General features: G+C 45.0%; 54 protein-coding genes (2 of these 54 only partly in view). 48 read left to right on the plus strand and 6 right to left on the minus strand.

The genetic code is table 11. From position 1 onward, the window contains the following. The 38 genes from MED222_RS02185 to MED222_RS02000 all read left to right on the plus strand — a co-directional run. Positions 1–1108 carry the 3' portion of a sigma-54-dependent transcriptional regulator gene (locus tag MED222_RS02185; protein WP_009848555.1) on the plus strand. The gene continues 302 nt to the left of window position 1, outside the view, so 1108 of the gene's 1410 nt are visible here — the last part of the coding sequence; its start codon lies beyond the left edge, outside the window; the stop codon is at positions 1106–1108. A gap of 132 nt (positions 1109–1240) precedes the next feature. Continuing rightward, positions 1241–1552: a flagellar hook-basal body complex protein FliE gene (gene fliE, locus MED222_RS02180; protein ID WP_009848554.1), complete on the plus strand. Its 312-nt coding sequence runs from the start codon at positions 1241–1243 to the stop codon at positions 1550–1552. 15 nt (positions 1553–1567) lie between these two features. Further along, positions 1568–3310 (plus strand): flagellar basal-body MS-ring/collar protein FliF, encoded by a 1743-nt coding sequence (fliF, locus tag MED222_RS02175; RefSeq protein ID WP_009848553.1) that lies wholly within the window; start codon positions 1568–1570, stop codon positions 3308–3310. Beyond that, positions 3303–4364: a flagellar motor switch protein FliG gene (gene fliG, locus MED222_RS02170; RefSeq protein ID WP_009848552.1), complete on the plus strand. Its 1062-nt coding sequence runs from the start codon at positions 3303–3305 to the stop codon at positions 4362–4364. The genes fliF and fliG overlap by 8 nt, the downstream gene beginning before the upstream one ends. 126 nt (positions 4365–4490) lie before the next feature. After that, on the plus strand, positions 4491–5291 hold the full coding sequence (fliH, locus tag MED222_RS02165; RefSeq protein ID WP_009848551.1) for a flagellar assembly protein FliH: 801 nt from the start codon (positions 4491–4493) through the stop codon (positions 5289–5291). Continuing rightward, on the plus strand, positions 5291–6610 hold the full coding sequence (gene fliI, locus MED222_RS02160; protein WP_009848550.1) for a flagellar protein export ATPase FliI: 1320 nt from the start codon (positions 5291–5293) through the stop codon (positions 6608–6610). Before fliH ends, fliI begins: the two co-directional genes overlap by 1 nt. A gap of 22 nt (positions 6611–6632) precedes the next feature. After that, the gene (gene fliJ / locus MED222_RS02155; RefSeq protein ID WP_009848549.1) at positions 6633–7070 is read left to right on the plus strand and encodes a flagellar export protein FliJ; all 438 of its coding nucleotides are present in this window, start codon (positions 6633–6635) and stop codon (positions 7068–7070) included. 182 nt (positions 7071–7252) lie between these two features. Further along, on the plus strand, positions 7253–9355 hold the full coding sequence (locus tag MED222_RS02150) for a flagellar hook-length control protein FliK (RefSeq protein WP_009848548.1): 2103 nt from the start codon (positions 7253–7255) through the stop codon (positions 9353–9355). 110 nt (positions 9356–9465) lie between these two features. Beyond that, a complete protein-coding gene (gene fliL / locus MED222_RS02145; RefSeq protein ID WP_009848547.1) occupies positions 9466–9954 on the plus strand; it encodes a flagellar basal body-associated protein FliL in 489 nt (162 codons plus the stop codon). 7 nt (positions 9955–9961) lie between these two features. Beyond that, on the plus strand, positions 9962–11005 hold the full coding sequence (gene fliM, locus MED222_RS02140; RefSeq protein ID WP_009848546.1) for a flagellar motor switch protein FliM: 1044 nt from the start codon (positions 9962–9964) through the stop codon (positions 11003–11005). A 29-nt stretch (positions 11006–11034) separates the two neighbouring features. After that, positions 11035–11445 (plus strand): flagellar motor switch protein FliN, encoded by a 411-nt coding sequence (fliN, locus tag MED222_RS02135; protein WP_004739851.1) that lies wholly within the window; start codon positions 11035–11037, stop codon positions 11443–11445. Beyond that, positions 11445–11885 carry a flagellar biosynthetic protein FliO gene (fliO, locus tag MED222_RS02130; RefSeq protein ID WP_009848545.1) on the plus strand — a complete coding sequence of 147 codons (441 nt, stop codon included), beginning with the start codon at positions 11445–11447 and terminating at the stop codon, positions 11883–11885. The genes fliN and fliO overlap by 1 nt, the downstream gene beginning before the upstream one ends. Beyond that, entirely contained in the window at positions 11872–12801 is a 930-nt protein-coding gene (gene fliP / locus MED222_RS02125; protein WP_009848544.1) for a flagellar type III secretion system pore protein FliP, read from the plus strand. The genes fliO and fliP overlap by 14 nt, the downstream gene beginning before the upstream one ends. Before the next feature lie 11 nt (positions 12802–12812). After that, positions 12813–13082 (plus strand): flagellar biosynthesis protein FliQ, encoded by a 270-nt coding sequence (gene fliQ / locus MED222_RS02120; RefSeq protein ID WP_009848543.1) that lies wholly within the window; start codon positions 12813–12815, stop codon positions 13080–13082. Positions 13083–13088: 6 nt separating this feature from the next. Beyond that, a complete protein-coding gene (gene fliR, locus MED222_RS02115; protein WP_009848542.1) occupies positions 13089–13871 on the plus strand; it encodes a flagellar biosynthetic protein FliR in 783 nt (260 codons plus the stop codon). 9 nt (positions 13872–13880) lie between these two features. Further along, on the plus strand, positions 13881–15011 hold the full coding sequence (gene flhB, locus MED222_RS02110) for a flagellar biosynthesis protein FlhB (protein ID WP_009848541.1): 1131 nt from the start codon (positions 13881–13883) through the stop codon (positions 15009–15011). A gap of 345 nt (positions 15012–15356) precedes the next feature. Continuing rightward, complete coding sequence (gene flhA, locus MED222_RS02105; protein WP_009848540.1) at positions 15357–17459, plus strand: flagellar biosynthesis protein FlhA; 2103 nt, start codon at positions 15357–15359, stop codon at positions 17457–17459. Positions 17460–17486: 27 nt separating this feature from the next. Then, positions 17487–18998, plus strand: coding sequence for a flagellar biosynthesis protein FlhF (flhF, locus tag MED222_RS02100; RefSeq protein ID WP_032555338.1), 1512 nt, complete (start codon positions 17487–17489; stop codon positions 18996–18998). 13 nt (positions 18999–19011) lie between these two features. Further along, entirely contained in the window at positions 19012–19899 is an 888-nt protein-coding gene (locus MED222_RS02095; RefSeq protein ID WP_009848538.1) for a MinD/ParA family protein, read from the plus strand. Next, complete coding sequence (locus tag MED222_RS02090; RefSeq protein ID WP_009848537.1) at positions 19892–20626, plus strand: RNA polymerase sigma factor FliA; 735 nt, start codon at positions 19892–19894, stop codon at positions 20624–20626. Before MED222_RS02095 ends, MED222_RS02090 begins: the two co-directional genes overlap by 8 nt. 42 nt (positions 20627–20668) lie before the next feature. Then, positions 20669–21037, plus strand: coding sequence for a chemotaxis response regulator CheY (gene cheY / locus MED222_RS02085; RefSeq protein WP_012603445.1), 369 nt, complete (start codon positions 20669–20671; stop codon positions 21035–21037). Between the two features lie 114 nt (positions 21038–21151). Then, the gene (locus MED222_RS02080; protein ID WP_009848535.1) at positions 21152–21883 is read left to right on the plus strand and encodes a protein phosphatase CheZ; all 732 of its coding nucleotides are present in this window, start codon (positions 21152–21154) and stop codon (positions 21881–21883) included. Positions 21884–21892: 9 nt separating this feature from the next. Continuing rightward, positions 21893–24097: a chemotaxis protein CheA gene (locus MED222_RS02075; RefSeq protein ID WP_009848534.1), complete on the plus strand. Its 2205-nt coding sequence runs from the start codon at positions 21893–21895 to the stop codon at positions 24095–24097. A gap of 13 nt (positions 24098–24110) precedes the next feature. Beyond that, positions 24111–25235: a protein-glutamate methylesterase/protein-glutamine glutaminase gene (locus MED222_RS02070; RefSeq protein WP_009848533.1), complete on the plus strand. Its 1125-nt coding sequence runs from the start codon at positions 24111–24113 to the stop codon at positions 25233–25235. Between the two features lie 10 nt (positions 25236–25245). Further along, positions 25246–26028: a ParA family protein gene (locus MED222_RS02065; protein WP_009848532.1), complete on the plus strand. Its 783-nt coding sequence runs from the start codon at positions 25246–25248 to the stop codon at positions 26026–26028. Further along, positions 26015–27154, plus strand: coding sequence for a chemotaxis protein CheW (locus tag MED222_RS02060; protein ID WP_009848531.1), 1140 nt, complete (start codon positions 26015–26017; stop codon positions 27152–27154). The genes MED222_RS02065 and MED222_RS02060 overlap by 14 nt, the downstream gene beginning before the upstream one ends. Positions 27155–27224: 70 nt before the next feature. Further along, positions 27225–27719, plus strand: coding sequence for a chemotaxis protein CheW (locus MED222_RS02055; RefSeq protein ID WP_009848530.1), 495 nt, complete (start codon positions 27225–27227; stop codon positions 27717–27719). Next, entirely contained in the window at positions 27719–28231 is a 513-nt protein-coding gene (locus tag MED222_RS02050; protein WP_009848529.1) for a DUF2802 domain-containing protein, read from the plus strand. Before MED222_RS02055 ends, MED222_RS02050 begins: the two co-directional genes overlap by 1 nt. Positions 28232–28509: 278 nt before the next feature. Further along, complete coding sequence (ccmA, locus tag MED222_RS02045) at positions 28510–29127, plus strand: cytochrome c biogenesis heme-transporting ATPase CcmA (RefSeq protein ID WP_009848528.1); 618 nt, start codon at positions 28510–28512, stop codon at positions 29125–29127. A 1-nt stretch (position 29128) separates the two neighbouring features. Further along, positions 29129–29797 (plus strand): heme exporter protein CcmB, encoded by a 669-nt coding sequence (ccmB, locus tag MED222_RS02040; RefSeq protein WP_009848527.1) that lies wholly within the window; start codon positions 29129–29131, stop codon positions 29795–29797. A gap of 174 nt (positions 29798–29971) precedes the next feature. Further along, positions 29972–30712 (plus strand): heme ABC transporter permease, encoded by a 741-nt coding sequence (locus MED222_RS02035; protein WP_009848526.1) that lies wholly within the window; start codon positions 29972–29974, stop codon positions 30710–30712. 14 nt (positions 30713–30726) lie between these two features. Beyond that, on the plus strand, positions 30727–30933 hold the full coding sequence (ccmD, locus tag MED222_RS02030; RefSeq protein ID WP_009848525.1) for a heme exporter protein CcmD: 207 nt from the start codon (positions 30727–30729) through the stop codon (positions 30931–30933). Next, the gene (gene ccmE / locus MED222_RS02025; protein WP_009848524.1) at positions 30930–31412 is read left to right on the plus strand and encodes a cytochrome c maturation protein CcmE; all 483 of its coding nucleotides are present in this window, start codon (positions 30930–30932) and stop codon (positions 31410–31412) included. Before ccmD ends, ccmE begins: the two co-directional genes overlap by 4 nt. Then, the gene (locus MED222_RS02020; protein ID WP_009848523.1) at positions 31409–33379 is read left to right on the plus strand and encodes a heme lyase CcmF/NrfE family subunit; all 1971 of its coding nucleotides are present in this window, start codon (positions 31409–31411) and stop codon (positions 33377–33379) included. Before ccmE ends, MED222_RS02020 begins: the two co-directional genes overlap by 4 nt. Positions 33380–33384: 5 nt before the next feature. Beyond that, on the plus strand, positions 33385–33936 hold the full coding sequence (locus MED222_RS02015; RefSeq protein ID WP_009848522.1) for a DsbE family thiol:disulfide interchange protein: 552 nt from the start codon (positions 33385–33387) through the stop codon (positions 33934–33936). After that, positions 33933–34421, plus strand: coding sequence for a cytochrome c-type biogenesis protein (locus tag MED222_RS02010; protein WP_009848521.1), 489 nt, complete (start codon positions 33933–33935; stop codon positions 34419–34421). Before MED222_RS02015 ends, MED222_RS02010 begins: the two co-directional genes overlap by 4 nt. Continuing rightward, on the plus strand, positions 34421–35641 hold the full coding sequence (gene ccmI / locus MED222_RS02005; protein WP_009848520.1) for a c-type cytochrome biogenesis protein CcmI: 1221 nt from the start codon (positions 34421–34423) through the stop codon (positions 35639–35641). Before MED222_RS02010 ends, ccmI begins: the two co-directional genes overlap by 1 nt. Positions 35642–35759: 118 nt before the next feature. Continuing rightward, a complete protein-coding gene (locus MED222_RS02000) occupies positions 35760–36545 on the plus strand; it encodes an MlaA family lipoprotein (RefSeq protein WP_009848519.1) in 786 nt (261 codons plus the stop codon). A 130-nt stretch (positions 36546–36675) separates the two neighbouring features. Here the strand turns inward: MED222_RS02000 and MED222_RS01995 are convergent, their stop codons facing one another. The 4 genes from MED222_RS01995 to MED222_RS01980 all read right to left on the minus strand — a co-directional run bounded on the left by MED222_RS01995 (position 36676) and on the right by MED222_RS01980 (position 41082). After that, complete coding sequence (locus tag MED222_RS01995) at positions 36676–37950, minus strand: outer membrane protein transport protein (protein ID WP_009848518.1); 1275 nt, start codon at positions 37948–37950, stop codon at positions 36676–36678. A 296-nt stretch (positions 37951–38246) separates the two neighbouring features. Continuing rightward, a complete protein-coding gene (locus MED222_RS01990) occupies positions 38247–39515 on the minus strand; it encodes an outer membrane protein transport protein (protein ID WP_009848517.1) in 1269 nt (422 codons plus the stop codon). Between the two features lie 297 nt (positions 39516–39812). Beyond that, a complete protein-coding gene (locus MED222_RS01985) occupies positions 39813–40541 on the minus strand; it encodes a DUF3379 domain-containing protein (RefSeq protein ID WP_009848516.1) in 729 nt (242 codons plus the stop codon). After that, positions 40534–41082: a sigma-70 family RNA polymerase sigma factor gene (locus tag MED222_RS01980; protein WP_009848515.1), complete on the minus strand. Its 549-nt coding sequence runs from the start codon at positions 41080–41082 to the stop codon at positions 40534–40536. Before MED222_RS01980 ends, MED222_RS01985 begins: the two co-directional genes overlap by 8 nt. Positions 41083–41641: 559 nt before the next feature. Between MED222_RS01980 and fadI the strand changes: the two genes are divergently transcribed. Both fadI and fadJ read left to right on the plus strand, forming a co-directional pair. Continuing rightward, complete coding sequence (gene fadI, locus MED222_RS01975) at positions 41642–42949, plus strand: acetyl-CoA C-acyltransferase FadI (RefSeq protein ID WP_009848514.1); 1308 nt, start codon at positions 41642–41644, stop codon at positions 42947–42949. Continuing rightward, a complete protein-coding gene (gene fadJ / locus MED222_RS01970; protein ID WP_009848513.1) occupies positions 42949–45195 on the plus strand; it encodes a fatty acid oxidation complex subunit alpha FadJ in 2247 nt (748 codons plus the stop codon). The genes fadI and fadJ overlap by 1 nt, the downstream gene beginning before the upstream one ends. Before the next feature lie 317 nt (positions 45196–45512). On the opposite strand, the gene MED222_RS01965 is transcribed toward fadJ, so the two are convergent. After that, a complete protein-coding gene (locus tag MED222_RS01965) occupies positions 45513–48290 on the minus strand; it encodes an insulinase family protein (protein ID WP_009848512.1) in 2778 nt (925 codons plus the stop codon). Positions 48291–48594: 304 nt separating this feature from the next. Here MED222_RS01965 and sixA point away from each other — a divergent pair, with 304 nt between their 5' ends. Continuing rightward, complete coding sequence (gene sixA / locus MED222_RS01960; RefSeq protein WP_012603460.1) at positions 48595–49059, plus strand: phosphohistidine phosphatase SixA; 465 nt, start codon at positions 48595–48597, stop codon at positions 49057–49059. A 135-nt stretch (positions 49060–49194) separates the two neighbouring features. Here sixA and smrB read toward each other — a convergent pair whose 3' ends face one another. Then, positions 49195–49725 (minus strand): endonuclease SmrB, encoded by a 531-nt coding sequence (smrB, locus tag MED222_RS01955; protein WP_009848510.1) that lies wholly within the window; start codon positions 49723–49725, stop codon positions 49195–49197. A 62-nt stretch (positions 49726–49787) separates the two neighbouring features. On the opposite strand from smrB, the gene prmB reads away from it, so the two are divergent. From prmB to MED222_RS01920, 7 genes are all read left to right on the plus strand, one after another. Next, positions 49788–50720 carry a 50S ribosomal protein L3 N(5)-glutamine methyltransferase gene (gene prmB, locus MED222_RS01950; RefSeq protein ID WP_009848509.1) on the plus strand — a complete coding sequence of 311 codons (933 nt, stop codon included), beginning with the start codon at positions 49788–49790 and terminating at the stop codon, positions 50718–50720. A 274-nt stretch (positions 50721–50994) separates the two neighbouring features. Then, positions 50995–51636: a LysE family translocator gene (locus MED222_RS01945; protein ID WP_009848508.1), complete on the plus strand. Its 642-nt coding sequence runs from the start codon at positions 50995–50997 to the stop codon at positions 51634–51636. A 500-nt stretch (positions 51637–52136) separates the two neighbouring features. After that, positions 52137–53594: a protein adenylyltransferase SelO gene (locus tag MED222_RS01940; RefSeq protein ID WP_009848507.1), complete on the plus strand. Its 1458-nt coding sequence runs from the start codon at positions 52137–52139 to the stop codon at positions 53592–53594. Positions 53595–53751: 157 nt separating this feature from the next. Next, positions 53752–54480, plus strand: coding sequence for a response regulator (locus MED222_RS01935; protein ID WP_009848506.1), 729 nt, complete (start codon positions 53752–53754; stop codon positions 54478–54480). A 45-nt stretch (positions 54481–54525) separates the two neighbouring features. After that, positions 54526–55971: an ATP-binding protein gene (locus MED222_RS01930; protein WP_009848505.1), complete on the plus strand. Its 1446-nt coding sequence runs from the start codon at positions 54526–54528 to the stop codon at positions 55969–55971. A gap of 110 nt (positions 55972–56081) precedes the next feature. Continuing rightward, the gene (locus tag MED222_RS01925; RefSeq protein WP_009848504.1) at positions 56082–57329 is read left to right on the plus strand and encodes an ABC transporter substrate-binding protein; all 1248 of its coding nucleotides are present in this window, start codon (positions 56082–56084) and stop codon (positions 57327–57329) included. A gap of 181 nt (positions 57330–57510) precedes the next feature. Continuing rightward, positions 57511–57671: the 5' portion of a carbohydrate ABC transporter permease gene (locus MED222_RS01920; RefSeq protein ID WP_009848503.1), read on the plus strand. It continues 778 nt past the right edge of the window; the window shows 161 of its 939 coding nt (coding positions 1–161); the start codon lies at positions 57511–57513; its stop codon lies off the right edge, out of view.

Below are 57671 nucleotides of genomic sequence, written 5' to 3' on the forward strand. Positions count from 1 at the left end.
CATGGCAAAGCCATTTGCTCCAGAAGTGCTGTTAAACATGGTGAGCCGTTACGCTCCCGTAAAGTCGGATGACAATGGCGATGCTATCGTTGCCGATGAGAAAAGTATCAAACTAATGATGCTGGCTGACAAGGTGGCTAAAACCGATGCCAACGTGATGGTGCTAGGGCCAAGTGGTTCTGGTAAAGAGGTCATGTCTCGCTATATTCATAACGCTTCGAGCCGTAAAGACGGTCCGTTTGTTGCGATTAACTGTGCCGCGATTCCAGATAACATGTTGGAAGCGACACTGTTTGGCTACGATAAAGGTGCGTTTACCGGTGCGATTCAAGCTTGCCCTGGTAAATTTGAACAAGCTCAAGGTGGTACTATTTTGTTGGATGAGATCAGTGAAATGGATCTTAGCCTACAAGCGAAACTATTGCGCGTATTGCAGGAGCGCGAAGTTGAACGTCTTGGTAGCCGCAAGAGCATCAAATTGGATGTCCGTGTTCTAGCAACCAGTAACCGCGACCTAAAACAGTATGTTTCTGAAGGGAATTTCCGTGAAGATTTATACTACCGACTGAATGTATTTCCAATTACTTGGCCAGCGCTGTGTGAACGTAAAGGTGATATTGCGCCGCTTGCGAAACATTTGGTGGAACGTCATTGCACCAAACTAGGAATGCCTGTTCCTGTTCTGTCTGAGCAAGCCATTAGTAAACTCGTCAATTATCCGTGGCCGGGAAATGTGCGTGAACTGGATAATGTCGTGCAGCGCGCTCTAATTTTGAGTGAGCAAGAAAATATTTCAGGCGAACATATTTTACTTGAAGGTGTTGATTGGCAAGACGCTACTGGACTACAACAGATCGTTGAAGGGAACAGTGTTGCAGCGCCAGAAATTAAGCCGATTGCTGAAGCGAATCCTATCAATAAAGTCGTGGCAGGTAGCGAAGGGCTTGGAAATGAACTTAGAGATCAAGAGTATGCGATCATTCTCGAAACATTGATTGCTTGTCATGGTCGACGTAAAGATATGGCTGAAAAGCTAGGCATTAGCCCTCGTACATTGCGTTATAAATTAGCGAAAATGCGTGATGCTGGAATAGATATTCCAAATTGAACATAAATTAGTAGTGTCAGCTTTCTGACTAGTGTATTACGATAGCTAGTCAAATTGATGCATGGCACGTTAATTGCTCTGTCAATAATACAGCTAAATAGATAGTCATAATTTTGACTCCTGAGGTAGTAAATGAGAATAGATGGTTTACAAGGCGAAATGCAGGCAATGATGGTTGAAGCTGCCAGCACGCGCCCTGCTGCAACGGGCCAAGCGGTTGGTGCAGATTTTGGCAACATGCTGACTAATGCCATCAATAATGTGAACTCATTACAAAAGACCTCTGGTAATCTTCAAACTCGTTTTGACAGTGGCGATCAAAGCGTGTCTTTATCTGACGTGATGATTGCTCGTAATAAATCTAGTGTGGCTTTTGAAGCGACGATCCAAATTAGAAATAAATTGGTCGAATCGTACAAAGAGCTGATGAACATGCCGGTATAAGTTGGGTAGTAAATAGTGGCAGATAACAGTCAAACAACAGATTTAACCGTAAGCGATAGCAACGACCACGCACTTATTGCAAGTTCTGATCTAGATGGCGAAGGGCAAAATACCGATTTAGGTGAGCGCAGTTCATCTAAGTTTGATATGGCCGTCGGTGATCTCGATTTGCTTCGTCAAGTCGTCTTAGTTCTTTCTATCTCGATCTGTGTAGCGCTTATTGTAATGCTGTTTTTCTGGGTGAAAGAGCCAGAAATGCGTCCATTAGGGGCTTACGAAACAGAAGAGTTGATCCCGGTTCTTGATTATTTGGATACGCAGAAGATTGAGTACTCTCTTGAAGGGAATACCATCTCGGTACCTGCGAGTGAATATAACTCATTAAAGCTAAATATGGTTCGAGCGGGTTTGAACCAAGAGCGAAACACCGGTGATGATATCCTCATGCAAGACATGGGTTTCGGTGTATCACAACGTTTAGAGAAAGAGCGTCTTAAACTAAGCCGTGAAAGACAGCTTGCTAAAGCTATTGAACAGATGAAGCAGGTACGTAAAGCTCAAGTTTTACTTGCCTTACCTAAGCAAAGTGTCTTTGTTCGTCACAATCAAGAAGCCTCTGCCTCAGTATTCCTGACACTTAAAACGGGGACGAACCTCAAGCAGCAAGAAGTTGATTCTGTTGTGGACATGGTGGCTAGTGCCGTTCCGGGGATGAAAACTTCGCGAATTACAGTGACCGATCAGCATGGCCGACTTTTGAGCTCTGGCTCTCAGGACCCGATGTCAGCGGCACGCCGAAAAGAGCACGAGTTAGAGCGTAATCAAGAGCAAGCGCTACGTGAAAAAATTGACTCTATTTTGATTCCGATTCTTGGGTTTGGTAACTACACGGCTCAGGTTGATATTCAACTCGACTTTAGTGCTGTGGAACAAACAAGAAAGCGTTTTGATCCGAATACTCCAGCAACCCGAAGTGAATATACATTAGAAGACTACAATAACGGCAACGTTGTGGCTGGTATTCCAGGGGCTTTGAGTAACCAGCCTCCTGCTGATGCATCGATTCCCCAGGACGTGGCTCAGATGAAAGATGGTACGATGATGGGGCAAGGTTCGGTTCACAAAGAAGCGACCCGCAACTTTGAGCTGGATACTACCATTAGTCATGAGCGAAAACAGAGCGGCACGGTTAATCGTCAGACCGTATCTGTTGCAATCAAAGATCGCCAATCATTGAACCCTGATACGGGAGAAGTGGTTCACACCCCAATTCCAGCAAGCGAAATTAACGCGATACGTCAGGTATTGATTGGAACTGTGGGTTTTGATGAAAACCGCGGTGATTTACTCAATGTTTTAAGCATGCAATTTGCCCCTCAAGTAACGGATATTGTTGCTGACGTACCAATTTGGGAGCACCAACACTTTAATGATTGGGTTCGTTGGTTTGCGAGTGCGTTGGTTATTATTGTTGTCGTATTGGTGCTGGTTCGCCCTGCAATGAAAAAACTGCTTAACCCAGCAGCCGACGATGACGATCAAATGTACGGTCCCGATGGCATGCCAATTGGTGTTGACGGCGAAACCAGTTTAATTGGTGGTGATATTGAAGGTGGTGAGTTATTTGAATTTGGTTCAAGTATCGACCTACCAAACCTTCACAAAGATGAGGACGTACTGAAAGCAGTACGTGCACTTGTAGCGAATGAACCAGAGCTAGCAGCTCAAGTAGTTAAGAATTGGGTGGCAGATGGCTAACGAAATTGTTCCACAACAAGCAGAAGGTGGTGAAGGGCTTGATGTCGCAAGTGTCGATATCGAGACTATCTCAGGCGAAGAGCGCGCTGCGATCTTGTTGCTAAGTTTAAGTGAAGAAGATGCTGCGGGTATCATTCGCCACCTAGAACCTAAACAGGTTCAACGTGTTGGTAGTGCAATGGCACGTTCAACGGATTGGTCTCAAGAAAAAGTAGGTGCCGTGCACCGTGCTTTCTTGGATGATATTCAGAAGTACACCAACATTGGTATGGGCAGTGAAGACTTCATGCGTAATGCGTTGGTAGCTGCGCTGGGCGAAGATAAGGCGAATAACCTTGTTGATCAGATCCTTTTAGGTACTGGTTCTAAAGGTTTGGATTCTCTTAAGTGGATGGACCCTCGTCAGGTGGCAAGCATCATCATTAACGAGCACCCACAGATTCAAACGATCGTATTATCTTATCTGGAATCGGATCAGTCTGCGGAGATCTTATCTCAATTCCCTGAGCGTGTTCGCCTTGATTTGATGATGCGTATTGCTAACCTTGAAGAAGTTCAACCTTCAGCTCTCGCTGAATTGAATGAAATCATGGAGAAACAGTTTGCGGGTCAAGCGGGTGCTCAAGCTGCCAAAATTGGTGGCCTGAAAGCCGCTGCTGAGATCATGAACTACATGGACAATAATGTAGAAGGCATCTTGATGGGGCAAATTCGAGATCAAGACGAAGACATGGCAACACAGATCCAAGATCTTATGTTTGTCTTTGAAAACCTTATTGAAGTTGATGACCAAGGTGTTCAGCGATTGCTGCGTGATGTTCCACAAGACGTTCTACAGAAAGCGCTTAAAGGTGCTGATGAAAGCCTACGTGAGAAGATCTTCAAGAATATGTCTACGCGTGCAGCTGATATGATGAGAGACGATATTGAGGCGATGCCGCCAGTTAAAGTCTCTGATGTAGAAGCGGCTCAGAAAGAGATCTTGGGTATTGCGAGGAAGATGGCAGACAGCGGCGAGATTATGCTGTCTGGTGGCGCCGACGAGTTCCTTTAATACAGAAACCTCAAGAGCCCCACATTGTTGGGGCTTTTCTTTATCCAACCTCAAACCACAGATTAACTACCGTGTAATTGCTTGAATCTACAACGCAGTTGGACGAACTCATAGATAGGTACTGATATGTCAGGTGATAGAAAACGTGGCTTCCTTCGCCCTGAAGAAGATAATACGGTTGCCCAACCTCAGAAATGGGGGCTGCCTGACTATACCTCTGATGTGAACAAACAAGCCAAAGAAACGGCTTTTAACTACGATCCTGGCTGGATGCCAACGGTTGAAGAAGCCATTGAAGACGAAGAGCTGGTTCTAACTGAAGACCAAATCGAACTGATCAAGCAAGGCGCTTATCAGGAAGGGCTTCATCAAGGACAAGAGGCTGGCTTTAAACAGGGCTACGAAAAAGGCAAAGAAGAAGGGTTTGCCGCAGGTCACGAAGAGGGTAACGAAGCCGGCAAACTTGAAGGCGTTACTGCTGGTCAAGAGTACATTCAGCAGCAAGTCGCCATCTTTATGGGGCTAGCCAACCAGTTCGCTCAGCCATTAGAGCTGATGAATGCTCAGGTAGAGAAGCAACTGGTGGACATGGTGCTGACTATGGTCAAAGAAGTGGTTCATGTTGAAGTGCAAACCAACCCACAAATCATACTAGATACCGTGAAAGAATCGGTAGAGTCATTGCCAATCTCAGGTCACGCGATCACATTGAAGCTAAACCCTGAAGACGTTGCAATAATACGCTCAGCGTATGGCGAAACGGAATTGGACTCTCGTAATTGGACGTTGGTATCAGAGCCTGCACTCAATCGCGGCGACGTACAAATTGAAGCGGGTGAATCGAGTGTTAACTACCGCATGGAAGAGCGCGTGAAGAACGTCATTCAAAGCTTCTGTGGTGTAAATCGTCATCAAGGTCATGAGTAATGCTTGAGTTAGCGAACCGTCTTAGCCAATACAAAGTCGAGGGGCTAAAGTCGCGACCAATTGCTTCAGGCAAACTAGTTCGTGTTGTTGGACTAACGCTTGAAGCGACCGGCTGCAAAGCGCCAATTGGCAGCTTATGCTTAGTAGAGACTATGTCTGGTCAGATGGAAGCTGAAGTGGTTGGCTTTTCTGGCGATAACCTGTTTTTGATGCCAAGTGAACAAATTACTGGGATCTTACCAGGCGCTCGCGTGACACCGATGACGTCGGAAAGCGGTATCCCTGTTGGAATGGAGTTGCTTGGTCGTGTTATCGATGGCGTAGGTAATCCGCTCGACGGTTTAGGTCCAATCTATACCGAGCAACGCGCTTCCTTTAATGCTGAGCCAATCAATCCTTTAGCTCGTAAACCTATCTCTGAGCCACTTGATGTTGGCTTAAAAGCGATTAATGGCTTACTAACGGTGGGCAAAGGGCAGCGTATCGGCCTGTTTGCGGGCTCCGGTGTGGGTAAGTCGGTTACGCTTGGGATGATGACTCGTGGTACAACCGCGCAAGTGGTCGTGGTGGGGTTGATTGGTGAGCGTGGACGAGAAGTAAAAGAATTTATTGAAGAGATCCTTGGCGAAGATGGTCGTAAGCGTTCTGTTGTGGTCGCCGCTCCTGCGGATTCGTCTCCATTGATGCGTTTAAAAGGCTGTCAAACCGCACTGGCTGTAGCTGAGTATTTCCGAGACCAAGGTCTAGATGTTTTACTACTGATGGACTCATTGACTCGTTTCGCTCAGGCGCAGCGTGAAATCGCTCTGTCTGTGGGTGAGCCGCCAGCAACCAAAGGCTATCCGCCGTCTGTGTTTGCCAAGCTTCCTGCGCTGGTGGAGCGAGCAGGTAATGGTAACGATGAACAAGGTTCTATCACTGCTTTCTTTACCGTGTTAACAGAAGGTGATGATTTACAAGACCCTATTGCCGATGCATCGCGAGCGATTCTTGATGGTCACATTGTTTTATCTCGTGAGATGGCTGATGCTGGTCACTATCCCGCGATTGATGTTGAGAAATCCGTCAGTCGTGTTATGCCTCAAATCACCACCGAAGAACATGTCTTGATGTCGAAAGCCGTTAGACAAGTGCTGTCTATATGCCGGAAAAATCAAGATTTGGTTTCGATTGGTGCTTACAAGCCGGGAACAGACCCTGCAATCGACAGTGCTTTCACTTTGAAACCGAGGTTGGACGAGTACTTACAACAGAAAATGAAAGAAACGGTTCCCTATGATATGTGCGTCAACATGTTAAAGCATGTGTTAGGCGGTTAGGTCGTGTTGAATAAGGTCAATCATGGATAACGCGTTAGAATTTCTTCTCGATCAAGCGAAAGACCAAGAGAACCAAGCTGTATTGGCGCTGAATCAAGCGAATGTCGAGCTGCAGGGTTACTACGAACAGGTCGAACAGATTGAAAAATATCGACTTGATTACTGCCAGCAACTTGTTGACCGAGGTAAGGCCGGATTAACGGCTAGCCAATATGGTCACTTAAACCGTTTCTTAACGCAATTAGATGAAACGCTCTCTAAGCAGAGAGAAGCGGAACACCACTTTAAAAATCAGGTCGATAACTGCCAAAACTATTGGATGGAGTTACGAAAAAAGCGTAAATCCTACGAATGGTTGATGGAGAAAAAGCAGAAAGAAAAAGCAAAGCTGCAAGATCAAAGAGAGCAAAAGCAAATGGATGAGTTCTCGACTCTGTTATATAGCCGAAAGAAGATTTGAACCTAATTCGCGAATGACGCAAGTGTTGCTCTGCAGATGGCAGACTTAAAACTTATAGGCATGTTTCTTGCTCTGTTTTATATCAAATTGCGAGTTATGCTCACCAAAGGCATAAAAAGCACCCGACTTTCTTTTTGTTGTCTGATTCAAGGCAGCAAAGCTAGTAGATAGAGCTTGTATATATGAATGTTAGTCTTTCCTCAAATTCAGCGACCAACAAAACGTCATCGTTGTTGGACTCCGGTTCTGCCTCTTCAAAGGTAGAAGAAACTGGAGACTCTAAAGGTTTCTTTGAGTCTTTCAAAGAAGCACTAGGCTTTGAAGAAAGTGACAGTAAAGTCGCAGCAAAAGACACAGAAAGCACCGCGAAGCCTGATGCTAAACAGGCCTCTACCGAAGGTGAAGCGTCAGCCGAAGCGAACAAAGGTGATTCAGCTGAATCAAAGGCTACTGACGAAGTAAGCGAAGCGCAAAGCAAGCAAGCAGCTTCAGAAGTAGAAGGCGAGAAAGCTGCTGAGGAAACATCTGCAGAGGCTGTGTCTGGAACTGAGGCTAAGCTCAAAGCCAATTCGGGCACTGATAGCACTGTCGCTGATAAGGCGGATGGTAAAGATGCGCAGGTTACGACGAATGATTCTAAAGAACAGGTTGCTCAATCCCAAACTCAGGGTACATCAGCTGTAGATGGCTCTACGCAAGCATCGCAAGCTAATGCAGCGATGAATGAAGGCAATAAATTGCTTGGTCAATTGGATGAGGCAAACAAAACTCTAAATCAAGCGTCAAACGGCAAAGGCTTGCCTCAGCAAGGTCAGGTAGATAACGCCCAAGGTAATATCTCCGGTGCTTCAGTTGCAGTAGCCTCCGTTACGGATGAGGCGAGACAACAAACGAATGCAGCAATCCAAGAGAATAGTCTTGAGGTGGATTCTGAAATCGCTGTTCTTACCGGAGGTAAGGGGGTGTCTCAGCTGACTGATGATGAAATCCGACAGTTGATGGATAAAGGCGTCACTCCAGAACAAATTGAAGCCAGTATGAACCGAGAGCTGAGTCAAAAGAATGCGGCTAGCGCCGCGGTGGCCGAACAGAGCCAAGCGATCTCAGCTGCGGATATTGAACTCGCCAAGCAGGTTGATGCCCATACCAAAGCACTAAAACAATTGAATGGACAAATCGAATCAGAACAGTCTGTTGTCGATAGCTTGCTTAAGAAGCAACAAAGTGGTGCTAAGTTGACGGTTGATGAGCAAGCCGCTTTGGCTAAAGCGACCTCTAACTTAGACCTGTTGAATCAACAGCTCACTAACGTTCAACAACAAGCAACGGCTTTGCTAAATCAAGCTCCGGCTGTGAATAGCGCGTCTGGTGAACCCGCTGCTATTGATTGGGATAATACGGATTCAAGCGAAACTAAAGCTTTAGCTGCGGCGGCATCAACAGCAGCTGTAGCGACGGCTGCACAACAAGTGTCAGCGCAGGCCGCTTCTCAATCAACAAACAATGCTCTTACGGATAAGGCAGCAATGCTGCACGCCAACAATGCACATGCAGCCGCTCAACAAGCTAATGTTGCTTCACCTCAGCAGCAAGCAACGTTGGATCCAGCTTTAACCGCGCAAGGGATCGCGATGAATGCAGCGCCAGTCACTACAAAAGCAGGCTCTACTGATGCGCTTCTTAAAGCGGGCGCAGGTGCCGCGGCATTGTCTGGTTTGGGCAAAGCCGGTGCTAAAGAAGATTCTAAAGATTCGACCTTTGCTCAGCAGATAGCCTCGGCCGCTGGCGCACAAGGTACAGCTACGGTGGGTTCAGCACCTACGCGAGCTGAAATTCAAGCGGCTCAACAGGCACCTTTGCAACTCACTAAAGAGTTAGCGAACGACCAGGTGGCGGAAAAAGTCCAAATGATGATGTCTAAGAATCTCAAGAGCTTGGATATCCGTCTTGACCCACCAGAGTTGGGGCAGATGAAAATTCGCATGACCATGAATAATGACGTGGCGAACGTGCACTTTACTGTCGGTAGTCAACAAGCGAGAGAGGTTATTGAACAAACCTTACCTCGTTTGAGGGAGATGCTCGCTCAGCAAGGGATGCAGCTTGCTGAGTCTTCAGTCCAGCAACAGAATACTGGTCAGGGGCAAGACAGGTACAATAATGGCGAGCAACAATCAGGCTCTAACCGTATAAATGATGGTCAAGGTGATGAAAACCTTGATAGCAACAGCAATCTTGAATTGAATGTCACGTCAAAGCGTGATGGAATTAGTTATTATGCCTAGTATCAGGCTAAAACACTTAGCTAATAGAAAGAACCGTTAGTTTATAGAAGAACAGTTAGTTAATAGAAAGTACCGTTAGTTAATAGAAGAACAGGAAGTTAGAGCTGAATATGGCAGAAGAACAAGAAACACCGAAAGGAAAGAGTAAGCTCCTCATTATCGCTATCGCGGTTGTTGTGCTGTTACTTGGAGGTGGTGGTGCCGCATTTTTCTTAATGGGTTCCGATGATAAGGCTGAGGGTGCTGGGTCGTCAGCTGAGGTTCAACTCATGGGTGCCGATCCAGTGGTCTATGTTAATGTGCCTCAAGCTTTCTTATTTAACGTTACGGGCGATAAGAAAGATCGCTTAGTTCAGATAAAAGTACAGCTGATGGTACGTGGTATGAAGAATGAAGTTCTCGCTCGATACCACTCTCCACTTGTTGAAAGCGCACTACTTGCCACATTCGCTTCGGCGACGGTCGATCAATTACGATCTCCTGCCGGGAGAGTTGAACTGCGGAACAAGGCGACTGAAGATATTAAAGCAAGCTTAACTCAAGCTGTTGGCCAGCCGGTAATTGAAAAAGTGTTATTCACTGACTTTGTAATTCAATAGGTAATATGTGACCGATTTATTAAGCCAAGACGAAATTGATGCGCTATTACATGGCGTTGATGATGTTGAAGACGTTGAAGATGTCTTAGAAACCGAAAGTGACAATACGGTCAATTTTGATTTCTCATCACAAGATCGAATCGTTCGTGGTCGAATGCCGACCCTTGAACTTATTAACGAGCGTTTCGCACGCCATATGCGTATTAGCTTGTTTAATATGTTGCGTAAGACGGCTGAAGTGTCGATCAACGGCGTACAGATGATGAAATTTGGTGAGTACCAGAACACACTCTATGTACCCACAAGTTTAAACATGGTTCGCTTCCGCCCGTTAAAAGGTACTGCGCTAATCACGATGGAAGCTCGGCTAGTTTTCATTCTCGTAGAGAACTTTTTTGGTGGTGATGGTCGTTTTCACGCCAAGATTGAAGGTCGCGAATTTACACCAACAGAAAGACGAATTATTCAGTTACTACTGAAAATTGTTTTTGAAGACTACAAAGAAGCTTGGTCTCCCGTGATGGGCGTTGAGTTTGAATACTTGGACTCTGAAGTAAACCCAAGCATGGCTAACATTGTGAGTCCAACCGAAGTGATTGTTGTGAGTTCATTTCACATTGAAGTCGATGGCGGCGGCGGTGATTTCCATGTGGTTATGCCTTACTCAATGGTTGAGCCGATTCGTGAACTGCTGGATGCTGGTGTCCAATCAGATAAAATGGAAACCGACGTTCGTTGGAGCTCTGCATTGCGTGATGAAATCATGGATGTGCCAGTCAACTTCCGTGTCAATTTGCTCGAGCAAGATATCTCTTTGCGTGATTTGATGGAACTTCGTCCTGGGGATGTTATCCCGATGAATATGCCTGAGCATGCAACCATGTTTGTTGAAGAACTGCCGACCTATCGTGTTAAAATGGGCCGTTCTGGAGAGAAGCTCGCGGTACAGATTTCTGAAAAAATTGAAAGACCTCATGTGGTCAAAACCGATCTCGCCTTTCTTGGCAAAGACTTAATGTCTGAGTTGGAAAACAGCGAAGATGAAGAATAGCAAAGTAGATAAAAGTATAGGAATTGGTAATGGAACCTAGTGAAGATCAAAAGCTAGCAGACGAATGGGCTGCAGCACTTGGTGAAGACCCTTCAGCACCGTCAATCGATGTTGATGATGTTCTCGCGGCACCACTTGATGAGTTAACCGACTCATCGTCTCCAATTTCAGAAGATGAGCGTCGTAAGCTGGATACCATTATGGATATCCCAGTGACTATCTCAATGGAAGTCGGCCGCTCTCAAATTAGTATCCGTAACTTACTTCAATTGAACCAAGGTTCGGTTGTTGAGCTAGATAGAATTGCTGGTGAGTCACTTGACGTGATGGTTAACGGCACTCTGATTGCTCATGGAGAAGTGGTTGTGGTGAATGACAAATTTGGTATTCGTTTGACAGACGTTATTAGTCAAACAGAACGAATTAAGAAGTTGCGTTAATGGGCTTCTTGTCTCAAAGACTGGCGGGCTCTTCTCTCGGAATGACAGGTTTGTCTCGTAGAGTCTTGGGAGTAGGGCTACTTGCTACTCCTTCTATTGCCTTTGCGGCAACGCCTCCTTCTCTCGATTTAGCGACCACCTTTGGGTCGCTAATTTTCGTTATAGCCTTCATTTTATTTATTGCTTGGCTACTGAAGCGAATGCAAGTGCCTGCGATGTCGAATCAACAAGGTTTGGCTATTATTAGGCAAATTCCGGTAGGCACAAAAGAACGTATCGCTATTGTACAAGCGGGTGATGAACAGTTCTTGGTAGGCATTACCACACAATCGATTCAGCTGATCTCTAAGCTCGATAAACCTCTCACTCAGGAGATGCTGGAAAAAAGTACATTTTCAAGTCAGCTTTCCCAGCTAATAAAAAAAGATGCAAACAAGTAACGGATTTTTGAATCCATTTTACTTTTGCCATGCCGGATTTTTCCGTACGGTGAAAGTGTGGTTGGTTCAGCTCATCATATTCTGCTCTCTCGTATTTAGCGTGTCAGTATTTGCACAGGTTGAAGATGGCACTGTCATTCCTGCGAATACCGCTGGATCTGAGTCGGTCACCATCAGTACGATGCAGCAAGATCAAGCCAAATCGAAGACTATGACCACTGGTAGCTTAACCGGTAATGGTGGCGGCATACCTGCATTTACCATGACCACCAATGCCAATGGCGGTGAAGACTACTCGATTAACCTGCAAATTCTTGCGTTAATGACCATGCTTGGCTTCTTGCCGGCGATGGTTATTTTGATGACATCGTTCACCCGCATTGTGGTTGTGATGTCTATTTTGCGTCAGGCAATGGGTCTCCAACAAACACCTTCAAACCAAGTGATTATTGGCATTGCGATATTTCTGACCTTCTTCATCATGTCGCCAGTAATCAGTCAGGTCAATGAACAAGCTGTTCAGCCTTATTTGAATGAACAGATATCAGCGCGACAGGCGTTTGATGTTGCCCAAGGGCCGATTAAGTCTTTTATGCTTAAACAGACTCGAATCAAAGATCTTGAAACTTTTGTTGAGATATCCGGTGCGCAAGTAACTAACCCAGAAGATGTTTCAATGGCGGTTCTGATTCCTGCGTTTATCACGTCTGAATTGAAAACAGCTTTCCAGATAGGCTTTATGTTGTTCTTGCCGTTCCTAATTATCGACTTGGTGGTGGCATCAGTTTTGATGGCCATGGGTATGATGATGTTGTCACCAATGATTGTATCGTTGCCGTTTAAGTTGATGTTGTTCGTCCTTGTTGATGGTTGGAATTTGATACTCTCCACACTCGCCGGCAGTTTTGCCTTGTAGCTGGGGGAAGCATGAATCCTGAAATATTCGTAGATTTGTTCCAAGATGCCCTTTGGATGGTACTAATTATGGTGTGCGCCATAATTATTCCTAGCCTGCTGATTGGTTTGGTTGTGGCTGTTTTCCAAGCGGCTACTTCGATCAATGAACAAACTTTAAGTTTCCTACCACGTTTGATCGTGACGTTATTAGCGTTGATGATGTTTGCGCATTGGATGACCCAAATGATGATGGAGTTCTTTTTCGAACTCATCGAACGCTTGCCACAAGTTCTTTACTAAACCGATATGGAATACCCAACGAGCCTTGTACTAGAGTGGTTAGCCAATTATTTTTGGCCCTACACTCGCATCTCAGCCATGCTGATGGTGATGACAGTAACCGGTGCACGCTTTGTGTCGCCGCGTATTCGTCTGTATTTAGGTTTAGCGATCACCTTTGCGGTGATGCCTGCGATCCCCGCTGTTCCTAAAGAGATTGAACTGCTCTCTTTCCAAGGTTTCTTGACTGTATTTGAACAAATCGTGATTGGCGTTGCCATGGGGTTTGTCACCCAATTCATGATTCAAACTTTCGTGATGCTCGGCCAGATATTGGGTATGCAATCAAGCTTGGGTTTCGCCTCTATGGTGGATCCGGCTAACGGGCAAAACACGCCAGTACTGGGCCAGTTGTTTATGTTGCTAGCGACCATGTTTTTTTTGGAGACAGACGGTCACTTGAAAATGCTGCAGCTGGTGGTGTTCAGCTTTAAGACTTTGCCCATTGGCAGTGGAAGTTTGACCTCTGTTGATTATAGAGAGCTTGCTCTGTGGTTGGGTATCATGTTCAAAACAGCATTAGCAATGTCATTGTCTGGTATTATTGCGCTGCTGACGATTAACCTTTCGTTTGGTGTAATGACGCGTGCGGCACCTCAACTAAATATCTTTTCTTTGGGTTTCTCATTTGCGCTACTCGTGGGCCTATTGCTTTGTTGGTATATCCTTGGCGGCTTATTTAGTCACTATGAGTTATTCTGGATACAAACCGAACAACAGATATGTCGTCTAATCAGGTTAGAGTGCTAGGAGACTAAAATGGCAGAGTCAGACGGTCAAGAACGCACGGAAGACGCCACGCCCAAACGCTTGCAACAGGCCAAAGAGAAAGGGCAGGTTGCAAGGTCAAAAGAGTTAGCGTCGGCGTCGGTACTTATTGTTGGTGCGATTGCTTTAATGTGGTTTGGTGAATCGATGGCGAAAGCTTTGTTCGAAACAATGCAACGTCTGTTTTCTCTGAGTCGGGAAGAAGTTTTTGATACCACAAAACTCCTCGAAATTGCAGGTGGCGCATTAGTGAATCTATTGTTCCCGCTGTTCTTAATCCTGATAACCTTATTTGTTGCAGCCGTCATTGGTGCGGCGGGTGTCGGAGGAATTAATTTCTCTATGCAGGCGGCGATGCCTAAGGCGTCTAAGCTAAACCCACTCAGTGGTATTAAGCGTATGTTTGGTCTGCAGAGTTGGGTTGAACTGTTGAAATCTATCTTGAAAGTGGCACTTGTTTCGGGAATGGCCATCTATCTTATTCAAGCTTCTCAACACGATTTAATGCAACTGAGCATGGAGGTATACCCACAGAATATCTTCCACGCTTTAGATATCTTGCTTAATTTTATTCTGCTGATCAGCTGCTCTTTACTTATCGTGGTGGCGATTGATATCCCGTTCCAGATTTGGCAACACGCCGATCAGCTGAAGATGACCAAACAAGAAATTAAAGATGAACACAAAGATACTGAAGGTAAGCCTGAAGTTAAGGGCCGCATTCGTATGTTGCAAAGAGAAGCTGCCCAGCGCCGTATGATGGCTGACGTACCTCAAGCGGATGTGATTGTGACCAACCCGGAGCATTTCTCGGTGGCTCTACGCTATAAGCAGAATCAAGACAAAGCCCCCGTTGTAGTTGCGAAAGGTGTTGATCATATGGCAATGAAGATCCGTGAAATTGCCCGTGAAAATGACATCTATATTGTTCCTGCGCCACCATTGGCTAGGGCGCTTTATCACACTACCGAACTAGAACAACAAATTCCTGACGGTCTGTTTACAGCAGTTGCTCAAGTGCTTGCATATGTGTTTCAACTGAAACAGTACCGAAAACGAGGCGGAGAGAGGCCAAAACTCCAAGATTCTAATATGCCGATCCCACCTGATTTACGACATTAGATCAATTGCTTGAGCTCTGCTTGATGAACCCTGATAATAGCGGGCTAGCTAATCCTCTTTTTAGAGAGGCGATGGCAATAATTTGACGAAAAGTGTTGGTACAGTGTTTGCTATATCAACCCCGAATATTATAAGCCGATCATTAATAACCTTAGCATTGTAAATCTGAGTATTATAAGCCCAGTCATTATAAATCCTAGCGTTATAAATCCCGAGCATATAAAGCTTAGTATTATAAACCTGTGCATTTGAACCTATGCACTATAAACCATAGCAACATAGCTTAGACCTGAGCCTCAAATAGCTTAGTGAGATGGCTACAACATAGCGAAACTGTCTAGACTTATGAAATTCTCCCTGCCTTTTGCGGACAAGCTGCCTAAAATCCCTAATCGTGCGATGCCTGCAATTGGCGCACCCGTTATGGTACTTGCGACGCTCGCTATGGTGGTGTTGCCAATACCAGCCTTCTTGTTGGACATGTTCTTCACTTTCAACATTGCACTGTCCATGGTTGTGTTACTGGTTTCGGTTTATACCCGCAGGCCTTTGGACTTCGCTGCATTCCCGACCGTACTTCTGATTGCGACTCTACTTCGATTAGCTTTGAACGTTGCTTCGACACGTGTGGTATTGCTTCATGGTCACGAAGGTGGTGACGCGGCCGGTAACGTTATTGAAGCCTTCGGTAACGTGGTTATCGGCGGTAACTACGCGGTAGGTCTAGTGGTGTTTTTGATTTTGATGATCATCAACTTCATGGTTGTAACCAAAGGTGCGGGTCGTATTTCGGAAGTAAGTGCGCGTTTCACCCTAGATGCCCTACCGGGTAAACAGATGGCAATCGATGCCGACTTGAATGCGGGTTTGATCGACCAAGATCAGGCTCGTACTCGACGTTTTGAAGTGACCAAAGAGGCCGACTTCTACGGCTCGATGGACGGTGCATCTAAGTTTGTTAAAGGCGATGCAATAGCCGGTATCTTGATATTGTTCATCAACATCATTGGCGGCTTGAGTATCGGTATGGCTCAGTTTGACCTTGGTTTTGGTGAGGCCATCGAAATCTATACGCTACTGACTATCGGTGACGGTCTGGTTGCACAAATACCATCGCTGTTACTTTCTATTGCTGCGGCGATGATGGTAACGCGTCAAAATACTGATGAAGACATGGGCGAACAACTTGTCTTCCAAATGTTCGATAATCCTAAAGCCCTAATGATCACCGCTGCTATCCTCGGCATCATGGGTATTGTTCCTGGTATGCCACATTTCTCCTTCTTGAGCCTTGCTGTGGTTGCTGGGGCTGGGGCTTACTTTATCGATAAAAAGAACAAGGCAAAGGTAGAAGAGAAAAATCTACCTGCAACCGCTAATGCCAATGGTGATAAGCCCGCATCGCAAAAAGAACTGTCTTGGGATGATGTTCAACCGGTAGATATTATTGGTCTCGAAGTGGGGTACCGCTTGATTCCTTTGGTCGATAGAGACCAAGGTGGTGAATTGCTTGAGCGCGTGAAAGGTGTACGGAAAAAGCTGTCTCAAGATTTTGGTTTCTTGATTCCAGCAGTACACATTCGCGATAATCTGGAACTGACACCAAACAGCTATCGAATTACCCTGATGGGGGTAGCGGTTGGTGAGGCTGAGATCAAGCCGGACATGGAGCTCGCGATTAACCCTGGCCAAGTCTATGGGATGATAGATGGAGAGCCGACGATTGACCCTGCCTTTGGCCTTGAAGCCGTCTGGATTCGTGAAGAGCAGCGTGAACACGCACAAGCCTTAGGTTATACGGTTGTAGACTCTTCAACCGTACTTGCCACACACCTTAGCCAGCAGTTAACGAATAACGCTTCACAGTTGATTGGCCACGAAGAAGTTCAAAACTTACTTGAGATGCTTAGCCGATCAACACCTAAGCTGGTGGAAGGTTTTGTACCGGATCAATTACAGCTTGGTGTGGTTGTGAAAGTTCTACAAAACCTACTGAATGAAGCGATTCCAATTCGTGATATTCGAACCATTGTCCAAACTTTGTCGGAGTACTCTTCTAAGAGTCAAGAACCTGACATATTAACTGCAGCTGTTCGTATCTCACTAAAACGACTAATTGTTCAAGAAATCAATGGTATAGAGCCAGAATTACCAGTTATAACCTTGATTCCTGAATTGGAACAAATCTTGCATCAAACCATGCAGGCATCCGGCGGAGAATCTGCTGGTATTGAACCTGGTTTAGCCGAACGTTTACAGACCTCACTCAGTAACGCGACACAAGAGCAAGAACTGAAAGGTGAGCCAGCGGTATTATTGACCTCTGGTGTTTTACGTTCGACTCTGGCTAAGTTCGTGAAAAACACGATCCCAAGCTTGAGAGTATTATCTTACCAAGAGATACCAGACGAAAAGCAGATACGTATAGTACAAGCTGTTGGTAATTAAGCCGCCTAATTAGAACGGACGATCGAATTGAAAATTAAACGATTTTTTGCAAAAGATATGCGAACAGCCCTGCTCCAAGTTAAAGAAGAACTTGGCTCAGAAGCGGTGATCATGTCTAACAAAAAGGTCGCAGGTGGTGTGGAAATTGTTGCCGCTATTGATGGCGATTCCAGCCCGTCGACAGCAAGTCCCAGACTCAATAAACCTCAGCAGCCTACGCAAAGCCAGTACACTCAAATGTCTGAGCCCAAATTGCCAACTGGGCGTCGTCAATTAGATGATGACAAGGTTAGCATCCAGCCGAATGCAGAAGGTGGACGCTCAATGACCAAGCGCTTTGCGAATATGCTAAAGCAATACAGTCATGGCGCCGACGATGATCAACAACATCGCGCTGAAAACGAAGACTCGTTATCAGCATTGCTCAATCGCCAGTCAAGTAACGGTCATCAACCTCAGAGTAGCCAGCATTCTAGCGGCACCCTTGACTCGGCCTTTGCTCGTGAAACGGGTTTATCTAAATTGATTGCCGAAGATCGCAGAGTAGAGCGTCCAGCACCTCGCTTAGATCCTACCCGTTATGATCGTGGTCGAGAGAATGCTCAATCCAAAGGTTCAGATACTGAAATGGAAACGATGCGCGACGAGATGACTTCAATTCGTCGTTTGTTAGAGCACCAAGTCTCTGGACTCATGTGGCAAGAAGTCGAACGTCGCGAACCTTTGCGAGCGATGCTTATCAAGCGCCTAGAACGTATGGGTGTTTCGGCAGAACTCGCCGATCAAATGGCCTGTTACATTCCAGAAGACACAAAACCAGCACGAGCATGGAAAGCCTTGCTTGCTCTGGTCGCGGATCAAATCTCAGTAACACAAAAAGATATTTTAAAACGCGGCGGTATTGTGGCCTTACTTGGCCCGACTGGCGTAGGTAAAACAACAACCGTTGCTAAGCTCGCAGCCCGCGCAGCAATGGAGTACGGTGCAGACAACGTAGCGCTTGTGACAACGGACACATATCGCATAGGTGCACATGAGCAGTTATCGATTTATGGTCGAATTATGGGTTGTCCTGTAAGAGTTGCTAAAGATTCTAGTGAATTGGCCGATGTAATATATCAGTTACGTAATCGTCGCCTGATTCTAGTCGATACTGCAGGTATGGGGCAGCGAGATGTTCGCCTATCTGAGCAGTTAGACACATTGATGCAAGAGAGTGGTTCCGTTATCAATAGTTACCTTGTGTTACCCGCAACCGCGCAACGCAAAGTACTACAAGAAACCATTGAACACTTTAGAAGAATCCCGCTGTCGGGATGTATCCTGACGAAGCTGGACGAATCGCTTAGTTTGGGTGAGTTCATCAGTGTGGTAATACAAAATGCATTGCCAGTTGCTTATATAGCAAATGGTCAACGAGTTCCTGAAGATATCGTTATTGCTCAGCCAAAGTACATGATTGCTAAGGCCAATGAGTTATTAGAAAAATCGACAGAGAATGAACCTCATTACTGGAATAGCGATTCTGAAGGGCTCTAGGCGGCGGATAAATATGAATGAGAATATGATACACGATCAAGCTAGCGGCCTCCGTCGCTTAACCCAGCCTTCACTCACAAAAGTTATCGCTGTAACGGGTGGCAAGGGAGGCGTAGGTAAATCGAATGTAACGTTAGGTATGGCTATTTGTATGGCTCGCCAAGGCAAGAAAGTCATGGTACTGGATGCCGATTTAGGATTAGCTAACGTAGACATCATGCTCGGCATTCGTTCTAAACGAAATCTTGGGCATGTGTTGGCTGGCGAGTGTGAACTTAAGGATGCGATTGTCGAAGGGCCGCACGGAATTAAAATTATTCCAGCGACATCAGGCACACAAAGCATGACTGAACTTTCACACGCTCAACACGCTGGATTGATTCGTGCTTTTGGTTCGCTTGAAGACGAGATGGATATCTTATTGGTTGATACCGCAGCGGGTATATCCGATATGGTCATCAGCTTCTCAAGAGCTGCGCAGGACGTGGTTGTGGTGGTTTGTGATGAACCAACGTCGATTACTGATGCATATGCATTGATTAAGCTGTTGAGTCGAGAGCACCAAGTACAGCGATTCAAAATTGTTGCAAATATGGTCAGAAGCTATCGCGAAGGCCGAGAATTATTTGCAAAGTTGACTTTGGTCACAGAGCGCTTCTTGAATGTGAGCCTCGAACTCGTAGCATGTATTCCTTTAGATGATAAAGTACGTCAATCAGTTAAGAGACAGAAAATCGTAGTCGATGCGTTTCCTCGCTCTCCAGCTGCATTGGCAATCAGCTCTTTGGCTAATAAGGCATTGACCTGGCCAATACCAAAAACACCAAGCGGACACTTGGAGTTTTTTGTTGAAAGGCTGCTGAACCGTACTGAATTTATAGAGGAACCATTTGGTGAATAAAGCGCTTACTTACGATCAACATGCTAATCACAATAGCCAGCAGGCTTTTTTTGAGAAGTACTCTGTGTTGGTTAAGCGTATCGCTCATCATTTGTTGGGGCGATTACCGCCTAATGTATTAGTTGATGACTTGATTCAAGCCGGCATGATTGGCCTGATTGAAGCGCAACAGAACTATGATGGTACCAAAGGCGCAAGCTTTGAGACGTACGCAGGTATTCGAATTCGTGGGGCAATGTTGGATGACATTCGCCGCGGGGATTGGGTCCCGAGATCGGTTCATAAAAATAATCGAGAAATCAGTAGTGCAATCGCGGAATTAGAGGGCACTCTCAATCGCGATCCCAGTGATGCTGAGGTGGCAAAGCACATGGGGCTGAGTTTAGACCAGTATCACAGTGCTTTAACTGATATTAATTGCTCAAAATTGGTAGGGATAGAAGACTTAGGTGTCTCTGATGATGTAATATCTCCGAATGAAGATTCTCAAGATAATACGCCTTTTCAAGGGGTTGCAGATGAATCATTCCGCCAAGCTTTGATCGACTCGATAAAACAACTTCCGGAAAGGGAAGGCCTCGTGCTTTCGCTTTATTACGACGAAGAACTCAATTTAAAAGAGATTGGGGAAGTATTAGGTGTCAGCGAATCTCGTGTCAGCCAAATACTAAGCCAATCTATGCAGCGTTTACGCACTAAGTTAAGTGCTTGGACACAGAACGACTAACAACACTGATTTTATTCAGTGGAGGCTAATTTGAACAAAAACATGAAAATTCTCATTGTTGATGATTTTTCAACGATGCGCCGAATTGTTAAAAACCTACTTCGTGATTTAGGTTTCAACAACACTCAAGAAGCAGACGATGGCTTGACCGCGTTACCTATGCTGAAAAAAGGCGAATTTGATTTCGTGGTAACTGACTGGAACATGCCGGGTATGCAAGGTATTGATCTTCTAAAACACGTCCGTGCAGACGCTGAACTTAAGCACCTTCCAGTGCTTATGATCACAGCAGAAGCTAAGCGTGAGCAGATCATCGAAGCAGCGCAAGCGGGTGTTAATGGTTACATTGTGAAGCCGTTCACTGCCGCAACTCTAAAAGAGAAACTCGACAAGATTTTTGAGCGTTTATAAGCACTCATAATAACCTGTTTCAGGCGCTTCATAGAGAGACATTAACTTTTTTGTTTCCCGTTTACCTCTAAAGCTGAAGCGTCACAAACTATGCGGAGTAAGGCCGGACTCAGGATGATTTCATTAGAACAAGCAAAAAAATTAGTAGAGCTGCTTGAAAACGACGAGCAGCAAGGTGCTGATTCTCTTGTTAGAAGCATTTATGAAGATAATTTTAATCTTCAAGATAACCCAATGCTTCAAGAAATAGGCAGTCTGACTCGTGACCTCCATGATTCTTTGACACAATTCAACTTTGACGAGCGTATTAACGTTATCGCAAATGATGAAATCCCTGACGCCAGGGATCGCCTTCAATATGTCATTGATAAAACGGAAGTTGCGGCGAACAAAACGATGGACGCTGTCGATCGCTGTATGCCAATTGCAACTAATTTACACGAGTGTTTACTTCAAGTAAGGCCTCAATGGAATGAACTGATGCATGGCCGCATTGAGCTAGTAACATTCAAAGCTTTATGCCACCGCATTGATGGATTACTTGTCCAAGTAGAAGGTGATAGTACTGAACTACGTGGACAACTGACTGAAATCTTGATGGCTCAGGATTTCCAAGATTTAACTGGGCAGATTATTAGCAAAGTTATTACCTTGGTGAATGAGGTTGAAGGACGTCTGGTAGAGATTCTCACCGTATTCGGTGCGAATCAAATAGAACCAACACCAGAGACAGAGAAGAAGTCATCTATTGCTCCAGAGGGTCCGATCATGAACCCAGAAGCTCGTGAGGATGCTGTTGCATCTCAAGATGAAGTCGACGATTTGTTATCCAGTCTTGGATTTTAAAGGTAACGTATGAGCTACGATTTAGACGAAGATATTCTTCAGGACTTTTTAGTCGAAGCAGGAGAGATCCTCGAACTCCTATCAGAACAACTGGTAGAGCTAGAGAATAACCCTGACGACAAAGAACTACTAAACGCTATTTTCCGTGGTTTCCATACAGTAAAAGGTGGTGCTGGTTTCCTAGCATTGACCGAGCTGGTGGATACTTGTCATGGTGCTGAGAATGTGTTCGACATTCTAAGAAATGGCCAACGCAGTGTAACATCAGGACTGATGGATACGATGCTACAGGCTTTAGATACAGTCAATGTACAGTTTAAAGCCGTGCAAGATGAGGAAGCTTTAGTACCAGCAGACCAATCTTTACTGGATGAACTTCATCGCCTCTGTAAGCCAGAGTCTGAAGATGAAGTTGTGGCAGTAGAAGCTCCAGCACCGGTTATCTCTGAGCCTATCGTTGCAGCTCCTGAGCCTGTTATTGCTCAGGAACCTACTGTTGAAAGTACAAACATCAGTGCATCTTCCGTGGATGATATTTCTGAAGATGAATTTGAGCGTTTACTTGATGAACTTCACGGCAAGGGTGGTTCACCAACGACATCATCTGTAGACACACCAGCGCCAGCACCTGTGGCACCTCAGCCAGTTGCTGCGAGTGGTGACATTACTGACGACGAATTTGAAAAGTTGTTAGATGAGTTGCATGGTGCAGGTCAAAGCCCGACAGCTGCAAGCTCAACGCCACCACCACCTCCTCCAGTCGCTCCGGTAGCCAAAGCACCAGTAAAGTCTGAAGGCGATGACCTAATGACTGATGCTGAGTTTGAGAGTTTACTTGACCAGTTACACGGTTCAGGTAACGGCCCTTCAATTGAAGAGTTGGATGCTGCGACTAAGCCTGTACAAGCGAAGCCTGAGCCTGTTGCGCCGAAAGTCGCTCCTAAACCACAGCCTGCTCCTGTTGCTGTAAAAGCAGAGCCTAAGCCTAGCGTACCAGCAAAAGCTGAAGTTAAAGCGCCTGCGAAGAAGCAGCAAGCTGAAGCCACAGTTCGTGTTGATACATCAACACTGGATACCATCATGAACATGGTGGGTGAGCTAGTATTGGTTCGTAACCGCCTCGTTAGCTTAGGTTTAAACAGCAACGACGAAGAAATGTCGAAAGCTGTCTCTAACTTAGATGTTGTTACTGCTGACCTACAAGGTGCAGTAATGAAGACGCGTATGCAGCCGATCAAGAAAGTATTTGGTCGCTTCCCTCGCGTTGTCCGTGACCTTGCTCGTACCTTGAAGAAGGACATCGTTCTTGAAATGCGTGGCGAAGAAACGGATCTTGATAAAAACTTAGTAGAAGCACTTGCTGATCCCCTGATTCACTTGGTGAGAAACTCTGTCGATCATGGTATCGAAATGCCGGACGACCGTGTTGCTGCGGGTAAATCTAAAACCGGTAAAGTGATTCTGTCTGCCTCTCAAGAAGGCGACCACATTGAACTGGCTATCGTTGATGATGGCGGCGGTATGGACCCTGATAAGCTTCGTGCAATCGCGGTTAAGCGCGGTCTGATGGATGATGATGCAGCGTCTCGCCTAACAAATAAAGAGTGTTTCAATCTAATCTTTGCTCCTGGCTTTTCAAGTAAAGAAAAGATCTCAGATATCTCTGGCCGTGGTGTAGGTATGGACGTTGTGAAAACAGCGATCAACACACTGAATGGTTCTATTGATATCGATTCAGAGATGGGCCAAGGCACCAAGATAACCATTAAGGTTCCGTTGACACTTGCGATTCTACCAACCTTAATGGTCGGTGTTGCGGGTCACCCGTTCGCATTGCCACTGGCTTCTGTAAATGAAATCTTCCACCTAGACCTAAGCCGCACAAACGTGGTTGATGGCCAGCTAACGATCATCGTTCGCGATAAGTCTATTCCACTGTTCTACTTACAAAATTGGCTTACACCTAAAGAAGGTCTTGTTGAAGGACGTCAAGGTCATGGTCATGTTGTTATTGTGCAACTTGGTAGTCAACGTGTTGGTTTTGTTGTAGATGCGCTTATCGGCCAAGAAGAAGTGGTTATTAAGCCACTTGATAAGCTTCTTCAAGGCACGCCAGGAATGGCAGGTGCGACAATTACAAGTGACGGTCACATAGCATTGATTTTAGATGTGCCGGACTTGTTGAAGCAGTACGCAGCTGCATCAAGAATTTAACTTAAGGATAAATATGGCGATTAAAGTATTAGTCGTTGATGATTCGAGCTTCTTCCGTCGTAGAGTAAGCGAGATCATCAACTCGGAGGCTCGCCTAGAAGTCATCGATGTAGCAGTAAACGGTAAAGAAGCGGTTGAGAAAGCGAAAAAGCTAAGACCTGACGTAATTACCATGGACATCGAGATGCCTGTCATGGACGGTATTACTGCCGTTCGTGAAATTATGGCTGCGTCTCCGACGCCTATTTTGATGTTTTCATCGCTAACGCATGATGGTGCAAGAGCAACGTTAGATGCGTTAGATGCGGGTGCTCTAGATTTCTTACCTAAGAAATTTGAAGACATCGCTCGTAACCGTGACGATGCTGTCGCATTGCTTCAGCAGCGCGTGATTCAGATTGCTGCAAAACGCGCGTTTATGCGACGCACTCCTGTTGCGCCAAGAGCTACCGCAACAGCTACGGCGTCAACATCAGCGCCATTGCGCCAATCTATTTCAGCAACAGCCCCTGCTGCTAAACCAGCGGTTGCTTCAACCGCGAAATTCAGAGCTTCGGGTAAAAAGTATCAATTAACTGCAATTGGTACTTCTACTGGTGGGCCAGTTGCACTACAGAAAATTTTGACACGCATCCCTGCCAGCTACCCGCATCCGATTGTGTTAGTGCAGCATATGCCAGCAACGTTCACCGCTGCTTTTGCTAGCCGCTTGAATACCTTGTGTAAGATTGAAGTTCGTGAAGCTCAAGACGGAGACCTGTTGAAACCTGGGGTGGCTTATCTTGCTCCAGGCGGAAAGCAAATGATGATTGATGGTCGCCCGGGTTCGGCGCGTCTGAAGATTATCGATGGTGGTGACCGAATGAACTACAAGCCTTGTGTAGATGTCACTTTTGGTTCTGCAGCTAAGATCTACGGCGATAAAGTGTTGTCTATGATACTGACCGGTATGGGTGCTGATGGTCGAGAAGGTTCTCGCATGTTAAAAACAGCGGGTTCGACCATTTGGGCGCAAGACGAAGATAGTTGTGTTGTATATGGTATGCCTCAAGCTGTAGCAAAAGCTGGCATTTCTACTGAAGACCTACCTCTAGACCGCGTTGCGGAACGGATTTTGGTCGAAGTTGGGTTAGCTTAGGTAAATCGACATGATTGTTTGGAGTGTTGCAAACCAAAAAGGTGGCGTTGGGAAAACGACGACGACAGTGACCCTAGCTGGCTTACTTGCCTTAAAGGGTCATCGTGTGTTGTTGGTTGATACTGACCCACATGCATCACTAACCACCTATCTGGGTTACGACTCAGATACGGTGGAATCGAGCCTGTTTGATCTGTTCCAGCTGCGTGAGTTTTCTACGCAAGCTGTGAGAGCGTTGACTATACAGACCGAAATTGAAGGTATCGATATTATTCCCGCACACATGTCATTGGCGACATTAGACCGTGTAATGGGAAATCGAAGTGGTATGGGCTTGATCTTAAAGCGTGCTTTAGCCGCTTTGAAAGATGACTATGACTACGTGCTTATCGATTGTCCGCCTATTCTTGGTGTGATGATGGTGAATGCGTTGGCTGCCAGTGATCGTATCTTGATTCCGGTACAGACTGAATTTTTGGCGATGAAGGGTTTAGAGCGCATGATTCGCACTCTAACCATTATGCAGAAGTCTCGCAAAACACCGTTTAAGGTGACGATTGTCCCGACGATGTACGACAAGCGAACGAAAGCATCATTGCAAACATTGACTCAGCTTAAAGATGACTATCCAAACCAAGTTTGGACCTCTGCTGTGCCGATTGATACCAAGTTTCGCGATGCCAGTCTAAAACGTTTACCAGCATCTCATTTCGCATCGGGTAGCCGTGGTGTATTTGCTTATAAACAGCTGCTTATTTATCTCGAGAGGTTAGCGATAAATGAGCGCGAATAACGAATCGACATTGACGCAACCAAGTTTATCGAGTGAACAAGCAATCGATGATTACTTTACCGCGCTGTTAGGCGATGAAAACTTTGAATCTGATGCTTTTCTTGTTGACGAGTCTAGCGACGAATCACAAACTAAAGAGCCAGAGCCAGAGCCAGAGCCAGAGCCAGAGCCAGAGCCAGAGCCAGAGCCAGAGCCAGAGCCAGAGCCAGAGCCAGAGCCACAATTAACGACAAGTCATTATTCAAGCTACGCCGAAATACGCGCTGCAGAATTTGAAGTGCCGAATCTTGAGGATGTTCAGAAACTTCTGAGTCGTTTAGAAGCGACTAATGTTGTCGATGAGCTGAATCTAGATGAGTTGATGGATCGGAACACACAGCAAATTGCTCAGCAGGCAGACATGCAAATGTTTGACGCTGCAGTAGAGTCTGTTCAAGTGTCTGTAGATCCTGAAATTCAAGATTGGGATCTTCCAGAACCTGATTTATCAATTGCTGTAGAGCCACCTGTTGAATCGCAGCAAATTGAAGAGTTACAAGCTGAATCGCTGGAGACGGAGCAAGTAGAAGTTAAGGCTACTGAACCCGATCTTGAATCTCCTCAAATTGAGCCATTTACCGAACTTGAAACTCAAGCTGGTGGAGCCGGTCAGTTTACATCATGGGAAACGACGGCTAGAACTGAAGATTTTCAAGTGCTGTATTTTGATGTGAACGGTGTGACGTTTGCTGTGCCACTTGATGAGCTCGGGGGTATTCATCGCCTCGAAGAGTTAAGTCATATTATTGGCAAACCTGCTTGGTATTTGGGGTTGCAAACTAATCGAGATAGTAAGCTAGACGTGGTTGATACCGCCAAATGGGTGATGCCTGAAAAGCTATTATGTGATGATTATAAAGAAAATTATCAATATATAGTCATGCTTGGCGAAAGCTTGTGGGGGCTTGCGAGCACAGAGCTTAAAGGTACCGAGCTGCTTAATACAGATAAAGTACGCTGGCGAGAAACGGCAGGGAAACGGCCATGGCTCGCTGGTATGGTAAAAGAAAAAATGTGTGCTTTGATCCATGTTGAAGCATTAACCGCCATGCTAAATGCAGGGCTAGACGTAAAAGCATTGGGCTAGTACTACGATTGGTACAATATAAGCATCAAGTTAACAACAGTGGTCGGTAACGACGGCAAGAGGATTATCTATGTCTCATATGAGTGAAGTTGAAGTAAGAAAAGATCAAACAAATGATGAAGTACTTCAATGGGTGACATTTCAACTAGAAGAAGAAACTTACGGCATCAATGTAATGCAAGTACGTGAAGTATTGCGTTACAGCGAGATTGCTCCAGTACCGGGTGCTCCAGACTACGTTTTAGGTATTATCAACCTGCGTGGTAACGTTGTTACTGTTATTGACACTCGTTCTCGTTTTGGTTTGATGCAAGGTGAAATCACTGATAACACACGCATTATTGTTATTGAGTCTGAGCGTCAAGTTATTGGCATTTTAGTAGATAGCGTTGCTGAAGTTGTTTACCTGCGTTCTTCTGAAATCGACACGACACCAAGTGTTGGTACTGATGAAAGTGCTAAGTTCATCCAAGGTGTTAGTAACCGTGATGGCAAGCTTCTTATCTTAGTCGATCTGAACAAGCTGTTAAGTGAAGACGAATGGGATGAGATGGCTCACCTGTAATGTTTGAAGCGCTTCCTTTAAACCCTATTGCTCTGATAGTCGGAGTTGGGGTTTTTACGTTATTCATCGTGATTTTGATTAGCAAAGTAAAAAGTGCAATTCAAAAGCAGATCGATACGTCACGCCTGCAAGTTCGTAACTTGGATAAAGAGCTTCAAAAATCGAGTAAGCAATTACTTGAAGTTCGCTCTGTTGTGGTTGGCCTTGGTCAGAAAGTGACGGAACAGCAAGATCTGATAAAACACTTGAATGAACGTATTGTTGAGTTGGAACATGCGGACACCGATGGGCGTTTGTATACACGTGCAACTAAAATGGTTCAGCTTGGGGCTGGGATAAACGAACTGATCGAAGAGTGTGAATTACCTAAGGCAGAAGCTGAGCTGATGATGTCTCTGCAGAATAAGCTCGCAGGTAAGGAAAAAATCCCTTCGTTAAGAAGTAATCCTTCATCGTATGATGAACAACCTGCATCCTCTCGTGATCGCAGAGACCCGACTCGACGTCGTTAAATTTAGCGCTTACTGCGTAATGAGCAATTGATGTTCATCACGCACACCTCTTAAAAGAAGCTTCGGCTTCTTTTTTTGTGCCTGTTATACCTATATAGAACGATGTTTATAAGTATTTGTATCTAATGCAATATCTTGTTTGTTGATGAAAATGTGTAAATTGTGATGCGGTGGTAACAGTTTCTTACGGAGTTTGTCCTTTCGAAAACGCCTAGTCCTGTTTTGTCACCTTATTGGTGTGCTACTATAGCCCCCTCATTACTCGACTAAATTTACCTATGCTAGAAGTCTCAAATTTAACTGCTATTCGTGACGACAGGGTTCTGTTTGAATCGTTGTCTTTTCAATTGAAACCCGGTGAACTGGTTCAAGTTGAAGGTCGTAACGGTACTGGGAAAACGACACTCCTTAGGATTATCACCGGGCTAGGCGACCGCGATGACGGCACTATCTCTTGGGATGGCGAATCTATTGAGTCGAACCGAGATATGTATCACCAAAATTTGCTTTTTCTTGGTCACCAAACTGGCGTGAAACGCGAGCTCAGTGCCTATGAAAATCTGAGCTTCTATCAATCGATTCACAGCAGTGGAACGAGTAAGGAAGAACTTTACAATGCATTGGCTCAAGTGGGGCTTGCTGGTAGAGAAGACGTACCAGCAGGGCAACTTTCAGCGGGGCAACAGCGCCGTGTGGCATTGGCTCGTCTTTGGTTGAGTAAGCAAATGTTATGGATTCTAGACGAACCGCTGACTGCAATAGACAAGCAGGGTGTTAAGGTTTTGGAGTCTCTTTTTTCTCAGCATGCAGATAACGGTGGCATTGTGTTATTAACCACACACCAAGATATGTTTGCTGATAGCCCGAAACTAAGAAAAATAAAGTTGGGTGAGTAATATGATCTCTTCAATGACAACGATCATCCGACGTGAGCTATTGATCGCATTTCGTCGCCAAGCCGATATCTTTAACCCTCTGTGGTTTTTTATTATTGTCATCACCCTTTTCCCATTGAGTATCGGCCCTGAGCCAAACCTACTTGCACGTATTGCTGCAGGTATTGTTTGGGTAGCGGCTTTGCTTTCTGCATTGCTCTCTTTAGAGCGTTTGTTTCGTGATGATTTTCAAGATGGCGCGCTTGAGCAGATGATGTTGATGCCCATCCCGTTGCAGTTGGTAGTCTTGTCCAAGGTCATAGCGCACTGGTTATTGACAGGGTTACCATTAATATTGATCAGTCCGTTGTTGGCGGTGCTGCTGTCCTTGGATTTCGATACTTGGTTATCGGTAGTCTTAACGTTATCGGTCGGTACGCCTGCATTAAGCTTTATTGGTGCGATTGGTGTGGCTTTAACGGTTGGGTTACAAAAAGGTGGTGTGCTGTTAAGTCTGCTTATTTTGCCGTTGTATATCCCAATTCTTATATTTGCTACATCAGCGATTGATGCCGCAGCGTTAGGCGTTGCGTATAACGGACAATTAGCGGTGTTAGGGGCAATGTTAATGGGCGCGATGACGCTCACCCCATTTGCCATCAGTGCAGCACTGAGAGTGAGTGTTAACTAGTTAATTACCTGGTTAAGATTAACTACGCACTCACTAGCACTTTGCATGTTCAAAGTGAACGATTTAAAGCCTTCAAACTCCTAGAGTCACTGAAAGAAGCTGTAAGCCAAATAAATTATAATAATTATAGCTGTGATAGCTGTAAGCAATATGAAGTAAGAGTGAGATTACAACATGTGGAAATGGCTCCATCCCTACGCCAAAGCAGAAACCTCTTATCAGCTTGCTGGTAAACTTCTGCCATGGTTTTCGATCCTAGCGCTATTGTGTCTATCCGCCGGTACTGTATGGGGGCTTGCATTTGCCCCTTCTGATTACCAGCAAGGCGATAGCTTCCGAATTATCTATATCCATGTTCCGTCTGCAATTTGGTCTATGGGTGTATACATGTCGATGGCAATTGCCGCCTTTATCGGTTTGGTATGGCAGGTAAGGCTGTCAGACATGGCTGCGTTGGCTATGGCGCCTATCGGTGCTGTATTTACCTTTATTGCGTTACTAACTGGCGCTGTTTGGGGTAAACCAATGTGGGGTGCTTGGTGGGTTTGGGATGCACGTTTAACCTCAGAGCTGATTCTTCTATTCCTATATTTAGGTGTTATTGCACTGCACCATGCGTTTGACGACCAAAAAACCGCAGCAAAAGCAGCCGGTATTTTGGCCATCGTTGGTGTCATCAACCTACCTATCATTCACTTTTCAGTAGAGTGGTGGAACACACTCCACCAAGGCGCAACAATTACTAAGTTTGATAAGCCTTCTATTTCAAGTGACATGCTATGGCCGCTTCTTCTTAACATCTTCGGTTTTGCCTTTTTCTTTGGTGCTGTGACTATGGTTCGTTTTAGAAACGAAATCATCAGTAAAGAGAGTCACCGTCCATGGGTTCGCAAGCTAGCGGCTAATAAAGCGTAGTAGGGTAGGTAATTATGTATTTTGAATCTCTGAGTGATTTCTTTGCCATGGGTGGCTACGCCTCATATGTATGGAGTGCATTTGGAATCACATTCCTCGCGATGATCATTTTACTGGTCGTAAGCGTTCGTCGTGGTAAGCAATTATTAAATGAAGTACAAGCTAAGATTGACCGTCAAGCTCGTATTGATGCAGCAAAAAATATGGAGAACACTCTATGAACCCAAGACGCAAAAAGAGGCTAGGCATTATCTTAGCGATCTTTTTTGGTATCAGTGCAACTGTTGGATTGATGGTTTATGCACTTAACCAGAACATGGATCTGTTCTATACACCAACCGAGCTCGTCAACGGCAAAGATGGTAAAAAACCTGAAGTGGGTCAACGCTTACGTATTGGTGGCATGGTTGTAGTCGGCTCTGTAAGCCGTGACAATGAATCATTGCGTGTTAGCTTCGATTTGGCTGATGTAGGCCCTAAAGTGACGATTCTATATGATGGCATCCTTCCTGATCTTTTCCGTGAAGGCCAAGGTATTGTTGCTCAAGGTGTCCTTAAGGATGCAACGACAATTGAAGCGTTTGAGGTGTTGGCAAAGCACGATGAAGAATATATGCCTTCTGAAGTTGCTGAAGCAATGAAGAAAACTCATGAGCCTTTGCAATACACGACTGAACAAAAAGAAGGAAATGCTCAATGATAGCCGAGATCGGCCATTTTGCGATGATCCTGTCTTTGGGACTTGCACTGCTGCTAAGCGTGCTCCCACTGTATGGAGCCGCTCGAAATAACACATTATTGATGAACAGTGCACGACCGCTGTCGTGGGGTATGTTCGGATTCCTAGCGATTTCGTTCTTTATCTTGTGTTACGCGTTCTACACAAATGATTTTACGATTCAATACGTAGCAAGTAACTCGAATAGCCAACTACCTTGGTACTACCGAATTACCGCGGTTTGGGGGGCTCATGAAGGCTCACTACTGCTTTGGGTTCTAATCCAAGCGGGTTGGACGGTAGCAGTTGCAACGTTTAGTCGTGGTATGCCTCAAGAGTCTGTGGCTCGCGTACTGGCGATTATGGGTTTAATTACTGTCGGCTTCTTGCTGTTCATTATCGTAACGTCTAACCCGTTTTTACGTACATTGCCTTTCTTCCCTGTTGATGGCCGTGACTTGAACCCACTACTGCAAGATCCGGGTTTGATTATTCACCCGCCAATGCTTTACATGGGTTATGTAGGTTTCTCGGTAGCGTTCTCTTTTGCAATCGCTTCTCTAATGAGCGGTCGTTTAGATACGGCATGGGCTCGTTGGTCTCGTCCTTGGACAATCGCTGCTTGGTTATTCCTAACAGTAGGTATCGCACTTGGTTCATGGTGGGCTTACTACGAACTTGGCTGGGGTGGCTGGTGGTTCTGGGATCCAGTAGAAAACGCTTCATTCATGCCTTGGTTAGCTGGTACTGCTCTAATGCACTCACTAGCGGTAACCGAAAAGCGTGGCACATTTAAAGCTTGGACAGTCTTGCTGGCTATCTCTGCATTCTCACTAAGCTTACTAGGTACATTCTTAGTTCGTTCGGGCATCTTGGTATCGGTTCACGCATTCGCGTCGGATCCTGCCCGTGGTATGTTTATTCTAGGTTTCTTAGTGTTCGTTATCGGTGGTTCACTGTTGTTGTTTGCTGTTAAAGGCGCATCGGTTCGTGTACGTGGTAACTTCGATTTGGTTTCTCGTGAAAACGCGCTACTCGGCAACAACATCCTATTGATTGCTGCACTTGTGGTTGTGTTAGTTGGTACCTTGCTGCCATTAGTTCATAAACAGTTAGGCTTGGGCTCGGTATCTATCGGTGCACCATTCTTTGATATGTTGTTCTTCTGGTTAATGATCCCGTTCTCGTTCCTATTAGGTATCGGTCCACTGATCCGTTGGAAACGTGATAACCTATCTAAGCTCGTTAAACCTATGCTGATCTCAGGTGTATTCTCACTGGGCTTAAGTGCGCTAATGGTTACGATTTTGGCTGACCGTTTCAGCGGTACCGCTTTTGCCGGTTGGGTAATGGCATTCTGGATTATCTTCATGCATGGCTTTGAGCTTCATGAGCGTGCGACACACCGTCATACATTCCTGAAAGGCCTGACTAAGCTACCTCGTAGCCACTGGGCGATGATGTGTGGTCACATTGGTTTGGCCGTGACAGTGATTGGTATTGCGATGGTGCAAAACTACAGCATCGAACGTGACGTACGCTTAGCACCAGGTGAAAGCTACCAACTTGAAGAGTACAGCTTCCTGTTTACAGGAGTTCGTGACAAAGATGGCCCTAACTACGATGGTTACATTGCTGACTTTGAAATTACCAAAGAAGGCAAATACATCAACACGCTTCACGCTGAAAAACGTTTCTACACAACCGCTAAGTCGATGATGACAGAAGCGGCGATTGATCGTGGCGTAACGCGCGACCTTTACATCGCAATGGGTGAGCGTTTAGACGACAATAAATCTTGGGCTGTGCGTATCTACTACAAACCATTTGTACGTTGGATCTGGGCTGGTTCTCTGATTATGTCGATTGGTGGTGTTATTGCTATCAGTGACCGTCGTTACCGCTTCCGTAAGCCAACGAAAAAGTCTACTAAAGAGCAGGAGGCTTAATTCGAATGAACAAGAAGATTTTATTCATTCCATTGATTGCGTTCATGGTTCTAGCTGGAATCTTTGCGACTCAATTGATGCGTAACCAGTCGGGTGATGACCCGACTAAACTTGAATCGGTATTGATTGGTAAGCCAGTACCTGAGTTCGGTTTAGAAGACTTAGAGCAACCGGGTAAGTTCCATGATCAAGCTATCTTTAAAGGTGAGCCACTGCTTCTAAATGTGTGGGCGACTTGGTGTCCTACTTGTTATGCAGAGCACTCTTACTTGAATAAGTTAGCGGGTCAAGGCGTTAAGATTATTGGCCTTAACTACAAAGATGATCGCAATAAAGCGGTAGGTTGGTTAAAAGAGCTGGGCAATCCATACTTGATCAGCCTGTTCGATGGTAACGGCATGCTAGGTCTTGACCTTGGTGTGTATGGCGCTCCAGAGACTTTCCTCATTGATGCTAACGGCGTAGTTCGTTATCGCCATGTTGGTGACGTGAACCCAACTAACTGGGCATCGACGCTTGAGCCGATGTACCAAGAGTTGTTGGAGGAAGCGAAATGATTAAGAAGACACTGATTGCTCTATTCGCTACATTTGCTATTTCGGCGACTGTTTCTGCTGCGCCTATCGAATTTCATGAATTTGATACCGTTGATCAAGAGCAGCAGTTCAAAGAGCTAAGCAACACGCTGCGTTGCCCTAAATGTCAGAACAACACCATTGGTGATTCGAACGCAGAGCTTGCGGTTGATTTACGCCAAAAAGTGTATGAAATGACAAAAGATGGCAAGTCGAAGCAAGACATCATTGATTACATGATTGCTCGCTACGGTAACTTTGTTACTTACAACCCACCACTCACATTAGCCACATCAATCCTTTGGGTTGGTCCGTTTGCGGTAGTCGTGTTTGGTTTCGGTTTGATCATTTTACGAAGCCGAAAGTCAAAGTCGAAAGCAGTAGAGTCAGATAAAGACTGGGATGCAGACAAAGAAGCTCGTTTAAAAGCGTTACTCGATGAAGAGAACGACGGAGATAAGAAGTAATGACTCTATTTTGGATTTCTACCATTATCCTTTCGCTAGCAGCTATTTTCTTAATTGTTCTGCCCTTCATAAATAAGAAGGCGAACAATGATGAAATGCTTCGCGACGAGTTGAACAAAGCATTCTATAAAGATCGTCTCGTTGAGCTCGAAGTAGAAGCAGAAGAAGGCCTTGTTGATAACCAACAAGAGCTGATCGCTGATTTGAAACAGTCTCTACTTGATGATGTACCTGCGCAGAAAGAGATGAAGAAGACCCAAATCTCAACATTGGGCGTCGTAGTACCATCTATTGTCCTAGTCGTGGTTGTTACATATGGTATGTACTTTCAGTTTGGTGCTTTGGATAAAGTCCAACACTGGCAAGAAGTGAGTTCAAACCTTCCTGAGTTGTCTAAAAAGCTAATGTCATCGGAAGGTGGTGCATTAACGGATGATGAATTAGAAGATTTGACTCTGGCACTTCGTACTCGTCTGCACTATCAACCAAAAGATTCGACAGGTTGGTTACTATTAGGTCGTATTGCATTGGCTAACCGCGACGCGGAAACTGCGAAAGATTCGATGCAAAGAGCTTACAAGCTTGAGCCAAAGAATGAAGATGTTCAGCTAGGTTATGCACAAGCATTGATGCTTTCACCTGATGATGCGGATCAAAACCAAGCTCGTTTAATTTTGAGCCGTTTGATTCAAAACGACTATGTTGATCTTCGTGTGTTCTCGTTGCTAGCGTTTGATGCGTTTGAGCGTCAAGACTACCCAGGTGCTGTTAAGTACTGGAGCATCATGCAACAGATGATTGGTCCACAAGACAGTCGCTATGAAATGTTGTCGCGCAGTATTGAAAGTGCACAGAAGAAAATGGGCAATGCTATGGGCGTTGACCAAGGTAAAACTGTTGCTGTAACGCTTGAGTTATCTGGTGATGTGAATGCTGCCCCTAGTTCAGTGTTAGTTGTATCAGTGCACAGTGCTGACGGCTCACCAATGCCGATTGCTGCGGCTCGTTATCCGCTAGGAACTTTCCCTCGTACTGTCGTTCTTGATGATGGCAACAGCATGTTGGAAGGGCAGAAGTTGTCCAGCCTTGAAACTCTAATGGTTAGAGCTAGGCTTGATACAGATGGTAACGTTTCAACTCGAGACGGTGATTGGTACGGTGAAAGTGAAGTGGTTGAACTGGGTGCCCCAGTTACCATTGATATCAATAAGCAATATTAATCATTACTTTGCATAGGTGTTAGCTATTCCGATTTATTAAAAAACGGTATAGACTTACGCAACCAATTGAGGCCAGCGATTGCTGGCCTTTTTTATTATTCCTTATGGAAAAGGTGATATGTCTATCAGTGTTTTAAGACTTTCGAGTTTACTCTTCATCGCAAGCTTAACGGTAGGTTGTTCGAGCGTACCAGATGAAAGCAATGGTGGTGATAACCTCGAAACCTCTGAATATGTCGAAGAGTCCCATCCGAACGACCCTTTTGAAGGTTTCAACCGAGCGATGTGGGATATCAACTACGAGTATCTCGACCCTTATTTGGTTCGACCTGTTTCTCTTGCCTATGTTGACTATACCCCTGTACCAATTCGCTCTGGTATTTCCAATTTTTTAGCCAACTTAGATGAGCCATCAAGTATGCTCAACAATCTCATTATGGGTAATGGTGGGAAAGCGCTTGATCATTTCAATCGTTTTTGGATTAACTCTACCTTTGGTCTTCTTGGTCTGATTGATATTGCTAGCGAAGCGGGGATCACCAAATATGACGAAAAGTCGTTTTCTGATGCGATTGGTCATTATGGGGTAGGGAATGGACCGTATTTTATGCTGCCGGGATATGGCCCTGTGACGACCCGACAAGTAACAGAGCAAGTGGATAGCTTATATGTACCTTTGTCTCTGTTTACCTTTTGGGCAAAGTTAGGGAAGTGGGCCTTTGAAGGTATGGAAACACGTGCTCAGTTGGCCTCGCAAGAAGCCTTATTAGATGACTCTCCAGATCCATATGCTTTGACTCGTGATATTTACATCCAACGTCAAGATTTTAAAGCTGAGATCGAGCCAGAAGAGGTTGATCTTGAGGAGGAAGATTTCATTGATGAGTATCTCGAAGATTACTAAATACAAAGCTTAGATAAGCAGATAAGAGAAAGGCTCGATGTTAATTCAACATCGAGCCTTTTTAATGTTTTCTACTTTTCTACTTTTCTACCTTTCGGTAAGAAGGTAAGTAGATAATTAGGTAACTAGCCTAGAAGCGGTAGTTAGCTTGGATACCGACTAACCAGATGCTGCCTGTCACTTCGCCTTCGAAGCTACCACCAAAGTAATCTGCTTTTGGATCTTTTTCATGCATTTTCGCGTCTTTCGCTAGAATGTAAGTGAAGCCTGCATCCAGAGTTAGCTGTTCAGACCATTGGTAGCCCGCACCAATACTTAACCAAGTGCGGTCTGTTTCTGGGATCGTCGCAGTACGGTGCTCTTCGCTTACCGCTGAAGTATCGTAGGCAATACCAGAACGTAGTGCTAGTTTAGGTGTCATTTGGTAAGTAGTACCGATTGCAAAGCGGTAGTTGTCTTCCCAGTTCTCTTGCTTGATCTCTACACTTTTTTCACCAGGGAAATCAGCAACAAGCTCTTTAAAGCTGCTCCAGTTTGTCCAGTTAATACTCGCGTGAACCGCTACAGTGTCTGTCAGCTGGTGGAAGCTAGCAAGTTCAGCTGTTGCCGGAAGAGCGAGATCCATTGAACCACTTTTGTGTGCTTCTGGGTTTTTAGGGTTGAAACCAAAACCTTTAGCGTAACCTTCTAGAGTTAGATCTACTTCTGATTTGTAGGTGAAGCCTAGGCGGTTGTCTTCATTAATATCCCAAGCGGTACCAACTTGCCAGCCCCATGCCTTGTCATCACCTTCCATGTATTTCAAAGAGGTACCAGACTTCACTGGAATAAGAGAGTTTTTAGTTGATACTGCGCCAAAGCTACCTTCAGCTATGATGTAACGTACGCCACCACCAATAGAAACACTCTCTAGCACTTGGTATGCAGCATTCAGGTTCAGCTCCATAGTAGTCACACTTGCTTCGTTACCATGGTTTGCACCGCCGAAGTCTTTACCTAGGTCCGTAGCCATGCCGTAGTTAGTACCAGCAGCAAAGCCTAACGCAAATTTTTCGTTGTACTTATGAGAAACATAAAAGTTTGGAATAAAAGCACTGTGCGCGAAGTCACTAGAGTTAGATGTTGTTTTTCCGCGAGGAGTTGTAGAAGTCCCTTCAATATCAATATTTGGGTCAACGTAGATACCACCCACAGAAACCTGTGTGCCCTCTAGGTAAGTCAGCATAGCAGGGTTACGCCATTGCGCGTCTGCACCGTCAGCCATTGCTGCTTCACCAGCGTAAGCACGACCTAAGCCTGTTGCTGAGTATTCTGCTAGTTGAAAACCTGCCGCGTTAGTGACGGTAGAAGTCGAAAGTAATCCTACTGCCACTGCAGCAGATAGAAGAGTTTTATTCATTTTCATTATTATGTTCACTGAATCATAAGTATTTAGTGGCGTGATTCTACTTTTAGAGTTATTACTTTAAAAATGAAATTCGAATAAAACAGTGTTTTAGGGATTAAATGAGCAAATGTGTTTAATTATTAGAGAAATCATCTAAATGTTTCGGCTGTGTTGCGAAGTTTGAGCGTACACCTGTAGCTGTATATTTGCTCTGCAGGCTACAGTTGTAAGCTTAAATTTAGGTTGGTCAGTGGTTTAGGAAAACAAAAAAGGGTCGCACAATGCGACCCTTTGGGATTATAGCTAACTTTATATTAGAAGCTGCGGCTGTACTGAAGACCTAATAGGATTGCATCAGCATGTGTCGTCGCTGTTAGTGGTGTACCTGAAGAGGTTTCTGAAACCTTCACATCGTCACCTAACAAGTATGTAAAGCCGAAGTCTACGTTTGAAGCAGTGTCAATGTGGTAAGTGAAACCAGCAGAGAACCACTGACGGTCTGAATCCGGAACAGAGATAGATGTCAGTTCGTCTTGCGCACTGGTGTCATACATGTAACCGGTACGCAGTGTCCACGTATCGTTTAGGTAGTAAGTACCACCAATTGCGTAGTGCCAACCATCTTGCCATTTGTATTCTTTATTGTAGCTACCATTTGCCCCACCAACTGGTGATGTTGCTAGATCTAAGTTTCTAAATTCGATCTGGTCGAAGTCACCCCAGCCGATCCATTGTACAGAGTAGTGAACTGCGAACTTAGTATCTTCAATTTTGTGGAAACCAGAGAATTCAGCGATGTCTGGTAGTGGTAGCGTGATTTCTTGGCCCTTGTCATCTTTAGCGGTGATTTCAGGGCTATAACGGTACGCTAGACCAAAACGGTTGTTTTCATCTAATTCGTAAACGGTACCAACATTAAAGCCAACAGCCCAACCATCAGCTTTGTCGACGTTTAATAAAGAGGTGCCTGCCGGTGGAATTCCCTTAGATGGATTTCCTTTACCAAAACCAGCACCAGCGGTACGTTTCATCGTACCTTGACCATAAATAAGGTCTAAACCTGCACCGAAGCTCCATTGGTCGTCTAGTCGGTAAGAACCAGCAAGACCAAAGTTAACGCTCTTAACATCAGTTAAGCCGCCGTACTCAGCTGCCGGATAGTTGTCGTCAAACTCTGTTTTAGTACCGAAGTTTGAGTAGGCATTGATACCCCAAGCAAATTTATCATTTACTGGAACGATAAGGTGGATGTTAGGCGCGATTGATGTGTCACCTACATCATCAGTATTATTTACTGGCACTTGACCACCAACGTAGTTAACGTCGTTGACTTCAATCATTGAAGTGATGCTTTCAAAACCAAGAGATAGCTCAGTTTTATCAAATAGTGCCATTGCTGCAGGGTTACGTGCCATTACTGACGCGTTATCTGCGATTACTGCATCACCAGCAAAAGCACGGCCGATGCCTGTTGCTGATTGTGCGTTAAGTTGGAAACCTGCTGCCATCGCTTGCGAAGACGCCAGTGTAATTGTTACTGCTAAAAGAGACTTTTTAAACAGACGCGTGTTGTTGGTAGTCATTCATTTATTCCTTTATATATCCGCCTCTACAGGGCGATTAATTTGAGCAATTGCTCAATGTTGGCTGATCCTATTCGGAAGTATACGATATACAAATCCGACCATTGGAAATTTTGAGGGTAAAATTATGGAAATGACGCCTATCTGGCACGAAAATGGAGAGAAATGCTGTTTTTTAGAGTTTTAACTCTAGAGATATTGGTGTGGTGAATGGTTTTGCGATTTATTGATAAATAAAGCCCAGCAATATCAGTGGTATACTTGCTGGGCCTTTTGTTACGGGGCTTTGAGAGCAAATTAGCTCATTGGTTTGATCATTTTTGTCAGCTTTTCGGCGATTTTAGAGACATCCTCGCCATCTTCCCCTACAAGGATCAAACTGCTGCCATCGATCGGTGTTACCGAGCCTGACATGCCTTTTTCATCAAAGTCGATAGACTTGTCAGTCGGAATGCCAGTTAAAAACAGCGTGACTTTGCCTTTTTCGCCTTGGAAAACCATGTGCATTGCGTTGGATTTGCCAAAACCACAGTGGTTCAGGTAATAGACGTGGTAAGGGAAGGCTTCATCAAACTGAAAAGCAAACGGGTTCATTTTTGCGTTGATTTGTTGAGATGATACATTTTCATCAAGTGCACTAACGAAGCTCTTTTCATCAACAACATGTTTCATTGCAGTATCCGCCAAGCTTGCTTGAGCTGGAGATACCAACGCGTTGCTCCAGTTGACTTGACCAACCAATAAACCTGCAACGAATGCCACAGAAGCAGCCATTGCCATCGCTCGTCGAGCAAACGTAGGCCTTACTACTTTGCTCTCTTCGCTTGAGGTCTGATTGAATAGGATACGATCTGCCAGATCGTCTGGCACATCCACATTCAATGCTGAATGGATTTGCTTATCAAGTGATAGTACATCGTCTAAAAAATTACTATTGGCTTCACTATTCGCTGCTGCATCAATAATGTCTTGTGTACGTTGCTTAGGTTCCGACAATACACGACGACGAAATTCCAAATCATCCATTATGTTGCCCCCTCTCTGCCTCTTCTGTATCCAGCATCTCTTTCAACTGATTTCGAGCTCTGAATAAACGTGTCATCACCGTATTTTTGTTAAGATCGAGAATATCGGCGATCTCATCACCACTAAAACCACCAATCACTTGTAAGAAGAGGGGTTCACGGTATTCGATTTCAAGTTTCATGATCTGCGCTTGCAACCATTGGTGTTGATGATGTGGGTCATCACTGATGCTAGCATCGTTACCATGATCGTCGATATCAACCAGATCAAATTGTTTGCGTTCAAAACGTCGAGCATTCTCGCGGCGCAAGATAGTAATCAGCCATGACTTTGCGGCTTTTTCATCTTGTAGGCTATCGAGTGACTTCCATGCACGAAGGCAAGTTTCTTGAACTAAATCTTCGGCAATGCTTTTGTCTTTGCATAGCCAATAGGCATAGCGAAAGAGGTCACGATGATAGGCGCGCACGAGTGCTTCGTATTTTCTTTGTTTGTCCATATCAGAGTTGACCGGACGCTTGGCTGTTTTCTTTCCAAACATTTTTATTATTGACACACGAGCCTCCATAATTGCTCTGCGTATAGCTGTCTTCTATACGTTGTGCTTCGTTATATATGCTGTTTCGTTTTTAGGGCTAACGTCGGCAGGAAGTCGTAAAATCACATTAAAATTGATCTACTTCAAAATTTAAGCCCTCGAAAACGCTATAGTACACCTTGTCGTCTAGTTAGTCATTCGTGGCTAGCATGTTGAGCAAGACGACACTTCCTTTTGAAGGCTGACTTTACTTTCTCCTAATCAGGAAACTGATTATTTCAATTGGCGTTAAGTTAATTGCTTTATATACATTCCGACCACACAGTTTTGTGTGGTTTTTTTTTGCCTTAAGAAAAACATCCCTTACATAGCGATAACAGCTTTGCTTGCAATAGTTTAGTATCTTACGACAACCTTTCCCCCAAAAAGGTTCGCCTGAATGTTCAGTTAGATTTTCAAGCAGTGGGATACTCGTATCACGTTTATTTAAACGCCCGTTTGATTTAATTAACAACTTGTTTACAATGCTTCAGGTCAGACCTCTTAACCTTAAGGAGAAACCATGGGCAAACAGGAAGTCAAAACGCGTTCTGGAGAACGTGTTGCCGTTGTCGCTGGACTACGAACCCCATTCGCTCGTCAGAGCACAGAATTTAGCCAAGTGCCTGCGGTTGACCTAGGCAAAATGGTGGTGAGCGAAATGCTTGCAAGAACTGATGTCGATCCTGCGCTTATCGAACAAGTCGTGTTCGGCCAAGTAGTGCAAATGCCAGAAGCTCCGAACATTGCACGTGAAATCGTGCTGGGTACAGGTATGGACATTAATACTGATGCCTACAGTGTGACGCGAGCATGTGCGACTAGCTTCCAAGCTGCAGTCAACGTGACCGAGAGCATTATGGCTGGCACGATTGATGTTGGTATTGCGGGCGGCGCGGATTCTTCTTCTGTATTGCCAATCGGTGTTTCGAAAAAGTTAGCGGCGAACTTATTAGCACTGAGTAAAACGAAAACCATAGGTCAAAAACTGAAGATTCTTAAAACATTTTCAGTCAAAGATTTGATGCCAGTACCACCAGCAGTCGCAGAATACTCGACAGGTTTGTCTATGGGACAAACTGCTGAGCAGATGGCTAAGACACATGGTATTACTCGCGAAGCTCAAGATGCACTTGCTCACCGTTCTCACTCTTTGGCTTCTCAAGCATGGAAAGAAGGCAAGATTAAAGACGAAGTGATGACGGCATTCCCCGCGCCTTATAAAAAGTACCTAGCAGAAGACAACAACATTCGCCACGACTCGACGGTTGAAGGTTACGCTAAATTGCGCCCTGCATTCGACAGACAATACGGCAGTGTAACGGCAGCCAATGCCACGCCTCTCACCGATGGCGGTGCCGCAGTGATGTTGATGCGCGAAGGAAAAGCGAAAGAGCTAGGCTTAGAAGTGCTTGGTTACATTCGTGGTTACGCGTTCTCAGCGATTGGTGTTGAAACGGATATGCTGATGGGGCCGACGTACGCGACCTCTCAAGTATTGAAGAACACAGGACTAGAATTGTCAGACCTAACACTTATCGAGATGCATGAAGCGTTTGCAGCTCAAGTTCTGGCTAACGTCAAAATGTTCGCAAGCGATGAATTTGCTCAGAAGAATCTTGGCCGTGACAAAGCGATCGGTGAGATTGATATGGAGAAATTCAACGTGCTGGGTAGCTCAATTGCTTACGGACACCCGTTTGCTGCGACTGGTGCACGCATGATGACTCAAACACTGCGTGAACTTAAACGTCGTGGTGGTGGCCTAGCATTGAATACTGCTTGTGCGGCTGGTGGCTTAGGTGCAGCAATGATCTTGGAGGTGGAATAATGTCTACGACTCTTGATGTGAAAAAAGAAAAGAAAGCAGTCAAAAAAACGGATTCAAAGCCAGTGACTGTATCTAAAAGTGACAAGACGGTTTCAAACGATGAAGCCGTAAAACTGGCGACCGCGTTTTCTTTAACTATCGATGACCAAGATATTGCATGGCTTGCGATCGATGTACCAAACGAAAAAATGAACACGCTACAAGCGGCGTTTGCCGAAGAAATGAAAGCAATCTTCGAGCAGTTGAAGGAAAAGCAAAGCCGAGTTAAAGGCTTAATCGTTCATTCATTGAAGCCAGATAATTTTATTGCTGGCGCTGACGTACGAATGCTTGATGCTTGCAAGACAGCAGATGAAGCGCAATCTCTTGCTCGCCAGGGGCAGGAGATGTTCCAAGCACTTTCTGATTTGCCTTATCCTGTTGTTGCAGCGATTCACGGCCCATGTTTAGGTGGTGGCTTAGAGCTGGCACTATCGTGTGATTACCGCGTATGTACTGATTCAGATAAGACTCGCTTAGGTCTGCCAGAAGTCCAGCTTGGTCTGTTACCCGGCTCTGGTGGTACGCAACGTCTTCCTCGTCTTATCGGTTTACTGCCTTCTCTTGACCTTATTCTTACGGGTAAGCAACTGCGCGCTAAAAAAGCGAAATCGCTAGGTGTCGTGGATGCTTGTGTGCCAGAAACTATCTTGCTGGAAGTTGCTAAGAGCTTTGTTGAAAAGAACTCAGGCGGGAAAAAAGGTAAGCGCTTGGCGTCTAAAAGCCAAGCTTCGGCCAAAGAAAAAATAATTTCACGTACGGGTCTTGGTCGCAAGGTTATTTTTGAACAGGCTTCAAAGAAGACCAATCAGAAAACACGCGGCAATTACCCTGCCGCTGATGCGATTCTTGATGTGATTCGTTATGGCTTAGAGAACGGCTTTGATAAAGGTCTTCAGTACGAAGCGAAGCGTTTCTCTGAATTGGTGATGACCGCAGAATCCAAAGCCCTTCGTTCGATTTTCTTTGCCACCACTGAAATGAAAAAAGAACATGGCGCAGACGCAGAACCAAAAGCGGTTAAGCGTGTTGGTGTACTGGGCGGTGGTCTTATGGGCGCTGGTATCAGCCACGTCAGTGTTGCTAAAGCGAAAGTACCGGTTCGTATTAAAGATGTGTCTAATGAAGGTGTGCTCAATGCGCTTAACTACAACTACAAGTTGTTCGATAAGCAGCGTAAACGTCGTATTCTGAGCCGAGCTGGCCTTGAAAGTAAGATGCTTCAGCTTTCTGGTGGTATCGACTTTACAAGCTTTAACCATACTGATGTTGTGATTGAAGCGGTATTTGAAGATCTCGGCCTTAAGCAATCAATGGTTGCAGACATTGAAGCCAATGCTAAGTCAGAGACTATCTTTGCGACCAACACGTCTTCACTGCCAATCCACAAAATTGCAGAGAAAGCGCAGCGACCAGAAAACGTGGTTGGTCTTCACTACTTCAGCCCGGCAGAAAAAATGCCGCTAGTAGAAGTCATCCCTCATGAAACAACGTCAGAAGAGACGATTTCGACGGTTGTTGCATTAGCGAAAAAGCAAGGTAAAACGCCGATTGTTGTTAAAGATACGGCTGGCTTCTATGTGAACCGTATTCTTGCTCCATACATGAATGAAGCGGCGCATCTGTTATTGGCAAATGAGCCGATTGAAAAGCTCGACAGCACATTGGTGGACTTCGGTTTCCCGGTTGGCCCAATTACTTTGTTAGACGAGGTGGGTGTTGATATTGGTGCGAAGATCATCCCGATTCTGGTTAATGAATTAGGCGAGCGTTTCCAAGGTCCTGATGTGTTCGACATTCTTTTGAATGACAACCGTAAAGGCCGTAAGAGTGGCAAAGGTTTTTACACTTACAAAGGTAAAAAGAAGGAAGTCGATAAGTCAGTATACAAACTGCTTAAGCTGCAACCTGAACCTAAGCTAAGCGATAACGACATCGCAATGCGTTGTGTGTTACCGATGCTCAACGAAGCGGTTCGTTGTTTGGATGATGGCATTATCCGTAGCCCGCGAGATGGCGATATTGGTGCTATTTTCGGTATCGGCTTCCCGCCATTCCTTGGTGGTCCGTTCCGTTATATGGATCAAATTGGTATTAAGTCACTGGTAGAGATGATGAACGACTTCGCTAAGAAGTACGGTGATCGTTTTGCGCCATGTGATGGCCTACTGACACGTGCTGGGTTGGATGAGTCTTTCTACAAGTAACTCTTTCTATTAGTAACTTTCTAGCACTTTGATTATAAAGCTCGTATCAAGCAATTGATGCGGGCTTCATTTTTATGGGAGTATGCAAAAGAAAGGAGATTCCCGATTCAGTCGTTCCTCCTTCTCGGGAATGACGATTGAGATGTAAAAAGTAAGCTATTGTGTTGATTAGGAAGGTGGTCAACACACCTCAATCAAAACTACCGTCATCTCCTAAAGCGACGAAGGAGCGTAATAGGAGATCTGCTCTTGTGTTGCACCCAATAAAAAAGGTTGATGCTTTCACATCAACCTTCTGATCTTTTTAATAACAACGACTAACCAAGCTCACAGTCTTTAGGACGCAACTGAAACTCATCAATTGAGCCAATCTCAACACCTGCCGACAACTTCTCTTCTTCATTATGAGCGTTGCCGTGCGCATGCATAATCAGACGATTCGCTGTACGAGGTTTTAGTTGGCTAACCACAAAGCGCATCATGTCTGAGCGAGTCAGACCTTTGAGCTCTTCTAACACGCGATCCCTCTGATTGAATTCCAAATCCTTATTGCCTATCGCAACCCATAAGCGTTGAGCACGACCACGCAAGGTGGTATCTGGCGTTGAAATTTGATTCCAAAGACCGCGTTTACTGCTGTGCCATTGATAGTCGTTAAGCTCTAGCAATACCATGTAAAAGGCATTGAGGAACTCGTCTATGGAAGCCAACAGATCTGCTGGGGCTGCATTAGGCGATTGCACATACAACACAATACCTGGGTGTCGGTTCAATGGCATATTACCAGTGCCGACCATATAGCCTAGCTGCTGCTTAGTACGAATCTCGTGGAAGAAAGTGGCTGACATCAAGTGGTTGGCCAATGAATACAGTGCAATATTTGTAGGTGATATATCTGAACATTGGTAGTAAACCACAATGGCTGAGTCATCTTGATTACAGACCACTTCGCGTTGGAAACTACCGTTATCACCCAGCATGATTAAAGGGCGCAGTGACTCTTCGTAAGCCTGATCTTGAACACGCAGGGCATCTTTTAGCGTTTCAGCCATCTTGTTCGCATCGGCTTTTTTCCAGTCACCATACACAAACATTTCGACATGCAGTTCGGCCAAAATAGCTTGAACAAAAGAAGAAAGTTCGTCGACTTCTATTGTTTCCAGCGCTTCAATTAAGACGGAATAGGGCGGGTTATTTGGCTGTAAGATTCCCGTCATCGCATTGAATAGCTGCGAGATAGGACGGTCTTGCGATGCGTTATTCCAGTTTCTGAGCAATTGATGCTTAATCGTTTCGAATCGTATTGAACTAAAGTCGCGTGCTTGGAAACGTTCAAGAATCATATTGAGCAGCTGTGGCTGTTTCTCGCTAAATCCAGATAGAGTAAGTGTGACACCACCTTGATGGGTATACATGTTGTAGCCCATGCCAGCAATCTCAGCTTGATACGTATCTTTTTCAAGCGAGTCTAAGAACATCTCTACACACAAGCGTGTTTTAACGATGTTTCTCGGGGTGGCAACTGAGTGTGGGCTATCTATAGCGATATACACCACACCTTTTGGAACTCGAAATTGATGGTCTTGGAGGTGCCATAACTTAAAGCCGTCCAGCTCTTCTAACAGTTGTGGGTGCTTAGCGTCACCTTCGAGCTCTGCAGGGTCTAAGTCGTAGCAAATAAATGGGTTTTTGCTTGGGAGCTCAAACTGCCAGCCGGGGTTAATGCATGTAAAGCATTGAACTTGCTCAGCGCTAAATGGTGTGAGCGAATAGGGCGTAAAGTACCATTTCGCTTCTCTGTCATATTCGAACCCTTGAGCAACAATGGTGACCCGCATGTTGTCGACGGTTAAGTAAGGAAGCAGAGAACGTTGTAACTCTTCGTCGAAATGCGACATTTTGTAATCGCCATACACTACATCTTGCTCTTGGTAATGCTGCATGTTGATAACGAGATGGCTGACGACATCAAGTGGTCTTGAGGGCTCTTGAAAGCGGAAGGCTGATTCCAAAACAGCCCGTTTTTCGAGGTAACGCCACTCTTCAATACCTTGTTGTTCAATCAACTTAATGTACTGGAACACCGCTTGGATGATGTTATCGGTTTTGGTTAAACCTTCGATGGTTAATGAGCAACTGACTGTGAAATCACGATAGTTACTGCCACTTGCGCCGCCACCTGCGGAGAGGGAAGTAATCCAGCCTTTCTCTTTGAGTTGCATCATCAAACTGCCTTCTCCTTCGTAACCGATAAGGTGTGCAAAGAACGATAATGGTTTAATACCGTAGTGTTCATCCATGCTTGGCATTGGGAAGGTTAAGATAAGTTTGCGCACTTCTTTGATCGGTTTAACGTGTACTTGTACCCCCGTGCTTAATTCGCCAACAATCGGTACTTCAACCTTCTTGCCTTGTAGTTGGTGGTTGGTAATCGAGCTAAAACGCTCCTCAACCCAACTTTGCATCTCGTCTAATGATTGATTACCAGACAGCGTCAGTGTCATTAAGTCTGAAGAGTACTGCTGCTGGTGGAAAGCCAAGATCTCTTGTCGAATCGTCTCGCCGTTTCGGTCACCCAACGTATCGATATTACCGACAGAAAACTTCGAGAATGGGTGACAGTGATTTACCAATTCTTTGGTCACTTGGTACAAGCGTCGCGAGTCGTCGTTGAGTTTCATTTTATACTCTGAATCAACGGCTTGGCGTTCTTTGTCTAAGGCTTCTTCGTTGAACAGGGGGGCGGTAAAAAATTGGCTGAAGCGATCGAGTGCATTTTCAAAGGCATTCAATTCAACATCAAAAAAGAAGCAGGTGTGTTCGGTTCCTGTCCAAGCGTTGTTGCTACCGCCATGCTGGCTGATAAAACTTTGGAACTCTCCGACCTTTGGATACTTTTCAGTTCCCAAAAATAGCATATGCTCTAAGTAGTGAGCTAAACCCTCTCGGTCTGTAGGGTCATCAAAATGCCCGACATTAACGGCGAGTGCGGCTGCAGCTTTTTGAGCGTTCTGATCGTGAACTAACAGTACTCTCAACCCGTTATCCAATGTTATGTAACGGTATTGATGTTCATCATTAGGGCTTAAATGCACAGATGCATCTCCAGAGCAGGTGGTTTTTAAATTATGTACGCGATGATTTAAGGTGCAAACCTCGCGATCATATTTTGGGATATGAAGTGCTTTTTGGCGACTTCTAAATCACTTTTATCGATTTTTATCAGTGATTTATTTTCTTTTAATAAGATTGTTAAGAAAGTCGAACTCTTTAGCAAGTGACTTGATATAATTATTTATATAGACTGCGGTTTCTCTAGTTTGAGAGCCAAACGCTAAGTAGCGTATCGCTGATATGGGATATATCGACTTTCGAAATGTTACGTAGACAGGACTGAACATGAAAATATTCATAATGCGCCACGGTGAAGCAGAACATTTTGCTAACTCGGATGCAGAACGTGCGTTAACGAAGCGCGGTAAAATGGCGTCTCTTGCGGTAGCTCAAGCTGCAAATGAGCAAGGGTTTAGCCAGTTCGATAAAGTGCTTGTGAGCCCATACTTGAGGGCACAAGAAACGTGGTTAGAAATCTCTCAAGCGTTTTCTGGAAAGAAAGTAGAAACCTGTGATGATATTACGCCTTACGGAATGTCTGACGATGTGTTTGATTTGACCATAGCAATGGCTGAAGTAGAAAAGCTAGAGACCATTTTATTTGTTTCTCATTTACCTCTAGTGGGCTATTTAACGGCTGAATTTGCGACGGGCATGGCGCCACCTATGTTCCCAACCTCAGGGCTCGCGTGTATTGAATTCGACCTTGAAAAACAAAAAGGCGAGTTGCTTTGGAACATTAATCCATAGCTGAGACCGTTTTCTCAAGATAAATTTAAGGGCACCTCATGATTATTGAGATGCCCTTTGTTGTTTCTAACGGATTATTTCGACCAAACGACAAGGTGCTGGACGTACTTTTTAGAATAAAGAGCAAGTCGATGGCTATTTATCTGGGATAGCAAGTAAAACCAGTAGCGCCCCATGGCCACCGAACTCTAAAGGTGCTTGGTGAAAAGCCATCACATCTGGGTGCTGTGCTAACCACAAAGGCACTTTCTGTTTAAGGATGTGTTTACCAATGCCGTGCTGTACACAGGCACAAGCTACGCTCTCTTTCACGCAGTGCGCAATCATAGCCCCAAGTTCACGTTTGGCTTCTTGTTGAGTCATACCGTGCATATCAAGATACACATCCGGTACATAGACACCACGACGTAAGCGCTTCACCTCATATTTAGAGACATCATCGCGCGCATAACGTGTAGGCCCCTCTTCGCTAAGATGTGGAATGAACTCATCCGAGAAATAAAACTCGCTGTCACTGGCTTGTCTTGCCGTTCGAGTAATTTCTTTTTGCTTGGCATTTCTTTTTGGCTGCTGGACTATGGTATCCTGTTGCAACTTTTTAACGCCCTTTACTGCATCGTTGAACAGGGCGAAATCGTCATCGAAGTCGGTGTCTTTTTTGCTCATCAGGTTATGAATTCTAATTAGAAACGTAATTAGCAGTATTGTAGCGCTTTTCGGAGACAATTTTGGATAAGATTTTTGTAGAAGAAGCGGTATCAGAACTACACACGCTTCAAGATGTGATTCGTTGGACTGTTAGTCGCTTTAACGCAGCGGGCCTATTTTATGGTCACGGCACTGATAACGCGTGGGATGAGGCGGTACAACTAATTTTACCTACTCTTTATCTACCGATTGATGTTCCTTCGCATGTGATGAACTCTCGTCTAACAAGTAGCGAACGTCTGCGTATTGTTGAGCGCGTAATCAAGCGTATCAATGAGCGTACACCAACGGCTTACTTAACTAATAAAGCTTGGTTCTGTGGCCTTGAGTTCTTCGTTGATGAGCGCGTTCTTGTGCCTCGCTCTCCAATTGGTGAGCTGATCGAAGCTCAATTCCAACCTTGGTTAATTGAAGAGCCAACTCGCATCATGGATATGTGTACGGGTAGTGGTTGTATTGCTATTGCTTGTGCTCATGCATTCCCTGACGCAGAAGTAGATGCGATTGATATCTCTACAGACGCACTGCAAGTTGCAGAGCAGAACGTTCAAGATCACGGCATGGAGCAGCAAGTGTTCCCAATCCGTTCAGATCTTTTCCGTGACTTGCCAAAAGAGAAATACAACCTGATCGTATCGAACCCACCTTACGTGGACGAAGAAGATATGAACAGCCTGCCAGATGAGTTTACTCACGAGCCAGAACTTGGCCTAGCAGCGGGAACTGACGGACTTAAATTGGTTCGCCGTATCTTGGCAAACGCACCAGACTACCTAACTGATGATGGTATTCTGATCTGTGAAGTGGGCAACTCAATGGTTCACATGATGGATCAGTACCCAGAGATTCCATTCACTTGGATTGAATTCTCTAACGGTGGTCATGGCGTATTCATGATCACTCGTGAGCAGCTTGTTGCTTGCGCGGATGAGTTCTCTATCTACAAAGACTAGGTTACTGTTAGTCGTTAGCTTAGGGATTTGGCTTAGAGATTTAGCTTAGAGATTAGGCTGGAAACTTAAGGTTAGAACCTGATAAGACGTTCTATTTGAAACGTTTGAATTTAAACGCCATGCAGTAATGCATGGCGTTTTTTATTGCCGAAATTTAATGGATAAGTAAGCAACACAGAGTGAACTTGCTCAATATTTAGTTGCTTAATATGAATAGCTATCACATATTGGTGCTCAATATTTAGTCGTTTTAGTGAGTTAAGGAGAATTCGCGATGACCTTTGATACATGGATTTATTATTTGCTAGCGGTGTTGATCTTAACGGCATCACCAGGGCCAAGCTCTTTGTTGTGCATGACTAAGGGGGTGCAATCTGGCTTTAAGTTATCGATATTTACCGCCTTGGGTAGCGTGACTGCCATTACCGGAATCCTTACGTTATCTTTTACCGGTTTAGGGGTGATCATTGCTTCGTCAGAAGTGGTGTTTAATATCATTAAGTGGACGGGGGCTGCTTACCTTATTTATCTCGGTTGGAAGTCGTTACGATCGAGTCAGCAAGATTACGACAAGTTATCGAATCAACAAGCAGGCTCTCAACCAGTTAAAGAAAGCGCTGCACAGCATTATGTCAGTGGCTTTATTGTTGGTGCGAGTAACCCAAAAGCTATCCTGTTTTTTACCGCACTTTTTCCTCAGTTTATTGACCCATCGATAGCGCTATTTCCTCAATTTTTGGTGTTCGCTTTGACCTTCGTTGTGATGGAATTGTCTTGGTTACTGGTTTATGCCTACCTAGGTGCGAAATCATCAAATTGGTTGTTTGCTAAAGGTAGAGCCAAGGTTTTTAATCGTGTGACTGGTGGTGTCTTTATCGGTGCTGGGGCGCTGCTTTCTACTACAAGCAGAGCGTAATTTTCAATTTATTAAAGGCCTGAATAGTTACAGAAAATTATTCAGGCTGTAATAAAAGGTTAATATTAATGTGCTTGCTGATATCGGCATAAAGTCGATATATTGGTGTTACACCATCACATTCTCAGGAGAGATATATGCAGCATCAAGAAATGATTCAACACAGTAATTTTGGCGTAATCAGTCGTACTTGGATTTTCTCTACCCTTTCTCTTCTGGGTATTCTTGCTCTAATGTAGTCAGCTTCATGGCTCTATATTTTCAGTTTTATTATGAATATACTTTTCAAAAAGTCTTCAAAGTTAGAACTCTTACACTCGTAAATGTGGCTTTTCTCATCAGGCTAGCCACTTAACCTTCCTCTCAGTAACCTTTTCTCTGAATAATCTCTTTGTCTGATTAACCCCCTTTATCTCAATAGACTCACTGCATAACCTGATCTGAAGTTGTTATCAAACTGTGATAATCTTAAGTTATCTTTTATCTACAGTGTATCTCTCATGTCTGTCTGGGATTCTATTTCATTTAACAATCGATTTACTGCATTACCTCGATTGTTCTATACCCCAATTCAACCTACACCGCTCAGCAATGTTCAATGGCTCGCATGGAACCATAACCTTGCGAATGAACTAGGCTTTCCGTCATTTGAATGCACTTCCGAGGAGTTGCTTGAGACGTTATCAGGCAATGTTGAACCTGAGCAATTTTCGCCAGTAGCAATGAAATACGCAGGCCACCAGTTTGGCTCTTATAACCCTGATTTAGGTGATGGAAGAGGGCTGTTATTAGCTCAAGTTGTCGCGAAAAGTGGTGAAACGTTCGACTTACACCTTAAAGGTGCGGGTAAAACTCCCTATTCTCGTATGGGCGATGGTCGTGCTGTTATTCGATCAACGGTTCGTGAGTATCTATGTAGCGAAGCGATGGCGGGGCTTAATATCCCAACTACTCGCGCATTGGCGATGATGACTAGCGACACACCCGTTTATCGAGAGAAGCAAGAGTGGGGCGCATTGCTGGTGCGTGCTGCTGAGTCACACATCCGTTTTGGTCACTTTGAACATCTGTTTTATACCAATCAGTTGGCAGAACATAAATTATTGGCCGATAAAGTCATCGAATGGCACTTCCCGGAATGCCTCGATGACGACAAACCCTACGCTGCTATGTTTAATCAGGTTGTTGATCGCACTGCGGAAATGGTCGCGCTGTGGCAAGCGAATGGTTTTGCTCATGGGGTGATGAACACCGATAACATGTCGATCATAGGGCAAACCTTCGATTATGGCCCGTTCGCCTTCTTAGATGAATATGACCCTCGCTTGATCTGTAATCACTCGGATTACCAAGGTCGTTATGCTTTCAATCAACAGCCTAGAATTGGATTGTGGAACCTATCGGCACTGGCGCACTCACTTTCGCCGCTGGTGGATAAAGCCGAACTTGAGGGTGCGTTAGAACAGTACGAGCCACAAATGAATGGCTATTTCAGTCAGATGATGCGTCGTAAGTTGGGGCTGCTTTCGAAACAAGAAGGTGACAGCCGTTTGTTTGAATCTATGTTTGAGTTGATGTCGCAAAACAAAGTCGACTACCCAAGATTCTTTAGAACGTTGTCGAACCTAGATACATTGCTGCCGCAAGACGTGATTGATTTGGTTATCGACCGCGAGGCCGCAAAGCTATGGGTGGATAACTACTTGCAACGCTGCGAATTAGAAGACAGTTCAGTGGCAGATCGCTGTGAAAAGATGAGACAGGTGAACCCTAAATACATCCTCAGAAATTACCTAGCCCAGCTTGCGATAGATAAAGCTGAGCGCGGTGATAGCAGCGATATTGATGCACTAATGGTGGTGCTGGCAGACCCTTATGCGGAACATCCTGACTACGAACATCTTGCTGCCTTGCCGCCTGAGTGGGGCAAAGCAATGGAAATCAGCTGTTCCTCTTAACCTCCTATGATTCTTTGAGTCGCTAAGTACAGGTAGAGGTCACTAAGATGTGATCTTTATCTGTTTGTTCGTCTAACTTTACAAACATGTTAATAATCAAATAATCGGCCAGCCTATACACTATGTGAATAAGTTGTAAATTTAATAGGTTTGGGCGATGCCAACAAATACTCGAATTCTCGTGGTGGATGATGATCAAGAAATCTGCGAGCTGCTGGAAGAGTACCTCACAAAATCAGGTTTCGATGTCTCTTCTGTGGGAGACGGTGTTGAATTAGAAAACCACCTGCAAAACCAAGGTTATCCCGACCTGATTCTGCTCGATGTGATGCTCCCCGGTGACGACGGTTTTACCTTGTGTCAGCGAGTACGAAAGCAATCCAATGTGCCTATCATTATGCTGACAGCGGTATCGGATGAAACCGATCAGATTATCGGCTTAGAAATTGGTGCAGATGATTACATCGCGAAGCCGTTTAGTCCTCGTCAGTTAATGGCTCGAATCAAAGCGCTATTACGCCGTGTACAAGTGGTGGACGACAAGCCAAGTGATGCATTGCCAAAGCAGATTATTTTTGGTGATTGGACGCTCGATACGCTCGCGCACCGAATCTATCACAACGAAAACTCAGAAGAGATGGACTTGTCGGGCAGTGACTTTTCTTTGTTGATGTTGTTCTTAACTCGTCCTAACGAAGTTCTCGACCGTGACACCATCTCTTTCGCTACCAGAGGCCGTGAAGCGCTGCCTTTTGAACGTGGCATTGACGTACAGCTTAGCCGCCTGAGAAGCCGATTGGGCGACAGTGGTAAATATCCTCACTACATCAAAACCATGCGCGGTAATGGCTACATTCTTGCTGTGCCGGTTCAGTATGAACATTGATAATCAAGTGCTGTTAATGAACACCTTGCCAATGAAGTATTTCCTATGAACTGGTTGAGTCGATTAAAACCAAACTCTTTGGTCGCAAGAACCTTATTGTTGACGTTGTTAGCCGTTGTGATTGCTCAAGGCATCGCAACGTCTATATGGTATAGCGAATCAAAACACAAAGAGCTGGAAGGAATTCGTTCTGCCTCGTCGAGCATGGCGAACATGTTTGCTTCAACGGTGACTTTTTTCCAATCTCTACCCGTTAAATATCGTCATATCGTGCTGGATCAAATACGGAATATGGGCGGTACGCGCTTCTTCGTTTCTTTCAATAAAGAGGCTTTGATTGTCGAACCGATCCCCGATACCCGTTTAAAAACAGCCTCGATTGAAGCGATAGAAAGTGTTTTGAGTAGCAAACTCAATAAAGTGGCGTCAGTGCGGGTAGATTTTTCTCGACCTGAACACCTTCGCTTGCTTAAAAACGACATCTACTTAAGCGATCTCCCGCGATCTTGGGCACATCATACTTTAACGTTAGAACCGCTGAATCCACCCATTCTGGTTGTACAAATCGAATTGACCAGTCACGAATGGGTATACATTGCGGCATTGTTGCCTGCTCCATATGTGAAACTCGACGATACGATTCTTGGCAGAGAGCAGGTGATCTTCTTAGTTTCTTCAACGCTTATTCTGCTGGTTCTAACTTACTTGATGATTCGTCGCCAAGTGCGTCCTCTGAAAAAGTTAGCAAGGGCGGCCAATGAGATGAGTATGGATATTCAGCAGCCTCCGCTAAACGAAGAAGGGGCGACTGAACTGGTCACCGCAACCCGAGCCTTTAATCGCATGCAGCAACGGATTCGTCGCTATGTTGCCGACCGAGAGCACCTTTTTTCTGCGATCTCCCATGACTTAAAGACACCAATAACACGTCTAAGATTGCGTGCAGAGTTGTTGGAGAGTGAAGTAAAGAAAGACAAATTTAATAAAGATCTCGATGAGCTTGAGATGATGGTTAAAGGTGCTTTGCAAGCAGTAAGAGACACCGATCTACACGAGAACAATGCCATTATTGACCTCAACGAAATGGTACTTTCTGTTATTGAATCTCATAACCAGTATCAGAAAAAAGTTGAGTTTGAGCCGGTCGTCATTGAGCCACTGGTCGCGAAACCACTGGCGATTAAGCGTGTACTGACCAACTTAATTGACAACGCGGTTAAGTATGGTTCATCAGCTGTCGTGGAAGTTAGTGGTGATGAGCTTTGGGTTGTCGTGACTATTCAAGACCGTGGGAATGGCATTCCTGAAGACAAGTTAGAGATGGTTTTTGAACCCTATTTTAGGCTAGCAACGGATGATCAAGGACACGGACTTGGCCTCGGGATCTGCCGAAATATCCTGCACGGACACGGTGGAGATCTCATTATTCGCAACTCCTCTCAAGGTGGCTTGGAAGTCAAAGTCTATATCCCAACAGGCTTAGAAGTGTAGTGTAACAATCTTGTTACATTGGGCTTACCTTTTGTTTCAATCTTACCAGTCAGAATAAGTAGACTCTTTAATGAACCGGACGTCGAGTCCGCTAAACATGGAAGATAATAATGAAAATCAATAAAACCCTACTTACTCTATCTCTTCTTGCTGCCTCAACATTTTCTCAAGCTGGTGAAGTGGAAGTGCTCCACTGGTGGACTGCCGGTGGCGAAGCGAAATCCGCTGCCGTACTGAAAGAGATGATTGAACAACAAGGCCATACTTGGAAAGACTTCGCAGTTGCTGGTGGCGGCGGTGAAAGTGCGATGACTGTTTTGAAAACGCGAGCAGTATCGGGCAATCCACCTTCTGCAGCGCAGATTAAAGGTCATGATATTCAGGAGTGGGGTGGTTTAGGTTTTCTAACGTCTCTCGATGCGACTGCTAAACAAGAACAATGGGATGAACTACTACCAGAAGTAGTGACTAAAGTGATGAAGTGGGATGGTGAATATGTGGCAGTTCCTGTCAACGTTCACCGTGTTAACTGGCTTTGGGCAAACCCTGTTGTTTTAGAAAAATCGGGTGTGACAGTTCCAACGACATTAGATGAGTTCTTTGTTGCTGCAGACAAGATTAAAGCGGCTGGCTTCATTCCATTAGCTCACGGTGGTCAGCCTTGGCAAGACGCGACCGTATTCGAAGCCGTGGCACTTGATGTACTAGGCAGTGAAGACTACAACAAAGCGTTCGTTGATCTTGATATGGACGTATTATCTGGCGACAAAATGGTGGAAGTGTTCACCAAGTTCAAAAAGATGCGTGATTACATCGACAGCAACTCTCCTGGTCGTGATTGGAATGTAGCAACCTCAATGGTTATCAATGGTGAAGCAGCGATGCAGATCATGGGTGACTGGGCGAAAGGTGAATTTACTGCGGCAGGCAAAGTGCCGGGTAAAGATTACATCTGTGCACCAGCTCCAGGTACTGCCGGCCAATTTACTTTCAATATCGATAGCTTTGCGTTCTTTGAGTTAAGCGACCAAGAGAACCAAAAAGCGCAGCAAGACCTAGCGAAAACCATTCTTACCAAAGATTTCCAAGAAGTCTTCAACCTTAACAAAGGTTCTATCCCTGTACGTCTAGATATGGACATGTCTAAATTCGACCAATGTGCGTTGGATTCAATGGCTACTTTCAAAGCGAGTGCTGAATCGGGCGATCTTGTTCCGAGTATGGCTCACGGCCTAGCGACAACAAGCTATGCTCAAGGCGCTATCTATGACGTAGTGACCAACTTCTTCAACGAGAAAGATGCCGATCCTAAACAAGCGGCAGCTAAGTTAGCAAAAGCAGTGAAAGCGGCTATCTAATCTAACTTGATAAGTGACACACAACGCACGTGAGTGACGGGCTGTGTTGCTTTATCGAACCCCCAGGGTGGGTAGGCTCGTAGGGAGCCTATCTGCTCTTCACTCCCAATTCTGATATGCGTGATGCTGATGTGGTGCCGAAAGGTAAGCCATTGGCTCGATTGTGCAACAAGGATAAGTTATGGAGCATGTTTTGACTGAGTCGACTCCAAAACCCACAAGGAGCCAGCCTGCACCGAAACCGAGTTTTGCTGACAGGTTGCAACATTGGTTACCTAAAATTGTACTGGCGCCGACTGCGTTAGTGACCGTGGTGTGTATCTACGGCTACATATTTTGGAC

Origin of the sequence: Vibrio sp. MED222, from assembly GCF_000153005.1 — a bacterium.
GTDB classification, from domain to species: domain Bacteria; phylum Pseudomonadota; class Gammaproteobacteria; order Enterobacterales; family Vibrionaceae; genus Vibrio; species Vibrio tasmaniensis_A.

Coding starts and splice junctions, on each gene's coding strand:
- fliE (WP_009848554.1), top strand. CDS start 1,241: ATGAGAATAGATGGTTTACAAGGCGAAATGCAGGCAATGATGGTTGAA.
- fliG (WP_009848552.1), top strand. CDS start 3,303: ATGGCTAACGAAATTGTTCCACAACAAGCAGAAGGTGGTGAAGGGCTT.
- fliH (WP_009848551.1), top strand. CDS start 4,491: ATGTCAGGTGATAGAAAACGTGGCTTCCTTCGCCCTGAAGAAGATAAT.
- fliI (WP_009848550.1), top strand. CDS start 5,291: ATGCTTGAGTTAGCGAACCGTCTTAGCCAATACAAAGTCGAGGGGCTA.
- fliJ (WP_009848549.1), top strand. CDS start 6,633: ATGGATAACGCGTTAGAATTTCTTCTCGATCAAGCGAAAGACCAAGAG.
- MED222_RS02150 (WP_009848548.1), top strand. CDS start 7,253: ATGAATGTTAGTCTTTCCTCAAATTCAGCGACCAACAAAACGTCATCG.
- fliL (WP_009848547.1), top strand. CDS start 9,466: ATGGCAGAAGAACAAGAAACACCGAAAGGAAAGAGTAAGCTCCTCATT.
- fliN (WP_004739851.1), top strand. CDS start 11,035: ATGGAACCTAGTGAAGATCAAAAGCTAGCAGACGAATGGGCTGCAGCA.
- fliO (WP_009848545.1), top strand. CDS start 11,445: ATGGGCTTCTTGTCTCAAAGACTGGCGGGCTCTTCTCTCGGAATGACA.
- fliP (WP_009848544.1), top strand. CDS start 11,872: ATGCAAACAAGTAACGGATTTTTGAATCCATTTTACTTTTGCCATGCC.
- fliQ (WP_009848543.1), top strand. CDS start 12,813: ATGAATCCTGAAATATTCGTAGATTTGTTCCAAGATGCCCTTTGGATG.
- fliR (WP_009848542.1), top strand. CDS start 13,089: ATGGAATACCCAACGAGCCTTGTACTAGAGTGGTTAGCCAATTATTTT.
- flhB (WP_009848541.1), top strand. CDS start 13,881: ATGGCAGAGTCAGACGGTCAAGAACGCACGGAAGACGCCACGCCCAAA.
- flhA (WP_009848540.1), top strand. CDS start 15,357: ATGAAATTCTCCCTGCCTTTTGCGGACAAGCTGCCTAAAATCCCTAAT.
- MED222_RS02095 (WP_009848538.1), top strand. CDS start 19,012: ATGAATGAGAATATGATACACGATCAAGCTAGCGGCCTCCGTCGCTTA.
- cheY (WP_012603445.1), top strand. CDS start 20,669: ATGAAAATTCTCATTGTTGATGATTTTTCAACGATGCGCCGAATTGTT.
- MED222_RS02080 (WP_009848535.1), top strand. CDS start 21,152: ATGATTTCATTAGAACAAGCAAAAAAATTAGTAGAGCTGCTTGAAAAC.
- MED222_RS02075 (WP_009848534.1), top strand. CDS start 21,893: ATGAGCTACGATTTAGACGAAGATATTCTTCAGGACTTTTTAGTCGAA.
- MED222_RS02070 (WP_009848533.1), top strand. CDS start 24,111: ATGGCGATTAAAGTATTAGTCGTTGATGATTCGAGCTTCTTCCGTCGT.
- MED222_RS02065 (WP_009848532.1), top strand. CDS start 25,246: ATGATTGTTTGGAGTGTTGCAAACCAAAAAGGTGGCGTTGGGAAAACG.
- MED222_RS02060 (WP_009848531.1), top strand. CDS start 26,015: ATGAGCGCGAATAACGAATCGACATTGACGCAACCAAGTTTATCGAGT.
- MED222_RS02055 (WP_009848530.1), top strand. CDS start 27,225: ATGTCTCATATGAGTGAAGTTGAAGTAAGAAAAGATCAAACAAATGAT.
- MED222_RS02050 (WP_009848529.1), top strand. CDS start 27,719: ATGTTTGAAGCGCTTCCTTTAAACCCTATTGCTCTGATAGTCGGAGTT.
- ccmA (WP_009848528.1), top strand. CDS start 28,510: ATGCTAGAAGTCTCAAATTTAACTGCTATTCGTGACGACAGGGTTCTG.
- ccmB (WP_009848527.1), top strand. CDS start 29,129: ATGATCTCTTCAATGACAACGATCATCCGACGTGAGCTATTGATCGCA.
- MED222_RS02035 (WP_009848526.1), top strand. CDS start 29,972: ATGTGGAAATGGCTCCATCCCTACGCCAAAGCAGAAACCTCTTATCAG.
- ccmD (WP_009848525.1), top strand. CDS start 30,727: ATGTATTTTGAATCTCTGAGTGATTTCTTTGCCATGGGTGGCTACGCC.
- ccmE (WP_009848524.1), top strand. CDS start 30,930: ATGAACCCAAGACGCAAAAAGAGGCTAGGCATTATCTTAGCGATCTTT.
- MED222_RS02020 (WP_009848523.1), top strand. CDS start 31,409: ATGATAGCCGAGATCGGCCATTTTGCGATGATCCTGTCTTTGGGACTT.
- MED222_RS02015 (WP_009848522.1), top strand. CDS start 33,385: ATGAACAAGAAGATTTTATTCATTCCATTGATTGCGTTCATGGTTCTA.
- MED222_RS02010 (WP_009848521.1), top strand. CDS start 33,933: ATGATTAAGAAGACACTGATTGCTCTATTCGCTACATTTGCTATTTCG.
- ccmI (WP_009848520.1), top strand. CDS start 34,421: ATGACTCTATTTTGGATTTCTACCATTATCCTTTCGCTAGCAGCTATT.
- MED222_RS02000 (WP_009848519.1), top strand. CDS start 35,760: ATGTCTATCAGTGTTTTAAGACTTTCGAGTTTACTCTTCATCGCAAGC.
- MED222_RS01995 (WP_009848518.1), bottom strand. CDS start 37,950: ATGAAAATGAATAAAACTCTTCTATCTGCTGCAGTGGCAGTAGGATTA.
- MED222_RS01990 (WP_009848517.1), bottom strand. CDS start 39,515: ATGACTACCAACAACACGCGTCTGTTTAAAAAGTCTCTTTTAGCAGTA.
- MED222_RS01985 (WP_009848516.1), bottom strand. CDS start 40,541: ATGGATGATTTGGAATTTCGTCGTCGTGTATTGTCGGAACCTAAGCAA.
- MED222_RS01980 (WP_009848515.1), bottom strand. CDS start 41,082: ATGTTTGGAAAGAAAACAGCCAAGCGTCCGGTCAACTCTGATATGGAC.
- fadI (WP_009848514.1), top strand. CDS start 41,642: ATGGGCAAACAGGAAGTCAAAACGCGTTCTGGAGAACGTGTTGCCGTT.
- fadJ (WP_009848513.1), top strand. CDS start 42,949: ATGTCTACGACTCTTGATGTGAAAAAAGAAAAGAAAGCAGTCAAAAAA.
- sixA (WP_012603460.1), top strand. CDS start 48,595: ATGAAAATATTCATAATGCGCCACGGTGAAGCAGAACATTTTGCTAAC.
- smrB (WP_009848510.1), bottom strand. CDS start 49,725: ATGAGCAAAAAAGACACCGACTTCGATGACGATTTCGCCCTGTTCAAC.
- MED222_RS01945 (WP_009848508.1), top strand. CDS start 50,995: ATGACCTTTGATACATGGATTTATTATTTGCTAGCGGTGTTGATCTTA.
- MED222_RS01940 (WP_009848507.1), top strand. CDS start 52,137: ATGTCTGTCTGGGATTCTATTTCATTTAACAATCGATTTACTGCATTA.
- MED222_RS01935 (WP_009848506.1), top strand. CDS start 53,752: ATGCCAACAAATACTCGAATTCTCGTGGTGGATGATGATCAAGAAATC.
- MED222_RS01930 (WP_009848505.1), top strand. CDS start 54,526: ATGAACTGGTTGAGTCGATTAAAACCAAACTCTTTGGTCGCAAGAACC.
- MED222_RS01925 (WP_009848504.1), top strand. CDS start 56,082: ATGAAAATCAATAAAACCCTACTTACTCTATCTCTTCTTGCTGCCTCA.